This window comes from Flammeovirga sp. OC4 (assembly GCF_000812565.1).
In the GTDB taxonomy this organism is placed as follows: Bacteria; Bacteroidota; Bacteroidia; order Cytophagales; family Flammeovirgaceae; genus Flammeovirga.
The window spans coordinates 173,014-230,684 of record NZ_JTAM01000006.1 but is presented as its reverse complement, the minus strand read 5'-3'; the positions used below and the strand labels follow the sequence as shown (position 1 = coordinate 230,684).

39 protein-coding genes (2 of these 39 only partly in view) are annotated in these 57,671 nt (G+C 35.7%); 16 read left to right on the top strand and 23 right to left on the bottom strand.

Annotated elements, in window-relative coordinates:
• From PL77_RS07260 to PL77_RS07250, 3 genes are all read left to right on the top strand, one after another.
• Positions 1–643, top strand: partial view of an Ig-like domain-containing protein gene (locus tag PL77_RS07260; RefSeq protein ID WP_044203286.1) — the 3' portion only. It extends 329 nt beyond the left edge of the window; only the last 643 of its 972 coding nucleotides appear in the window; the start codon falls outside the window, past its left edge; the stop codon is at positions 641–643.
• A 255-nt stretch (positions 644–898) separates the two neighbouring features.
• Positions 899–1,948 carry a family 16 glycosylhydrolase gene (locus PL77_RS07255; protein ID WP_082026438.1) on the top strand — a complete coding sequence of 350 codons (1,050 nt, stop codon included), beginning with the start codon at positions 899–901 and terminating at the stop codon, positions 1,946–1,948.
• Positions 1,949–2,326: 378 nt separating this feature from the next.
• A complete protein-coding gene (locus PL77_RS07250) occupies positions 2,327–5,002 on the top strand; it encodes a hypothetical protein (RefSeq protein WP_044203285.1) in 2,676 nt (891 codons plus the stop codon).
• Between the two features lie 176 nt (positions 5,003–5,178).
• Here the strand turns inward: PL77_RS07250 and PL77_RS07245 are convergent, their stop codons facing one another.
• From PL77_RS07245 to PL77_RS07230, 4 genes are all read right to left on the bottom strand, one after another.
• On the bottom strand, positions 5,179–5,574 hold the full coding sequence (locus PL77_RS07245; RefSeq protein WP_044203283.1) for a hypothetical protein: 396 nt from the start codon (positions 5,572–5,574) through the stop codon (positions 5,179–5,181).
• 511 nt (positions 5,575–6,085) lie between these two features.
• Complete coding sequence (locus PL77_RS07240; RefSeq protein ID WP_044203386.1) at positions 6,086–8,227, bottom strand: glycoside hydrolase family 97 protein; 2,142 nt, start codon at positions 8,225–8,227, stop codon at positions 6,086–6,088.
• Between the two features lie 200 nt (positions 8,228–8,427).
• On the bottom strand, positions 8,428–10,065 hold the full coding sequence (locus tag PL77_RS07235; RefSeq protein ID WP_044203281.1) for a DUF6377 domain-containing protein: 1,638 nt from the start codon (positions 10,063–10,065) through the stop codon (positions 8,428–8,430).
• A gap of 571 nt (positions 10,066–10,636) precedes the next feature.
• Entirely contained in the window at positions 10,637–12,208 is a 1,572-nt protein-coding gene (locus PL77_RS07230; protein ID WP_044203279.1) for a SulP family inorganic anion transporter, read from the bottom strand.
• 474 nt (positions 12,209–12,682) lie between these two features.
• Here PL77_RS07230 and PL77_RS07225 point away from each other — a divergent pair, with 474 nt between their 5' ends.
• The 3 genes from PL77_RS07225 to PL77_RS07215 all read left to right on the top strand — a co-directional run bounded on the left by PL77_RS07225 (position 12,683) and on the right by PL77_RS07215 (position 15,595).
• Positions 12,683–14,737: a M13 family metallopeptidase gene (locus tag PL77_RS07225; protein WP_044203277.1), complete on the top strand. Its 2,055-nt coding sequence runs from the start codon at positions 12,683–12,685 to the stop codon at positions 14,735–14,737.
• A 454-nt stretch (positions 14,738–15,191) separates the two neighbouring features.
• Positions 15,192–15,383 (top strand): DUF6132 family protein, encoded by a 192-nt coding sequence (locus PL77_RS07220; RefSeq protein WP_044203275.1) that lies wholly within the window; start codon positions 15,192–15,194, stop codon positions 15,381–15,383.
• Positions 15,380–15,595: a hypothetical protein gene (locus tag PL77_RS07215; protein WP_044203273.1), complete on the top strand. Its 216-nt coding sequence runs from the start codon at positions 15,380–15,382 to the stop codon at positions 15,593–15,595. Before PL77_RS07220 ends, PL77_RS07215 begins: the two co-directional genes overlap by 4 nt.
• Before the next feature lie 2 nt (positions 15,596–15,597).
• Here the strand turns inward: PL77_RS07215 and PL77_RS07210 are convergent, their stop codons facing one another.
• From PL77_RS07210 to PL77_RS07180, 7 genes are all read right to left on the bottom strand, one after another.
• On the bottom strand, positions 15,598–16,413 hold the full coding sequence (locus PL77_RS07210) for a DUF4249 family protein (protein WP_044203271.1): 816 nt from the start codon (positions 16,411–16,413) through the stop codon (positions 15,598–15,600).
• A complete protein-coding gene (locus tag PL77_RS07205; protein WP_044203268.1) occupies positions 16,410–18,638 on the bottom strand; it encodes a TonB-dependent siderophore receptor in 2,229 nt (742 codons plus the stop codon). Before PL77_RS07205 ends, PL77_RS07210 begins: the two co-directional genes overlap by 4 nt.
• A 52-nt stretch (positions 18,639–18,690) precedes the next feature.
• Entirely contained in the window at positions 18,691–20,385 is a 1,695-nt protein-coding gene (locus PL77_RS07200; RefSeq protein WP_044203265.1) for a hypothetical protein, read from the bottom strand.
• Positions 20,386–20,627: 242 nt separating this feature from the next.
• Positions 20,628–21,479, bottom strand: a complete 852-nt coding sequence (locus PL77_RS07195; RefSeq protein WP_044203264.1) for an SDR family oxidoreductase — start codon at positions 21,477–21,479, stop codon at positions 20,628–20,630.
• A 65-nt stretch (positions 21,480–21,544) separates the two neighbouring features.
• The gene (locus PL77_RS07190) at positions 21,545–22,126 is read right to left on the bottom strand and encodes a Crp/Fnr family transcriptional regulator (protein ID WP_044203262.1); all 582 of its coding nucleotides are present in this window, start codon (positions 22,124–22,126) and stop codon (positions 21,545–21,547) included.
• Positions 22,127–22,251: 125 nt separating this feature from the next.
• Positions 22,252–22,464: a hypothetical protein gene (locus PL77_RS07185; protein WP_044203260.1), complete on the bottom strand. Its 213-nt coding sequence runs from the start codon at positions 22,462–22,464 to the stop codon at positions 22,252–22,254.
• A gap of 78 nt (positions 22,465–22,542) precedes the next feature.
• Positions 22,543–22,725 (bottom strand): hypothetical protein, encoded by a 183-nt coding sequence (locus PL77_RS07180; RefSeq protein ID WP_044203258.1) that lies wholly within the window; start codon positions 22,723–22,725, stop codon positions 22,543–22,545.
• 256 nt (positions 22,726–22,981) lie between these two features.
• Here PL77_RS07180 and PL77_RS07175 point away from each other — a divergent pair, with 256 nt between their 5' ends.
• Positions 22,982–24,187, top strand: coding sequence for an aspartate aminotransferase family protein (locus PL77_RS07175; protein ID WP_044203256.1), 1,206 nt, complete (start codon positions 22,982–22,984; stop codon positions 24,185–24,187).
• A gap of 194 nt (positions 24,188–24,381) precedes the next feature.
• On the opposite strand, the gene PL77_RS07170 is transcribed toward PL77_RS07175, so the two are convergent.
• Positions 24,382–25,068, bottom strand: coding sequence for a YjjG family noncanonical pyrimidine nucleotidase (locus PL77_RS07170; RefSeq protein ID WP_044203253.1), 687 nt, complete (start codon positions 25,066–25,068; stop codon positions 24,382–24,384).
• A 294-nt stretch (positions 25,069–25,362) separates the two neighbouring features.
• Here PL77_RS07170 and PL77_RS07165 point away from each other — a divergent pair, with 294 nt between their 5' ends.
• Positions 25,363–26,682: a dihydrolipoamide acetyltransferase family protein gene (locus PL77_RS07165; protein WP_044203251.1), complete on the top strand. Its 1,320-nt coding sequence runs from the start codon at positions 25,363–25,365 to the stop codon at positions 26,680–26,682.
• Positions 26,683–27,237: 555 nt separating this feature from the next.
• Positions 27,238–27,618, top strand: a complete 381-nt coding sequence (locus PL77_RS07160) for a hypothetical protein (protein ID WP_044203249.1) — start codon at positions 27,238–27,240, stop codon at positions 27,616–27,618.
• Positions 27,619–27,735: 117 nt separating this feature from the next.
• Here the strand turns inward: PL77_RS07160 and PL77_RS07155 are convergent, their stop codons facing one another.
• Positions 27,736–28,311, bottom strand: a complete 576-nt coding sequence (locus tag PL77_RS07155; RefSeq protein WP_044203247.1) for a hypothetical protein — start codon at positions 28,309–28,311, stop codon at positions 27,736–27,738.
• Between the two features lie 666 nt (positions 28,312–28,977).
• Between PL77_RS07155 and PL77_RS07150 the strand changes: the two genes are divergently transcribed.
• Positions 28,978–29,376 (top strand): hypothetical protein, encoded by a 399-nt coding sequence (locus PL77_RS07150; protein WP_044203245.1) that lies wholly within the window; start codon positions 28,978–28,980, stop codon positions 29,374–29,376.
• A 513-nt stretch (positions 29,377–29,889) separates the two neighbouring features.
• Here the strand turns inward: PL77_RS07150 and PL77_RS07145 are convergent.
• The 5 genes from PL77_RS07145 to PL77_RS07125 form a co-directional block, all read right to left on the bottom strand.
• Positions 29,890–32,631 carry a fibronectin type III domain-containing protein gene (locus tag PL77_RS07145; protein ID WP_082026437.1) on the bottom strand — a complete coding sequence of 914 codons (2,742 nt, stop codon included), beginning with the start codon at positions 32,629–32,631 and terminating at the stop codon, positions 29,890–29,892.
• Positions 32,632–33,229: 598 nt separating this feature from the next.
• On the bottom strand, positions 33,230–34,339 hold the full coding sequence (locus PL77_RS07140; RefSeq protein WP_052444240.1) for an alpha/beta hydrolase-fold protein: 1,110 nt from the start codon (positions 34,337–34,339) through the stop codon (positions 33,230–33,232).
• A gap of 123 nt (positions 34,340–34,462) precedes the next feature.
• On the bottom strand, positions 34,463–36,325 hold the full coding sequence (locus PL77_RS07135) for a hypothetical protein (RefSeq protein ID WP_156152281.1): 1,863 nt from the start codon (positions 36,323–36,325) through the stop codon (positions 34,463–34,465).
• Between the two features lie 246 nt (positions 36,326–36,571).
• Positions 36,572–38,089 (bottom strand): RagB/SusD family nutrient uptake outer membrane protein, encoded by a 1,518-nt coding sequence (locus PL77_RS07130; protein WP_044203240.1) that lies wholly within the window; start codon positions 38,087–38,089, stop codon positions 36,572–36,574.
• 9 nt (positions 38,090–38,098) lie between these two features.
• A complete protein-coding gene (locus tag PL77_RS07125; RefSeq protein WP_052444239.1) occupies positions 38,099–41,146 on the bottom strand; it encodes a TonB-dependent receptor in 3,048 nt (1,015 codons plus the stop codon).
• 499 nt (positions 41,147–41,645) lie between these two features.
• On the opposite strand from PL77_RS07125, the gene PL77_RS07120 reads away from it, so the two are divergent.
• The 5 genes from PL77_RS07120 to PL77_RS07100 all read left to right on the top strand — a co-directional run bounded on the left by PL77_RS07120 (position 41,646) and on the right by PL77_RS07100 (position 50,738).
• Positions 41,646–43,211, top strand: coding sequence for a hypothetical protein (locus PL77_RS07120; protein WP_052444238.1), 1,566 nt, complete (start codon positions 41,646–41,648; stop codon positions 43,209–43,211).
• Positions 43,212–43,407: 196 nt separating this feature from the next.
• Positions 43,408–44,688, top strand: a complete 1,281-nt coding sequence (locus tag PL77_RS07115) for a glycoside hydrolase family 2 TIM barrel-domain containing protein (protein WP_044203239.1) — start codon at positions 43,408–43,410, stop codon at positions 44,686–44,688.
• Between the two features lie 109 nt (positions 44,689–44,797).
• On the top strand, positions 44,798–45,694 hold the full coding sequence (locus tag PL77_RS07110) for a sialate O-acetylesterase (RefSeq protein WP_082026436.1): 897 nt from the start codon (positions 44,798–44,800) through the stop codon (positions 45,692–45,694).
• 267 nt (positions 45,695–45,961) lie between these two features.
• Positions 45,962–48,988 carry a sialate O-acetylesterase gene (locus PL77_RS30320; protein WP_082026435.1) on the top strand — a complete coding sequence of 1,009 codons (3,027 nt, stop codon included), beginning with the start codon at positions 45,962–45,964 and terminating at the stop codon, positions 48,986–48,988.
• Between the two features lie 370 nt (positions 48,989–49,358).
• Positions 49,359–50,738, top strand: coding sequence for a sialate O-acetylesterase (locus PL77_RS07100; protein WP_082026434.1), 1,380 nt, complete (start codon positions 49,359–49,361; stop codon positions 50,736–50,738).
• Positions 50,739–50,858: 120 nt separating this feature from the next.
• On the opposite strand, the gene PL77_RS07095 is transcribed toward PL77_RS07100, so the two are convergent.
• From PL77_RS07095 to PL77_RS07085, 3 genes are all read right to left on the bottom strand, one after another.
• Positions 50,859–52,004, bottom strand: coding sequence for a damage-control phosphatase ARMT1 family protein (locus PL77_RS07095; RefSeq protein WP_044203231.1), 1,146 nt, complete (start codon positions 52,002–52,004; stop codon positions 50,859–50,861).
• Positions 51,988–52,950, bottom strand: a complete 963-nt coding sequence (locus tag PL77_RS07090) for a hypothetical protein (RefSeq protein WP_044203228.1) — start codon at positions 52,948–52,950, stop codon at positions 51,988–51,990. The genes PL77_RS07095 and PL77_RS07090 overlap by 17 nt, the downstream gene beginning before the upstream one ends.
• Positions 52,951–53,085: 135 nt before the next feature.
• Complete coding sequence (locus PL77_RS07085; protein WP_044203226.1) at positions 53,086–54,444, bottom strand: family 43 glycosylhydrolase; 1,359 nt, start codon at positions 54,442–54,444, stop codon at positions 53,086–53,088.
• A 563-nt stretch (positions 54,445–55,007) separates the two neighbouring features.
• Here PL77_RS07085 and PL77_RS07080 point away from each other — a divergent pair.
• Positions 55,008–55,466, top strand: coding sequence for a DinB family protein (locus PL77_RS07080; RefSeq protein ID WP_044203225.1), 459 nt, complete (start codon positions 55,008–55,010; stop codon positions 55,464–55,466).
• Positions 55,467–55,881: 415 nt separating this feature from the next.
• Here the strand turns inward: PL77_RS07080 and PL77_RS07075 are convergent, their stop codons facing one another.
• On the bottom strand, positions 55,882–56,262 hold the full coding sequence (locus tag PL77_RS07075) for a transposase (RefSeq protein WP_371199173.1): 381 nt from the start codon (positions 56,260–56,262) through the stop codon (positions 55,882–55,884).
• Between the two features lie 323 nt (positions 56,263–56,585).
• Positions 56,586–57,671, bottom strand: the 3' portion of a protein-coding gene (locus tag PL77_RS07070) for a damage-control phosphatase ARMT1 family protein (protein ID WP_082026433.1). It continues 90 nt past the right edge of the window; the window shows 1,086 of its 1,176 coding nt (coding positions 91–1,176); its start codon lies off the right edge, out of view; its stop codon occupies positions 56,586–56,588.

The following is a 57,671-nucleotide window of genomic DNA, read 5'->3' as shown; positions in this document are numbered from 1 at the left end:
TGTGACAAAACCTGCTGTTAGCGAACCAGATCCAAATTTACCGGCTTCACTAAAAGGAAGCGAATACTTTGTAGTACAAATGGATCAAACTTCATTTGAAGCTATAGAAGATAGAGTATCAGCTGATTTACGTCCAGACGAAGGTTCTAAGTTTTTATATATCTGGGATAATACATTCAACAATGGTACACCTCAAGGCAATAACTTTTACGGTTTAGAAGAAGGTTGGATCAGCTTAGTAGTTGGTACAGTAGGTTGGTCAGGAGCAGGTTTCTTTGCTAGTACATCTTATGGTGACATCGATATGACTGCTATTCATCAAAATCCTGATAATTATGTATTTCACGCTGCTTTCAAAAGTAGTCAAGATAATACATCTTACACATTGATGTTTGCTGACGGTACTTCAGAAATCAAAGTAGTTGTTGGACCAACTGCTCAAGAAGGTATTACTCCTTATACAGACTTTACTAGAGATGGAGAATGGCAATCTGTTGAGATTCCTATGTCACATCTTATCGATAACGGATTAAACTTAAGTAGTCCAATCTCAAATGTAAATGTTTTAGCAGTGTTAGCTGGTGGAACAACAGGTACTACATTTGACATGGATGCCGCTTTCTTCTACAAGAAAGCAGAATAACGAATTCAATTATAATTGATTAAAAGCAATCCCGTGATAGGATGCTTTAAGTACAAGTACTGGGATAAGGAAATATGAAAACTAAGAAGGAAGTGTGTATTATTAAATTTGCTTCAAACGATCCTTTCTCCATTAGTGATCAATATAGAATTATCCTGGTGCTTCACTTCCATCATCATTTAAAAAACCTTATTTTATAAATACATTATCAACAGTTGATTTATTTATAAAGGACAATCAACAAAAAATTAAGAAATGAAATATTTAGGTATACTCTTACTCAGTTTAATGAGTCTCACTAGTTGCGATAGCAATGACGTTACACAAGAAGACGGAATTGATTTACAATTGGATCATTCCACAATGGAAATAAAAGTGGGTGAAACAGCGACCGTAAAAGTTGTTCAAGCTCCTACTACGGATGCCACTCTAGTTTGGGCTTCTAGCAATGAAGATGTTGCTACTGTATTCCATGGAGTAATTACAGCTGTAGGAAGTGGAAATGCTACAATTTCGGCAACTTTAGGCGATCAACAAACTACAGTAGCGGTGAAAGTGAATCCTCTAGAATATGCATTAGTTTGGTCAGATGAATTTGATGGCGACGCATTGAATATGGACAACTGGACGTATGAAGTAAATGGTTCAGGTGGCGGAAACGGTGAGTTACAATATTATACAGACAGGCAAGAAAACCTTCGAGTTGAAAATGGTCATTTGATCATTGAAGCTAGAAAAGAGGATTATCTTGGAAAAGAATATACCTCCGCTCGAATTGTCTCAAAAGACAAAAAAGACTTTAGATATGGTAAAATTGAAGCGAGGTTAAAAGTACCTGATGGTAGAGGTACATGGCCGGCACTTTGGATGTTAGGTTACGGTTCGTGGCCTCATGCTGGTGAGATTGATATTATGGAATATGTAGGGTATGATCCTAATACTTTCCATTGTGCTCTTCATACTAAAAACAAGAATGGTATGAACGGACAAAATGCCAAAGGAAGCAAAACTTATTCAACAAATGTATCCGACGACTTCCATGTGATTACGATGGAATGGGTAGAGGATGAATTAAACGGTTTTGATCGTATTCATGTGTCGGTTGATGGAGAACTAATCAAAACGTTTGCCGAAACTGCTCAACTAAGAGATAGCGGCGACTGGCCTTTCCATGAACCTTTCTTCCTCATCGTCAATTTGGCCATTGGTGGTTCTTGGGGCGGAGTAAAAGGGATTGACAATAGTATTTTTGATGAAGAAGTACTGTTTGAAATCGATTACATCAGAGCTTATCAATTACAATAAAATTCAAAAGTGTTATCAAGTAAAAGAATCAACAGATTTTCTGATAATTTTCATTTTCATAATTATAACTAAGACAAACTTCAAACGAATAGAGTGTGTAGTGACTCGATGAAGTTCAAATATCGCTAAACTATTTTTCATACTTCAGGTTAGATAATTATAGAATAAAGTACCTTCATAGTCTTCTATGAAGGTACTTTTATTTTTAATATATTTGATTGGTAGCATACCCCACTTCCTTCATGAAATGAATGACTTTTTATTTAAAATTTAATCCAGCATCTAATGATATCAAGTTTTTTGGAATTGTTTTTTTTCAACTGTCTACATCCTATTGATCAGTATAAGACTAAAAAATCACATTCTCCATTTTGCCTGATGCAGTACAATACTAAGTGCTTATTACTTATTCTATTGGTTCTTCTTCCTTTCTATGCACCTATTTATGCAGGGGTAAAAACACCACATATTGTCAATTACAATAAAACGGATTATCAAGCAGGACGCCAGAATTGGGATGTGAAAATTGATCAATATGGTATTGTGTATTTTGGTAATTCGGAAGGAATGCTATACCACAATCATGGAGAATGGGGATTAGCACAATTACCTTCTAAAGCAGGAGTTCGAGCATTATTTATTGATGAACGCCTAATATGGGTAGGTGGTAAAGAGTACGGCTATTTTTCAAAAACAAAAGAAGGGGAATTTGAATTTACGTCGATCGGCATTTTGGAATATGAACAGATATGGAATATTGAAGTGGTTGACAATACCGTTATTTTTCAAACTGAAGACAAAATTATTTTATATCATAAATTAGAAAAAGCCACCAAAATACTGACTTACTATGAAGGCATTAGTGCCATCGTGAAATGGCACGAAAAAGTGTGGGTACTTCTTAGAAATGGTAAAATAGGCTTTATTGAAGATGGACAACTTCAAATTCAACAAACAATTGAAGTATTCATTAATCAACAAGTTCGTCACCTTTTCGTACATCAGAACCAAATTTATGTACCGCTTCATACTGGAGCACTTTATCGATTTGATGGTAAAGTAGCGAGCAAAGTACCATTATCATCCGCTCTTCATCAAAAATCTTTCTTTACAGGAATCTCTTACGACAAAAACTCCATTGGTATTGGAACAGTCACTGACGGCTTTATAAGAGTGGACCAATCAGGAACGATGACACATCAAGCCAAACAACAAGAAGGACTTCTTGATAACACGATTTTATCTATGGCTAGAGATGATATGGGAAACATTTGGCTTGGTCTTGATTACGGAATTGCCAAACTCGAATTACAAAGTGCTTTCACTACATTATTCGATGGTGCTGCTACTTACTCAATTACAGATTTTGGTGGCTCTACTTTTTTAGGAACTAACAAAGGACTTTATAAAGCAAATAAGTTCCAAAAGTTTGAGTTAGAAGAACAAATAAAAGGGCAAATATGGAATACTAAAATTATTGACAATGAGCTGTTCATCAGCCATAATTCTGGACTTGCAAGATACACTAATAAAGGACTTGAAGACATGTCCATCAACAAAGGTGTTATTGATATCGCTCATTTTGAAGGCACCGCATTTTATGTTGCTTCTACTTATGACGGCTTAATGCTCTATGCAAAAGACTTGGGAAAGTTATGGTATGTAAGTAAACCTGATGTTTATGGATTTTCAAAATTGTATTATGATCAAGAAAACAATTGTATATGGGGAGAAGTCAAAAATAAAGACCTTCTTAAAATCACACTCAACATAGATGCGACTATAACAGTGACTTCTGTAAAGGGATTCAAAAGAGTATTTGCAACTAATAATCGGTTGATTTTTGGGAACAACAAGCAGTTCTTTAGCTATAGGAATGGACAGTTTAAGGCATTGGATCACCCATTACTCAAAACAATTCGAAAGGGTGATATCGCTGCTTTAGCTTTTAATGAAAAAGAAAACTATGTCAGTTTTATACAAGATCATCAATTGAATTTGCTAGAACTACTTTCTGATGGTAGCGTACACTCCTACGCTTCGTTAATGAAACCGTTTAACACCGACATTAATAAAGACTTTGAATTTCTGGATTTCAAAGGAGATCAATTGAGGTTAGCAACGGACAGGGGGGTAATGACTTTCGATGTTAAATATCAATCTACTTTTACAAAAGAGCCCGAACCAATTATTACATCTTTAGAGATCGATAATGAAAGGGGAAAATATACCTATCCCTATTTCAATCGAATTGAACTAGAAAAAGGAGAAAAAGATATCACATTTCATTTTCAAATTGATAAACTATCTTTTGATATTGCTCAATTTAGATACAAATTATTACCACTCGAAAAGGAATGGTCAGATTGGCAGACAGGAGTATCCTCTTTTACTAAACAAAAACTTAACGGTGGAAATTATACGATTGTACTTCAAAGTAAAATCAATGATGGAGAAATACGAGAAGTGGAGTTAAACTTCAGTATTGAGAAATATTGGTATGAAACACCTCTCCTTTATCTTCCTATTATATTGATTGTTGCTCTTCTTGTTTACTTCATTCGGAAAGTAGCAAAGTTCATTTATATCAAGAAACTTACTGCGGAAAAGGAACACATAACACAGCAAAATGCTAAAGCTGTTATTTCTTTAAAAGAAGAGCAACTATTGAAATACATGGAGATTATCAACCATAAAGATACGTTCTTAATGAAGGTACAAGCTGGACTTGACAAAATGAAAAGTAACGAGGCCAAAAAGTGGTCGCAATTAATTGAAAATGAAGTCAATAAAGAGAAAAAAGACCTCCTTTTCCATCAATTATTTTCTGAGGTACAACAAGATTTCATCAAATCTATTACAGAAAAATATCCATCTCTTACAGCGAATGACATTCGCATATTATCCTTTATTCGTATCAATTTAAGTAGTAAGGAAATTGCAGAACTTATGCATATCACCCCTAGAAGTTTAGATACAAGTCGTTATAGATTAAGAAAGAAACTCAATCTTGAACAAGGTGTGGATCTCCATAAATTTGTAAGAGAATTTTAATACAAAAAAATCCCTTCAAGATTAAACTCCTGAAGGGATGTACTTCATCTAATGATCAAGTAATTATTAATATACAAACTTTCTATTGACGCTATTACAACAAGCTATTCATTTATAATAGCATTTATCTTAATGTGTTTTCCCTAACTAATGGTGAAAACACTGTTGTTTCGATATTACTTTCTACCGTAAAGCATAATTTTTCTTTGAATACTCTCTCTGTTCTCTTTTTCAATTTTAACAGTATCTGTTGAAAGTGCCTTCATATAAGTTGCTAACGCTTTATCTGTTTGTCCTAAGCGTACATAATAGTCGCCTAGTACTTCTAAGTTCTTTGCATTTTCATCGATTGAGATCGCTGTATCAATCCACTCTTTCGCTAATGCTAAATCTGCATTCCAGTTGATTGATAATAGTGCTGCTTTAGTATAAGTTTCCCAATCATTTGCCTCTGCTTTAGCCACCATTTCTGATAATTTAGAGGTATTGGATTCATTTGTATTTTCAAGGTTTGAAGCAAATGAAACTACTGAAGATAATGTGATAACTAAAGAGATAAATAACTTTTTCATAAGAGTATAATTTTAAATTTTTGTAATGATTACGTTTTGTTTTACACTCTAACTAGATTCCATCTTTGTGCCACAAAATCACAAATCACTAATAATCAACAACTTAAAACCAAAACACTTTCTACTAGACCAATTACTAATGTTCGTTAACGAACGTAATTTCCTGAAATGGCACATTTTATTGTTCATTTTTAGAAAAGTCTAATGTTACATAAAGAAAAGGTTACATCGTCAGTAGATTATTTGGTAAATATCTTTGGTTACCTAGTGATTTTTTCTAAAACTCGATCATTTTTTGACTAGGTCCCAAGGTTTCACTTCAAAGCCAATTGAGGTTCTCTTAAATGAGCTACTTTATCCGTTAAAAAAATTATGGATAAAAAAATAACCTAGCTACAAAATGCAGCTAGGTTAAATTTCTACTTTACGTTTCGAAATAAATCTCCTGCCACGACCTTTGGTATTCCAAAAGGAAGAGCAGGATGATTTTTCTATTAATCAAATTTTCAGATTATAATTTCTTTAATCCTTTTAACTCTGATTTATCTTTTGCTTCAACGATGCTGATTGCATAACCACCACCTGGAGCAGTAAATTGAGCTAATTTAGATTTGCTAGTCACAACGTATTTCTTGATTTCGTATGCTTGAGGATTGTCTTTGTAGTGAGCATCCTTAGCATCAGCATATACTGTTGCAATATATTTTTTACCTTCTGTTAAGAAATCGAATTTGATTGTAGAAGTACGAGGTGTTTCATCGTTTGTTTTACCAACGAACCAGTTGTCAGCACCTTTTTCCTTACGAGCATAAGTAATATAGTCACCTGGCTCAGCTTCTAATACCAATGTCTCGTCCCAATCGATCGCTACGTCTTTGATGAATTGGAAAGCATCCATAAACTTCTCATAGTGCTGAGGTAAGTCAGCTGCCATTTGTAATGGTGAGTACATAGTTACGTACAATGCTAACTGACGAGCTAAAGTAGTTCTAACATAAGAAGTTCTGCTTGGATCGTACTCGCTGATGTCTGTTACGAAGATACCTGGAGTGTAATCCATAGGACCACCAATCAATCTTGTGAAAGGAAGGATAGTCGTGTGATCAACGTTGTTACCAACGAATGCCTCGTACTCAGTACCTCTTGCTGATTCGTTACCGATCAAGTTAGGGTAAGTTCTGCTCAAACCTGTAGGACGAACTGCTTCGTGAGCATTTACCATGATTTTGTAATCTGCCGCTTTTTTCACTGCATATAAGTAGTGATTGTTGATCCACTGTGAGTAGTGGTGATCACCTCTTGGTAAGATTGGTCCTACATAACCTGATTTTACAGAGTTATAACCGTTATCTGCCATGAATTGGTATGCTGCATCCATGTGACGCTCGTAGTTTCTTACTGAACCAGAAGTTTCGTGGTGCATCATCATTTTGATGTTTTTAGATTTCGCATATTCACGAACTTCATCCACATCAAAGTCAGGGTAAGGAGTTACGAAGTCAAATACGTAGTCTTTAGACTTACCGAACCAGTCTTCCCATCCTTCGTTCCATCCTTCTACTAATAGCGCGTCAAATCCGTGCTCTGAAGCGAAGTCGATGTATCTTTTTACGTTTTCAGTGTTAGCTGCGTGCTTACCGTTAGGCTTCGTTTTAGAGTAATCTGTTACTCCTAAGTGTACTGAAGGTACATCATCAGTGTAAGCCCAAGAACTCATCCCTGTAATCATTTCCCACCATACACCCATGTATTTTACTGGCTTGATCCATGATACGTCTTCGATAGCACATGGCTCGTTCAAGTTCAAAGTAATTTTTGACAATAAGATATCACCTGCATTTTTTGAAGCGATAACTGTTCTCCAAGGCGTAGGACGAGGTGCTTGCATATAACCTTTTACACCTTGAGCATCTGGTGTTAAGTGAGATTCAAATACAAAGTTTTTGTCATCTAAATCCAAGTGCATACAAGAATACTCTACTAATGCAGCTTCGTGAAGGTTGATATAAGTACCTGACTCAGATTTCATCATCAATGCAGTTTGTACACCTGTCTGAGAGAAACCTTGCTGAGAAACGTTTCCTGTATATGCTTTGTCCATTAAACCTCTAATTTCAGATAATTTAGAAGTCATGTAATCATACTCTTGCGTGTCGTAGTCACCAGGAATCCACCATGCTTTGTGGTCACCTGTCATTGCAAATTGTGTTCTTTCTTCTTCAATAACGAAGTACACTAAATTCTTTTGTGAAGGGAATTCATATCTGAAACCTAGACCATCATCAAAAAGACGGAAACGAATCATCATTGTTCTGTCTGTTGATTTTTGGTTTAAAGTCACTAATAATTCATTGTAGTGATTTCTGATTTCTTTTGATTCACCCCATACTGGCTCCCAAGTTTCATCAGCCGAAGACTCTTTAGTATCTACCACTTTAAAGCCTTTGATTAAATCTTCTGAATCTTTTAATTGAAGACCTAACTTACTTTCTTTGATGATAGCTTCACCGTCTAGATCCAATGCATAAGTAGGAGTACCTTCTCCATTCACATCAAATTTTAATGTGAAGTTGCCACTAGGCGATTGGAGAGATTGTGCATTTACCTGAAAGGCAAATACTGTAATTAAAATTGCTAATAAATATGTTCTCATAACTGTGTGATTATTTTTTTCATTTCGATAACACAAACTTAGTGTATGTTTTACACCCAGAGAAGTAGAAGTTGTTAAAAAGTAGTTCAATAAAACAGCTAAATAACTGAAAAACAATATCTTAAACACAATTAAAAACACTTAAAAAGTAGTACTACTTTTTCAAGATTTATATTAAAAGAGCAAAGATTTCATGAGTTTTAATGAATATTCATTAATAATTTTTCAAAGTTCTCTCTTCCTGCCTTTGCGTTATTACGTGCTTTTGTTCTGTAGTTATAAATAGTAGTTATTGAGTACCTCAAAAATTCAGCAATCTGGGTGCTTTCTTCTATTCCTAATCTTACTAACGCAAAAACTCTCAATTCTGTATTTAATAGTTCATTCTTCTTCAAAGTAATTTTTGCATCCTCTACCATAAGATCATTATAGCTTTCTACAAAATTTGGATAAAGCTTCAAGAAAGATTGATCAAAATCTTTATAAAAGATCTTCAACTCTTGGTCAACAATTTCTTTTGACTTTAGGATTTGCAAAAGATCCTCTTTATTCGATTTATTTCCTTTTCGTAAAAGCTGTTTTCTGTAATCATCTAACTTCCCGATATAAGTAGAGCATAGTTTTAAATATCTTGCGATCGATTCCTCTTGAATATTATTGACACTCATCAGCTGCTTATTCGCATTTTCAATCTCTTGTTTACTATTTTTCAGTTCATCATTTAACTGACTCAACAACTGATTCGTCTCTTTTACCTGAGTATTAGATGCTTCTAATTCTTTCTTCTGCTTTTGGATAAAAATCATCCCGAAAATTAAAATAATCAGTAAAACGCAGACTATTGTAGAAAAAATCATGATATACTTCCTTACTTTTTCTCTATTTTCTTGATAAGAATGATCTATTAAAGGTAAAATCTCTAGCACTTCTGCTCTTCTTAACTGTGCGTTACTTTCCACTGCATCATCTAAGGCCACTTTAATATAATGATAAGCCCTGCTCAATTCATTGTTTTTATAAAGTTCCAAAGCTAATTCTCTTAATGAAGTATGCTCTTTTACACCATTTAGAATATCAGACTGGGATGATAGTGTGAGAAAATCTATTTTTTTGTCAATTAAACCTTTTCGACCGTAGGCATCTGCTAAAGTATAAGCTGTTGAAGCATACACCCTATCTTCTATTTTAACTCCCTCCAAAATATCTTCTAAAATGGTAATCGCTTCGTCTAAACGCCCAATTTCTTTGTATAATTCCGCCTTTGCTAAATGATGTCCTAAATCGTTTTCTGGTAGAGCATCCATCAAATTTCTCTCATATCCTTCCCATTTATGTCTGTATTTCATTCTAATAGAAGATGTAATTCTTAAAGAAGATAATGTATTGTACAAGACGGCATTAATGGAATAAAAGTAAGCTTGAAACTGTGGGGGTAATTCTACACCTTCATATTGATCTAAAATAGCCACTGACTCATGGTATAAACCTACCAAAATATAAGCTTGGGCTAATAATAAATTAGATTCAATCGTTGTATTTTCATTTTTAAAAGTTGATGCCAATCTGACTCCTCTTCTTGAATAAAGAAGTGCCGAATCTGCATTATAAGGAAGGTATTTTTGGGTAATTCTTTTGATTAATTCGTATTCTCTGACTGGATCTTTCTCTATTTCTAATAGTTGATTTATAGTTCTTATATCACTTTTTCTTTTCTCAAAATAAGATTCTCTCTGTTCCAACAATTCATCCAACCTATTTAACAGTTGCTCGTCATCTGTTTTTAAAGAAAATGACGAACACAAAATCAGTATTCCAAAAAGGAGTTGTGCTAAACGCATATTGTAAATTTATTCAATGACCTGATTAAAGTTAATCCAATTATCAAGGTAAAATAACTAAATCAGTAAAATATTTACTTCAAATTAAATACTTATCCACAAAAAAAGAGACCTATGAGATCTCTTTTTTTCCTCTAACAATTTTTCATTGTTCTACATTCTTTTTACCAAGTATCTGTTCTGTTCTGCTTCTTAATAATTATTCAAAACAATAATTATGAGAAGCAATCTATAACCATTTTCATTTTCATATTTCCAGGAAGATTCGGTTAATACAATGTGTCCAATTAACCGAAGTAGTATAATGAATTGTAATAACCATCTTAAGTAGTTTTGCTACTTCTGATAGTGTTTTAATTTGATTTATTCATTTTCATATTTACATGACATTACAATCTTAAGCATTAAATTACCTTTAATCGTTCTACTTACGTTTATTCAGGTACCACTTTATAAATAAACACCACCAACAGCCTCTAATAGCAAATAAACGCACTTTTATCATCTAAAAAAAAGACAGACTATCATTTAAAAATAGCACCTCTTTTAGCGTTTAATAAGGAAAAATGAATTAATGAATTTCTTCTCTGGTCTCTTGAGAGTTATTTTGATCTTCAAAACCAATTAATTTCACTTTTATATTTCTAGTGAGAGCATTTTTCTTGAAGTCTTCAATGATTTCCATGACATCAGGGTGCATAGAATGGTTCTTTGTGGCATCAATAATTACTTCGCTATCATTAGGCATATTCTTCAAAGTTCTAAGAATACTAGCCTTATTCAAGAAGCTTACATCTTCTGCTAGTTGTATATGAATTGGTTCCTCACTATTCAAATAGTTTGGATCAAGGTGATACGGAATTTTAAAGTTATTCCATAAAATATGAATGACACCTACAACCATACCTAGCCCGATCCCCTTCAATAAATCTGTAAACACAATACCAACTACCGTCACTACAAAAGGTAAGAAGAGAGAAAAATCCTTTCTATAAAGCTCAATAAATTGCTTAGGGTTGGTCAGTTTATAACCAATCACTAAAAGTATAGAAGCCAAACAAGCTAAAGGAATAAGGTTTAAAATCTTCGGGATACCCATCACACATATCAGTAAGAAAATACCATGTAGAAAAGCGGATGCTTTGGTTCTACCTCCCGTTTGAATATTGGCTGAACTTCGAACAATTACTTGAGTGATTGGAAGTCCTCCTATTAATCCTGAAACAATATTACCAGTTCCTTGAGCAATTAATTCACGGTTGGTTGGTGTGACTCTTTTTTGTGGATCCAACTTGTCTGTCGCTTCTACGGAAAGTAGTGTTTCTAAACTCCCAACGATGGCGAGGGTCAATGCTACAATATAAACTTGAGTGTTGGCTAATTGAGAAAAATCTGGTGTGGTAAACTGTCCGAAGAAGTCCGTTAAACTATCAGCTACAGGTAATGCTACTAAATGCTCTTTTTCAATATCCAACACTGGAATGTCATCGAAAAGCACATTCAAAACTACTCCTAAGCCAACGGCAATTAGTGGACCCGGCACTCTAGCCAACATTGTTTTTTTGATAATTGGTCTTTCCCATAGTATTAAAATTGTGAGAGAGACAATGGATATAATCACTGCTCCTGGAGTGATGGCCTCAAACATATAGAACAATTCACTAAAAGTGTTATGCCCATCAACTTGGAAGAAAGAGAAATCTCCTTCAGGATCTTCGTCATATCCCAAAGCATGTGGTATTTGTTTTAAGAAAATAATCAAACCGATACCACTCAACATGCCTTTGATTACTGAAGAAGGAAAATAATAACCAATGACGCCAGCTTTGAGTAAACCCAAAATGATTTGAAAAACACCTGCGAAAACTACTGCTAACAAAAAAGTCTCAAATGTACCTAGATCGTGAATCGCATTGAGAACAATCACAGCTAAACCAGCTGCTGGGCCACTTACACCCAATGAGGAGCCACTTACCAATGAAACAATGATACCTCCAACAATACCGGCAATAATTCCTGAAAAAAGAGGAGCTCCTGAAGCCAAGGCAATCCCTAAACACAACGGCATAGCAACTAGGAACACCACTATACTTGCAGGAAGGTCATACCTTAAGTTTGAAAAAAAATTTGATGATTGATTCATAATGTTAGTATAAGGATTGTGAAAACAGGCAGATCAAAAATATCCGTCGTTTTTAGCGAGTATTATGCCTACCTACCTAATATTAACAGGAGAAAGTTGTGCTATTTCGTCTTAAAATTTCGTACCTACCTTTTTATTTGGTTATAGTGAATAGTTGTGCTTCTCAATACTCATGATTCGGTTCAAAAATAAAATCTAAAACAACCGATCATCTTTATCCTGTTACTTAAGCACTGCGACAAAAAATAAATAAGAATTAACTGTAAGATATTTCTGACTTAGTACTTAATCAATTTATATACAAATGTTTATTGGTTGAAGAAACATATGTGTTGTTTAACAATATTATCAAAAAATACGACTTTTTCATGTATTTGTTTAAACAAATAGTTTGTTGATATTGGTTTTTAAGCTTTTTCGTATAAAATTTTATTATACATTTGCTAAACAAACATTGAAATATAAATCATTAGAATGAAAACTCTATTAACAAAAGCTCTTAGTGTCACGCTAGGTGTGAGTTCTTTGTTGTGTACTTCTTGTGGTAATCAAACTGCTAAAGATGAAGTAACAGCTGAAAAAGCACTTGACCTTTCGAACATGGACACTTCTATCAAACCAGGTCAAAACTTCTACACTTATGCCAACGGGGGTTGGATGAAAAAAGCGACTATTCCTGCTGACAGAGGCAGATGGGGTAGCTTTGATGAATTACGTGAGCGTAATGAAAAAGCAACACTTGATGTACTAAACAATGCTATCGCTTCAGGTAAACTAAAAGAAGGCAGCGACGAAATGAAAGCTGTTTATGTTTACAAAAGTGGTATGGACTCTACTACTATTGAGAAGTTGGGTGCACAACCTCTTGCTCCATACATGGCACTTGTTGATGGATTGAAATCTAAAGAGGGCCTTCAAGCAGTCTTGACGGAATTACACAAGTCACAAACAGGTGTTATTTTTGGGCCAAGCGTATTCCAAGACTTAAAAAACAGTGAAATCCAATCTTTCTATATTGGTTATAGTGGTCTAGGTCTTCCAAACAAGGATTATTATACAAAGCAAGATTCTGCATCAAAAGCAACTAGAGAACAATATGTACAACATATCGCTAACATGTTTGACTTATTGACTATTCCTAATGCAGAAAAGGCAGCACAACAAGTATTTGAGTTCGAAAATACTTTAGCGGAATTCAACCTTACTCCAGTTGAATCAAGAGATCCTCGAAGAATGTATAACCCTTATACAGTAGCGGATCTTCAAAAAATTTGTAAGACTATTGACTGGACTCAATACTTAAAAGACATCAATGTCGCTACTGAAAATGTAATCGTTACCCATCCTCCGTACTTTGAGGAGTTGGATAATATGATTGAGAATACATCATTGGAAACTATCCAATTGTATTTAAAATGGCACTTAGTTCACGAAGCAGCTCCTTATTTAAGCAGTCAATTTGTTGATGAAAGTTTCGACTTCTATGGTAAGAAAATGAGAGGTTTAGAAGAAAACCGTCCTCGTTGGAAGCGTGTATTAGGTACAACAAACGGTCTTGTTGGTTTTGCCGTGGGTAAACTTTATGTTCAAGAGGTATTCCCTGAGGAAGCGAAGCAAAAAGCGGATAAAATGGTAGCCAATATCAAAGAAGCTTTTGCAAAGCGTATTAAGGGAGTGGATTGGATGACTCCAGAAACAAAAGAAAAAGCACTTACTAAACTAGAGGCGTTCAATGTGAAAATTGGCTACCCTGACAAGTGGGAAACGTATGAAGATCTTGAAGTTTCAAAAGATACTTACTTCCAAAATATCGTGAACAGTAGCAAATTAGAATTTGTGAAAAACATGAAGGAATACGGTAAGCCGGTTGACAAAACTAAATGGGGTATGACTCCTCAAACAGTAAATGCTTACTACCACCCATTGTACAATGAGATTGTATTCCCTGCCGCTATCTTACAACCTCCTTTCTATAACTACCAAGCAGATGAAGCTGTAAACTACGGTGGTATTGGTGCTGTTATTGGTCACGAAATTTCTCATGGTTTTGATGATTCAGGACGTCGTTTTGATGCTCATGGTGAAATGAAAGACTGGTGGACTGAAAACGATGATACTGCTTTCAAAGGAAAAGCGGAAATGGTAATTCAACAATACAATGGTTATGAGCCAATTGAAGGTTTACACATCAACGGTGAACTTACATTGGGAGAAAACATTGCTGACCTTGGCGGTGTTGCTGTTGCGTATGATGGTTTACAACGTTATTTATCATTATTACCTGAAAAGCCAGGTAACATTGATGGTTTCACACCTGAGCAACGTTTCTTCCTTTCATGGGCTACTATCTGGAGAACAAAATCTAGAGAAGAAGCGCTAAGAACGCAGATTCAAACAGATCCTCACTCTCCAGGTCAATACAGAGCTGTAGGTCCATTATCAGATTTTGATCCGTTCTATACGGCATTCAATATTGTAGAAGGTGATTCTATGTATGTTGCCCCTGCTGAGAGAGCTAAGGTTTGGTAAACATCTTAGAGGTATGAATAATGTGTTTTACATTACTCATTAATCAACAACTCAATTTTAGGAAAGTAAGATTCGTCTTGCTTTCCTAATTTTTTACATAAAAAAAACAGCCCACAAATTGCGGGCTGCATTTCCTCATTTTTAATTGTTTGTAATCTATATCTATCTTCAATAGAAATAAACTACGCAATGCTTTAATTAATGGATTAAAGTCATTTGCTTACTACTATCTTGACTACTTTACAAAGGTAATAACATTGATCACATCACCCTATCAAAAACTGATTAAAAACTAACAGATAATAATTACTTGCATTTATTAACAACCTTATACCAATTATTCAAGGTTTAGATCTCATTTCTTATCAACAAAAACATTTAACTTAAGACTTACGTAACACATGTTACATAATATGCCATTCAAAAACGTAACTTTACAAAAAAAGAAAACAACATGAAATTACTCCAAGCATACAAATTTCACTTGATCGGCTTAGTAGTCGGTGCAGTTTTAGGTTATCTTTATTATAGTCAAATTGGATGTATAACCGGTACTTGTGCTATCACTTCTCAGCCCATCAACAGTACATTATATGGAAGCGTAATGGGAGTATTAATTACTGATTTTTTTAAAAAGGAAAAATGAATATTGAATCTTTGAAACACAATTGGCCTATCACAAGGATACTATGGTTAGTATTGGGTATTGCCATTCTCATTCCATCATTAATGGATAATGATATTGTAGGCATAGTGATTGGGGCTTTTCTTAGTATTGTGATGGGAGTAATGAAAGTTGGATGCAAGTCTTCAAAAAGTTGCTGTGGGAATGGAAATGACAGCTGTGGGTGCGGTTAAACCTACTTGTGCGTCACGGTCTGATTTTTCAAATCCTTCACCGAATAGTTTATACTAATAGTATCATTTGCAAAAAATGTAAAAATGCCTTTCCCGTTTTCAATATTAGAATAGATCGTATCGGCTTTTACTGTAGGTTCTATATTTGCCAAATAGGCATTTCGAACAGACTGTTCATACAAATAATGATCTTTTGAAATTTTTGATAAAATAAAACTCGAAGAGTCTGCCTCTATCAACCGCTCTATTTTTTCATTGATCTCAACTCTTTTCAATTCCTTTCCGACATAATGTGTCTTACTAAACACTAAAACTGAATCTCTGACATAGAGATAAGCGAGCGTTTTATAATAGTCTGAATCCTCTCCTCTTTCAAAATAAAACCCTACGCGTTGATCTGAACCAAAATAGATTGAGTCTAATTTTATTGGGGATAAAACTGTTGTTTCAGAAGTTAGAAAAAGAGAATCTTTATAATTGATGGAAAGTGTAATTTCACCTTTATCAAACATCACCTCTTTCGCAGAGACATAGTTAATAAATCGCTGATCTGAACTTCTTGTATAGGGAAGGTTGAGCAGAGGATAATCCTTCTTGTTTGTCATGATATTCACATCTGCATACCAAACTGGCTTCAAAACCAATTCATCAGTCAGTAAAATATTATGAATCACAGTCATTTCAATCTTTCGATTATTCGTTAAATAAGCTTCAATAGCCAAAAACCGTTTCTCTTTTATAGGTATATCAATAATTTCTTCATCATAACTACACCCCATAAAGACCAACAAAATTGAAATTAGAAGCATTTGTTTCATAACTGATAAGTAATTTTAAAAGAGGGAAGAAATGGTATGAGTGCTTTTTTATGCCCTTGAATTAATGATGGTTCATCGTTTCTTTCCACCTTTTCAAAACTAACAAAATAAGCATTTTTATTATTGTAGATATTGAAAATACTCAATGTGAGCTGAAGTTGATTGGAACGTATAGGAATGAAATAATTCATGCTGACATCCATTCTATGACTAGGCGGTAATTCAAAATTATTTCTCTGATCATAAACAGGTACAACAAATGAAGTATGCTCATTGGATGGAGTAGATAAGATGAATGATTCAGGAATTGTGATTCTTTGTCCAGTGGAATAATACCAATTACAGTTCAAGGATAGTCGTTTATTGATTTTTTTATGTAATGCTAAAGTAATTTGATGTTGGGGAGAATAAGAATTTGGATAGGGATTACCATTATGAATCTCATCACTGCTCCTTTCCGACTCCAAATAAGTGTAAGACGCTCTGATTGGAGTGTTTAGAAAGGTAGATTTAATTTCAAACTCAGCACCTCTGATGTGCTCCACTCCTTGTGTTATTTGCTCATGATCCCATGGATTATATAAATAATCAGAACCATCCTTATAGTCTATTACATTTCGTTTATCATTATAAAATAGTCCAATATTTAATGCCAACTCACCTAAAATTTTCACTTTGTAATCAACCTGAAAATTATCTGATAGAAGTGGTGAAAGCGTTTCATTCGTCCATTCCCACATATCTATTGGCATATCAAAACCAATATAAGGGAGATAATGAATGTTCTGAAAACTTCTATTATAAGAAAAATTGACTGAATGATGACGGATTTCAAAATTCAAAGACAACCTTGGGGCTAGCTGTAAATCTCTAAAATTTTGTCTGATATAATAATTGACATTTACCCCTCCATTAATAGCCAAAAACCGGTTTATCTGATAATAGAGATGTGATGAGATATTTTGCTGATGTATTTGTGAAATATCATTTTTGAGAGTCCGATCAACACTAGAAGTGGAAATCCAATCGTTGTTCACATCACCTCTGACCTGTTGGTATTCAATAGTAGACTCTAACTTCAGTTTCGGATTTATATCCTGAAAAAGTTTTATACCTAGCACATAACTATTCAAATTATTACGAGCTAAAGTTGTATCTGTTTCTGATGTTGAAGAATGTATAAAATTAAATTGATTACTATTGAAGCCTGAATAAAACTCCCAAACCCCTATGTTAGACAATTTCAAGTAATTCATTGATAATGTCTGACCAGACCAATCACTTTTAATAGCATTATTATTTAAAGATGATTTTATGTTATCATGCGATAGAATGTAGGTTACATTGAATTTGTCATTAGTATCCATTTTCCTTACAATATTGACACTAAAATCATCAAAACCATATATAGGAATCAAGTCTTCTTTCTTGATCGCATTGTAATAACTTCCGAGCCAATCTAAATAAGCCCTTCGGTACCCTAAATCTACTTTGGTTTTCTCATTGACTCTAATTTTTGCATAGGCTTCAGAACTCAATGTTCCTAATGCTAATTTCAATGCACTCTTTTGTGGGATTTCTTGATCAACATCGACTGTCAAAAAACTTGTCACTCCATTGTACATTGCAGAAGGAAAATAGCCCTTATGAAATGATACTTTTCTTAATAAATCTTCTTGATAATTACTGGCCAACCCAAACAGGTGATTGGAAGAATACTGAGGTATATTATTAAATAAAATTCTACTTTCACCTCTATGCCCTCCCCTAACATATAAACCCGATTGTGTATCATTAGTAACCGTTACACCGGGAAGTACTTGAAGATTTCTCTCTAAATTAAACGAAGAAAGAAATGAAGGTGAAAGATCTACTATTTCACTTCTTGAAAATTGAATAGCTTTTTCTTCTTCTAATATTTTTCCTTCAACAGCAACCATTTCCAATGTATCAACCTTAGATATTAGATAAATCGTAGTATCATGATTTAGGTTCACCAAAATGGTTTGATAATTCCAATGTGCAAGAAAAAGGCTATCATAATGAGAGGCTATTTGAAATTTTCCATTATGATCACTCTCCGTAATTTTTTGTTGGTTTAAACTAATTACCGATACGGCCTGAATAGGCTGTAAGTTTCTTTTATCCTTTACAGTAACGCTAATTTGAGCTTCAGTAAAGTAAGAATAGCAGATGAATAAAATGAAGAGAATAAAAAAACGCATCTCAATAAAAAAAGCAGAGAGAGTGGGTAAACTCTCTCTGCAACATGAAAATTTATCGTTTTACAGTATAATCCATGATTCCTTCATACATGAGGTATTCTCCTCCGTCTGACATTAGTAATTGTACAGATTCAGGATAACCTCCTTTATTAAAGTCTTTATATTCAAATCGAATAGATGAATTGTCTTCCATTGAGAATACTCTTTTGGGAGCTTTCGTCAGTTCTAATTGTTCCAACTCTGGAAGCATTGCATTGATGGAGTGACCAAAGAAGTTTTTCATATTGTCATAGTACTCCATTCTTAAAGACGGTCTGAATCCCGCCTCTTTCACCATATGATAGTCATATTCCACTCTCCCTGTTTCATCATTAAAGAAGCTTCCATATTCAAAAACAGCATCATGGTAAGACCATATTTCTATCGGGTTTAAGTCTGAATCATACAACACTTTGAAAAGTGTATCTCCTTCGCTGTCACCACTCTTTGCTACAGTACTTGTTAATTTACCATTAGCATCATAGTTATAAATCAACTCTCCATCAGACTTCACAAATTGACCCCCGTCTTTGTAATACTCCTCTGCTTTTGAAAGATTCCCTCCAGTGTAAGACATTTGAATGTATTCATCATAGTCACCGCCTTGCTCATCAGTAGCATACATTTTTGATAGGTTTTCACCATCGTACTCTCTATACAAATAACCTGAACTTAACACATCACCTTTTTCGACCTGTAGGATGTTGGTGTAAGTAGTATAAAGAATGTAATATAGCTGTCCATCCGACTCAACTAGTGGTATGTATTCATAAATTTCAGTGTCTGATTTTTTCTCAATCTTATTGGGTAAATAAGTATCAGAGCTGAAATCTGCAGGAGTTGCTTCGCTGATAAGAATATCTTCAAAATCTATCCCGTTTAAATAAAAACCGAAGCCTTCATCGTTTTCATCTAATAATTCTAAAGCTTCTGTTTCAGTATTATGTACAATTTGTAGACCTGGAACTGAAAAAATACCTGAGGAATAAGTGTTGGTTCTTGCTGAAGATTCAAATACATCTCCTACCGTATAATCATAACTATACAGACCATCAAAGTAATAGTTCCAGTCATAATACACTTCTTGTCTTGTTGCATACTCCATTGACTCTGTATAGGATATTTTCCCATTTTCAAAAGTATGCTTCAAAGTACTTACAGGAATCACATCACCATTTTCCACATCATTGATTGTTGCGGATTCAATCTGAAAATCATCAGTGTACTCGAAGCTTGCCATTTCAAAAGCGCCAAGTTGAAGAGATTTAAAGAAATACATTCCATCTACGTCAACCAATTTGCTGTTGTCGATTTCTCCATCTTTGATAGTAAAATCAAAACGATAAACCACATCGTTACTCATCGTAATGACTAACTCACCAGTTTCATCATCAAATTCGATGCTTTCAATTCCTGTTCCATCGGTACCATTTGCACCATCCGAACCATTGGTTCCATCAGCACCATCAATACCATCGGTACCAAACACTGATTCGGGGAAAGTAATAGTAGCTGTTTGTCCATTTTCAAAGGTAATGGTCATGGACATACCATCGTCTGACATTCGATACGAAGTAACATTTCCATTGCCAATCAGTTCGGCAATTTCTTCTGGGGTTTGGTCGATTGGCGTTTCTTCTGTTGGCGTACAACAAAATACAAAAAACGCAAAAAGGGCAAGAATAATCTTGTTTGAAATAGTTTTCATAAAATAAAATTTGCTTTGTGCAGTAAAGAATTTAACATTAACATTTCAATATTAAGGACCTTATCTTGAAAAGACTAACAACTTACACAACAATTTCTAACCATTAACAATTGTTAACCCAGAAATGAAAACAATTAATTTAAATAAGTAATACAATATATTCAGTTTCCATATTGTATTTTAAGAAGTTTAGAATATAGTTTTTAAGACGGGTAAAAAGAGCTCTTTTTTTGAAGTAAAAATTAAACGTTGTCTTTGACTTTTTGATTGAAAAATTCTTCTAAATGATGTCTTCCGTATTGGTCCGCGATATTATCAAAAGCCATCAATGTAAGGAAAAACTCTAGAGGACCATAGAACTTAGAAGAAGTAAATACTCTCAGGCTTGAGATGATTATTTTCCTTATCCAATCAGGAATATGAACAATTTTCACTCTCTTGTTCCAAGCTTCTAAAGCCAAAGTGGATAGTTCATTTTGTGTAAAAACATCAGGTCCTCCAACTACTACTTCTGATTCAGAGGAACTTATTTTATCAACACAAACTTTTGCTAAATCTTCACCATGAATTGGGTTTAGTTTATACTCTCCATTTCCAAATAAATACACCGTTCCATTTTTGGCCATATCTAAGAAATCAGTCATATCAGAGAAGAAGCCATTGGGACGCATGATGGTATAATCTAATCCAGAAACTTTTAAGGCATCCACAAATTTTTCTTTTGCCTCAAATATTTTTAAATGACGCAACTGCTCCCCTCCGATTGCCGAAACATATAAAAAAGACTTCACTTTAGATTGTTTTGCCTCCTCTAATAAGTTCATATTTCCTTGGAAATCTACATCCATATACGTCATACCATCTCTCTGACGAGTAATACCTATAGATGAAAATACCCAATCAATATTCTCTGTAATCCCCTTTAAAGTTTCAGGTTTTGTCACTTCACCAATAAAAAAATCCTCAACTCCGTTGAACATTTCTTTTTGGCTTTCCTTTCGGATTAAAACTCTAACATTAAATCCTCTTTTTTGAAGCTCTTTTACCAAATACTGTCCTAAGTATCCGGTAGCTCCTGCTACTAATACATTCATGATTCTCTTTGATTTTGTGATATTTCAAAGGTAATCATGGGATAAATAAATGCTCTTGACGATCGTCAAGAACGCTCTTTTTTGTAAATTCTTGCTTTGATTCTACTTAATGTTTCCGGCGAAACACCTAAGAAAGAGGCGATGTATTGTTGAGGTACTCTTTGAACTAAATCACCTTTTGTTTTTAAAAGATCCTGATACCTTTCTTCTGCTGATTTTGTAATAAAAGAAGCTAATACTTTTTGATAAGTGATCAATTCATTTTCAGTGGCCACCCTGGCAATAATTTCTAACTTAGGGAAACCACCTATTAATCTTTCAATCATTGTTTTTGTGAAAACATAAATCTCAGTTTCCTCTAATGCTTGGTAGTTTTCAATAGCAGGAACATTATAAGTATAGCTTTCTCCTGCACAAATAAACTGTCCTTCTGTATAAAAGAAAGCCGTTTTGTCATTACCGTCAACATTGTAAAATAGCCTAACACAACCTTTGGTCACGAAATAGATTTCATCTGAAATTTTACCTTCTGAAAAAATTACTTCTCCTTTAGCAAAAGTTCTTTTGAAAATCGCTTGTTCTAATGTTCTCTGCTCAGATGGAGTGAGTGTTGTATATGCCTGTAATTGCTCTAATAACTGTTCCATATCTAATTTTTAATGAAAATAAGGTACGACAACAATTTCACACAAAAAAAGAGTAACAATAAATTTCTTTACCGTTACTCTTCAATCTATATATTCAATATTATAATTTCAGAATTACTTTATTCTTAATTATCAAAACCTGGATCAGTCTCTCCTTCTTCAATTGGATGTTCTGGAGATGGATGGTCAAAACCTGGATCTATTTCTCCTGGATTACCAAAACCTGGATCTACATAATCTGGATTTTCATAACCTGGGTCTATTGGTTCAATATCATTACTTTCTGAACATGAGAACATAAACATTGCTAAAACTGCTGGCAAAATAAACTTTTTCATAATAGGTATAATTTTTTTAATGTAGTCAATAGTAATTTGTAATATTTTATTTAATTAACAAGTTGTGATCTTCTAAGATTAATTGTTATCCTCTTCAATTGGGTTTTCAGGAGAAGGATGATCAAAACCTGGATCAACTTCTTCATATATTGGATTTTCCGGCACTGGATTAATTGGATTAATAGGTTCAATGTCATTATTATTTTCAGAACAAGAGAACATAAACATCGCTAAAACTGCAGGTAAAATGAACTTTTTCATAATAGTAAATTTGTTTTAATGTAGACAATAATAATTTGTAGTAACTTCCTCTTTTTAAGTGAATTGTAAAGTAGTTACAGTATATTAAAACGCCTTTTCACCTACTCCGATTTCTCCCAAAAGACCAAACACTTCCGTAAAAAGACCAAAGTGGCTGAAAATCGACTTTTCGCAGTTAAATCAAATATTTATCGTTTAGAACTATTTAGTTTCAAGCATTTACACTGTTGTGTATCTTTGTAAAAAATAGAATTACATGGATATTTCAAATAAATCGAATAAAGATATATTCTTTGAGCATCAGGCACAGACTTCTCCTTATCCATTAGGGATTGAGGTAGACTATGCCAAAGGTGTTTATTTATATGATAAAGAAGGGAAGTCGTATATGGACTTGATTTCAGGGATTGCAGTCAACAACTTGGGACATGGTCACCCAAAATTGATTGAGGCGATCAAGGAACAAGTAGACAAATACCTATTTGTAATGGTATACGGCGAGATGGTGCAGAAACCTCAAATTGAGTTGACCAAAAGCCTTTTGTCTGTTTTACCGGATCAGTTGAACAGTACCTATTTTGTCAATTCGGGAACGGAGGCCAATGAGGCGGCATTAAAATTAGCCAAAAGATATACAGGGAGAACGGAATTAGTGAGTTTCAATAGGTCTTACCATGGTAATACCCACGGTTCATTGAGTGTTTCTGGAAATGAAGTGAAGAAGAATGCTTTCCGTCCGCTTTTGCCGGATGTTCGCTTTATTAATTTTAATGTAAAAGAAGACCTACAATATATTACAGAGAAAACGGCAGGTGTCATCGTTGAACCTATACAAGGTGATGCCGGCGTTCGTATTCCTGATATTGAATATATGCAAGCCCTTCGTGATCGATGTACGGAAGTAGGTGCTCAATTGATTTTTGATGAGATTCAAACAGGTTTCGGGAGAACGGGTAAATTCTTTGCCTTCGAACACTTTGGTGTCATTCCAGATATTTTGACAATCGCGAAAGGAATGGCAGGCGGAATGGCCATGGGCTGTTTTGTTTCTTCTGCTGAAAAAATGAAAGTGCTATCGCATGATCCCATCTTAGGTCATATCACAACTTTCGGTGGGCATCCGGTTTGTTGTGCAGCGTCTAATGCAGTGATTAATATTTTAAAGGAAGAAAAGATCATTGAAGACGTTGATCGTAAAGGACAAATCATTGAAGATCGATTGAAGTCGCATCCTGCGGTAAAAGAGATTCGTCGTAAGGGTTTGATGTTTGCCATCGATATGGAAAATTTTGAGTTAGTCAATAATGTAGTGACCACTTGCATAGAAAAGGGTGTCATCACCTATTGGTTCCTTTCTACTCCGTATGCTTTTAGAATTGCTCCTCCATTAACCATCACTGATGAAGAAATTCATAAAGCCTGTGATACGATTTTGGAGGCGATTGATGTGCATTATTCGTAATGACCACGTATTTTTTTGGTGGTTCGGCGGGGCACGTAGGGGCAGACCTATGTGTCTGCCCGCTGAACCACCAAAAAACATCATTGATTTCACCTACAATTGAAATGTGGGTAAAACCAACAATATAGAGGTTGATCATAAATGCCCCGAGGATAGACCGTTATTGATACACGGGCAGACACACAGGTCTGCCCCTACAGGTGATTCAATATTTCATTTAATTTTCTGACCTCCACATCTGCTTCCGATTCGCCATTTCCAAAATAAATCGTTTTCAAACCAAAATCTTTCGCACCTTTTATATCCGTAACCGGATTATCTCCTATCATTACGGATTCCTCTTTGCTCGCTCCTGCTTGATCTAAGGCATATTGAAAAATAGCAGGGAAAGGCTTTTTAGCTCCGCAGGATTCTGAAGTAACGATCACCTCAAAATAACCTCCCAAACCTGTTGAAGATAATTTGATAGCTTGTGTTTTATCAAAGCCATTGGTGATAATATGTAAAGTATATTTCTCTTTTAATGCTTCCAATAAAGGTATCGTCCCTTCCATTAAATGAGGTTTTGTCGGGCAGATTTCTAAATACTCATCACCGATATTAGGCGGGCAGTGCTTAACATCAATGCCTAATTTCTCAAATACCATCGGGAACCTTCTTAATCGGATATCTTCCTTTGTGACTTTATCAAAATTATAAAGTGCCCATAATTCGTGATTAGTACTTTTATAAGCTACTAAATACTCTTCTAAGGAAGTACCTAGTTTTCCTATTTCATATTTCTCAAATAATGCGATTAAGGTCTCTTCAGAGTTTTTTTCAAAGTCCCAAAGGGTGTGATCTAAATCGAAGAATATATGTTTGATTTGCTCTTTATTCATTGCTATGTATTTAAGGTGTAGACTTTCATTAAAGCATTAATTATGCAGTTTTGTTCTACTTTACTATTAAATATCTTAAATAATTTGATGATTTTAATCTATGAAATGAATTTCAGAATGTTTGGTTTAAGGACAATTTTGAGGGTTTTCTAAGAATTTTTAACAATAGAATTTTAAAATGACCTAATTAAATTTCTTTTAGTGTTAATTGAACACTAATTTTTTAACTACACTTTTATTACCTTTGCACAAAATCAATGTTTTCAAGAAAGACACAAGATCAACTAAATATATATGGCACAAGTAGAAATGGTTCTTCCTGCAATGGGAGAAGGCGTTATGGAAGCCACAGTTTTAGAATGGCTAAAACAAGAAGGAGATACAATTACATTGGATGAATCTGTAGTGGAAGTAGCTACTGATAAAGTAGATACAGAAGTTCCTGCAACAGTAGAAGGTGTAATTAAATCAATCTTAGTTCAAAAAGACGATGTCGTTCAGATTGGTTCTCCTATAGCTATTGTAGAGACTGAAGGTGGAGACGATGCTCCTGCTGAAGAACCCCTAAAAGATGTTGAGGAAGTGGCACAGACAATTATGTCTGATATCAATCAAGCAGCTTCTTTTCCAACTGAAATTAGTGCAAAAAGTGGAAATAGATTCTATTCTCCATTAGTTAGAAATATTGCTAAAACGGAAGGTATTTCACAAGAAGTTTTAGATTCGATTCCAGGTACTGGAAAAGATGGTAGAGTGACAAAAGATGATATCTTGTCATTCGTTAAAGATGGAGTACCTCAATCTGCTCCTACAAAAACGGTGACTCCAGCTCCTGTAGCTCAAACTTCTGCTCCAGCACCAGCTCCAAAGGTTGTTACGCCTCCTCCAGCTGTTGCGTTAGACAATGGAGATGAAGTGATCGAAATGGACCGAGTGCGTAAGATGATTGCCGATAGAATGGTAAGCTCTAAGCACACAGCTCCTCACGTGACTTCTTGTGTGGAAGCTGACTTAACTAATGTTGTGCTTTGGAGAAACAAACACAAAGAAAGCTTTAAAAAGAAAGAAGGTGCCAACCTTACTTTTATGCCGATCATTATCTCTGCGATTGCCAAAGCGATCAAAGAATACCCAATGATCAATGTACAAGTGGATGGTAGTAATATAGTAGTGAAAAAGGATATCAATATTGGTATGGCCGTAGCAATGCCAAATGGTAACTTGATTGTTCCTGTCATCAAAAATGCAGATCGCTATAGTTTAAGCGGATTAGCCATTAAGATTCAGGACTTATCGATCCGTGCTAGAGAAAACAGATTGAAGCCTGACGAATTACAAGGCGGTACTTACACTGTCTCTAACATTGGTTCATTTGGTAACACAATCGGTACGCCTATCATTCTTCAACCACAAGTGGCAATTATGGCTGTAGGTACGATCAGAAAGAAACCTGCTGTAATTGAGACGCCACAAGGTGATACAATCGGTATTCGTCAATTTGCTTACTTCTCTCACTCTTATGACCACCGTGTTGTTGATGGTGCACTTGGGGGTATGATGGTAAGAAAAGTTGCAGACATATTAGAAGGCTGGGATCTGAACCAAGAAGTTTAGTAGTATTATTCCAAGTTTTCAAACTTCAAAGAGAGGTGTTTTCGATCAAGAGAACACCTCTCTTTTCATTTATGAACACTCTTCTAAGAAGCTGTATCCAAAAACGGACACTTTTATGAAATTCACAAAATAATCATTCAATAAACATAAATAATTTAAAAATTAACAATATAATGGTTTAAAATTTACACATATATCAAAATTTAGATCTTTTTTTACAGTTCTGATAACAAACAACACCAATCAACAGACACCTCTTTTGTTTTATCGAAATAATCACACAAAAAAAATGGTGATCGCGATCATTTATTCTGATTTTTTATTGATCTAGATCAACATTTAGAATATTATTCCGCCATAAAAAGAGTAATTTGTACGTTTATGAACATATTGTTCATTAAAAGCACTGTTTTAAGTTTAAAATTTACACTTAAAACACCCCAACCAACAGTAAACAAACTCTATAACAGCAAGTTAACTTCTTTTGGCACATGATTAGTATTATTCTAAGCATCAGACAAAAAAAATAATTGCACTTTAAAATATATAGCTGTTATGAAAACTTTAAAATACTTCTTCGCATTTATCTTCGTAGCACTTGTTTCTTTAAATACAACATTTGCAGACAACGAAGACGAGATTACGAAACTAAGAGCTTCAGTAGAAAACGCCGACAATTGGTCAACGTATGCTGATGCAGCTGAAAGATGTATAGAGTTGAAGACTAACCTTAGCGAAGCTTACGTATGGTTAGAAACAGCAATTCAGATGTCTCCTAACGCTAGAAACTTCGAGTTAAGAGGAGATTATCTAAAACTAAATGGTGCTAAAGATATGGCGATTGAAGCCTACAGACAAGCCATTTTAAAAGGTATGAACGATGATTCTTTTGACGTAGAAAAAGTACAAAAGAAATTGTTGAAACTTGTAAAGTAAAAGATATAAAATAATTAATTGAATTGAGCTAGTATTAAATGCTGTTGGAGTTTTCCGACAGCATTTTTTTTGTTCAAAGAAGATGTATCTGTGCACTTTAAATCTTACTGAGCAAAATCAATTCAAGTCAAATTCCTTATTTGTGGGAATGATCTCAAATAGTTCATCCCAATAATATTGCTCCCATAAGTTTGATAACTCCGCATTACTCAAATCAGGAACATCGTTGTCTCCTTGTGTCATTACGCTAAGTAGCGCCTCCTCGTGTTCATCGTCTAGGAATACTCTCATCGTTTCGCCTTTATAGCCTCTATGATCTGTATTGAGCAATGTATGAGTTAATTCATGAGCAATCAGTTTTAACCCTACGCCATAATTCACATCAAAATCACGGCTTTGCATTTCTTTCCAGACTCTGGAGTTATTATAAACTACCAATTGCCTACAGTAAAAACATGCTTTTGCTAGAACATCTTTTTCATCTCCTATTTCTACGGAAAGTTCAATTGACTTATGGTTAAACCGGACATCTCTTTTGGAGGCTTCCTTCAAATATTTGTCCACGTAGGGTTTCAGTAAAAGGGCCTCAGAGGTTGTGTAGTCAATGTTTAAATCTTCGGGAGCTACATTGAAGTTAATCAAACTACAAGAAGCCAAAAATAAAGATAATAGAGTGTAGATAGTCGTTTTCATTTTATGTGTCGAGTTAGTGGTAGGGGTAATAATTTTGTTTCCTATAACAGCTAAAACTGTATGAAGTAATACTTGTTTAGAATATAGCAAAAAAAAGGGAAAAATGCTCAATTTATTCTATAAGAATGACCCCTCGGTTTTTGATTTTTGACACAAAAAAATCAGCTTTTCAAGCACTTTCAATGAGCACTTTTCAAAAGCGTACACATTACATTAATACAATTCAAAGAGGAAGAAAATTGAATGATTTGATAAAATAAAGACGATAAAAAAATATTTTTTTTACTATTCATAAAAAACAACCCTAAAAATTGCAATTTTAGCAATACCTATCTATCTCTTTCAAACCATTTCAATAAAACGGGAAAATACCAAACTTCAAAACAGAATAAAAACAACGCTAAACGTATATAAATTAGAATATTATTTTAAATAATTGTAAATAAAAACACAAAACAGAATAATATTTTAAATCAATCAGAAAAAAATGATCGATTGCGGACAGATTGTTCAAATACGTAATAACATTTACGTCCTAATTACACTTAAAAAACAACACACCCTATCTAACACACTCAACAACAGCGTCTTAACCTAAAATGGCAAGCGTTTAGTATTAAGTAATAATGTAATTAAATGATACAAGAAAACACAATATATATAGTCATGAAATCTTTAAAACAACTTTTAGTTCTAGCGTTATTTGCAATCATCACTGTAAATCCTTCTTTCGCTAATCCTACTGATAACGAAGATAATGAGATTGACAAATTACGTGCTGCAGTTGAAAATGCAACAGCTACTGATTGGGAAGCTTATGCTGATGCGGCTGATAGATGTATCGAATTGAAAGCCAACTTAAGTGAAGCTTATGTTTGGATTGAAAAATCAATTGCGATTAACGAAAATGCTGAAAACTTAGAGATCAAAGGAGATTATTTAGCACTAAACGGTGCTACGGACATGGCCATCGAAACTTACAATAAGGCTATTTTAGCTGGAATGCTTGCTGGAGAAGATGTTTCTAAAGTACAAAAGAAAGTATTGAAAATGTCTCGCCGCTAAGCACAACCAACAATATCACATACTAATACTAGACACGAGCAATAGATAAAGCCTTCAAGTACACACTTGAAGGCTTTTTTATATTATCATACTAATCTGCAAACTAAGTTTTCGTCAAATTTTATTCAATATTTCTGCAAGCTTTTATGTTCCACTTCCAAGCTTCCTTCTTCTTCATTTTTCCATTAATGAAAAACGAAGCAAAAAATCTAGGCTTAGAAGTCAAAAGCTAAATTCCATTCCTCTTACCTATTGAAAAGAATAACTCGATCAAAACTTCATCGTTTTGAGATGCTCCAACAAGAAAATCATTTTTAACGGCTCGATTCATGAAATTCTTAACGCTTTTCCCTTCAAGGCCGGGGGGAAGTACTACCAAACTAAAATGGTAGAAAGCTTACTGGCGCGAAGGTTAAGCGTTAGCGGCATTCGTGTCTCACTAATCATCAGAAATCTCTCGATTTCTAAATGCCATAAATATTCGAAAGCTTAGTTTACTAATCTACTATCTATTTACTTATTGAGTAGTATTTTACGCACTGTAGCATTGCCATTAACATCAAAAAACTTCAACAAATACACTCCTTTTTCTTGATCGTTGAGTGATATTTTTTCACGAGCACTATCTAAATCAATAGATAGAATTTCTCTTCCTAACGCCGTGTAAATGGTCAAATGATGGTAATCTTCCGGCTTTTCTAGGTTGATGATGCCCGTACTTGGATTAGGGTATATTTTGAGCTGATCAGCCTGTTCTAAAAACTGTTTCCTTTGGTTGCTTTGTGATAAATAATAGCTACCTTTTTGAATAATGTAAGCGATGTCATTTCCTGCTTGCAAGTTTTGAAGGCCAATCACAAGCTGTCGGTTACTACCCAATACTGAAGCTTCATTTTGCATTATTCCTGTGGTGGTATTGAAAGAAGTTACGTAATACAGTTCATTTTCCACACCACTGATGGTCATGTTCGGAGATCGTGTTGTGGTTGATTTATTGTAAAAATAAGCGAACATTTTTTCTCCTGCTCTCACTCCCATTTTATCAATATTGTTATTGCCAGTAATAGTCAACGTTTCTTCCTGATCATTCATCGATTGAAGCATAATATCAGAATAGGCTGCAACAGAAGTCAATTCGTCATTGAAGCCCTCATAAGTAAAATCTTCCCACCACCATGTCATAGGTAAAATGGGCGTAGGCTGGAATAATGCGGTCCATAATCCTCTATGAAATGACTTTTGGTAATCAGCCATCGTTTGTGAAGTGGGAGCTACCCAATCATCTGCAAATTCTCCTGCTACATAAGGTTTATTGTAACGATCTGTGAGGGTTTGAATGGCTGAAATTACTCCTTCAACTGGGCCGTAAGGGTGACTTTGAATCAAGTCCAAGTTGGGTTGATGAAACATATTATTGATCTCCGCTCCTGTGATGCTTGTGGTTACAATATGATTGTAAGGGTCAATGGATTTCAAATAAGTGCTCATCTCATTGTGCCAAGCTTCAATGTCATTGGCATTAAAGTTTTCGTCTCGGATCAGGTTGTCCACCTCATTGAATAATTCAATAGCACCAATATTTGTATGATAACCCCATCTTGCTATGATGTATCTTAATCTATTTTTGTAAAGTTGCTTGGCACTTTCATTCGTAAAAAATGCTTTATGGTCAGAGATTGGACCGCCATTACCTGAGTAATAATTATGATCCCACCAATAATTATTTCCTCCCCAATAGTCGGGTTCTTCTAATAGTGCTCCGTGATAATCCAAAGTTAGCATGATGTAAATTCCATTTTGAGAAGCTTGATCCAACATCCAATCCATTCGAGCAATAGCAGATGAATTGTAGGTTTCGTTTCCATCGGTGTATCTTCCAAAGTCGGTCTTTTTCCATTCCAATGGAAGGTTCCAAGGGCACATCCATGTTCTGATGAAGTTGGCATTTTTGCTTTTCATCTGCTGGAAGAAATAATCGTAGGTGAAAGTTTGATCATCTCCTAAATCCAAACGGGCTTCCCATGCGAAGTTCTCTCCTATTCCTCTAAACTTACGATCTGAATCAAACTTCAGGTTATAAAAAGAGGCCTCATTGGTATGTAAAAACCCATCGTTGTAAGAATTGTTGACTGTGAAAGTATAAACACCGGAACGTTGTGAGTTTTGCGTTTTCTCTACATCTATCACTAACTGATATTGCCCTGTTTCCTGGGGTGTGAATCTTCCTTTCCAAAGGGAGTTTCTAGAAACACCTGAGTAATAAAAACAAGGGACTACCAACTCTTTTCCGCTAGGAGTAATCAAGACCATATCCGTTTTGATATTGTTGGGGTTGTAGGGATCTGAATATCGTGCATTCAATTGAATGTCCACTTCCAGGTCATCATAGAGGTTCATGCTTGTTTTCTGCAAACTGACTGAAGTGATAAAGTTCCCATTACCCATGTTTTGGGTTGTGGCATTGACAGTGTTACTTTTCCCTGATTCGTTCCCTACCAAATCATAAGCACTGACGGTAAAAGTGTAATTGCTATTCGCATTGAGTTGTGATACCTCGAAGGAAGTGGTATTAGAACGACCTACTTCTATATTATTCTTATATATCACATAACCTATCACTCCTACATTATCAGAGGAAGCATTCCATTGGAGAGATACACTTTTGGAAGAGGTGTTAGTGACGGATAAACTTTGAGGTTGTGTTGGGCGAGTGGTATCAACGTTTTGTTTTGCTTTTACAAAGTCATCTAAATACCATTCAACCCCTGCCGTAGTGGAAGTATAATCAAAAGTGATGATCATTTTTCCATAGCTACCATTGGTTATTCCAGAGAAGTCAAACGTTAGTTCTTCCCACTGATTGGTGGTTGATGGGGTGGCATACCTCGCTACATAACTTCCCGAGGGACCATCTTCAAACTTCATCATTATGGTTCCAACCGCCGATGTTCTGACTTTGAGTTTATAAACAGGATAGTTCTCAAAATCCATTTCTTCTGAGAGGTTCAATGAAAGAAAATCCCATTGGTAAGCTGTAGATACAAATTTCCCCACTTGTGATGATGAGTTGACAGCATCTTGACTGGGATTGTTGACGGTGGTGTAACTTGCATTGTTACTGGCTTGAAAGTTTAAGGTGCTTTGTTCCCAATCGGAAAGAAATACTCTTTGATGAGCGTTGGTTTCTAAATTGCAAAGTGCAAGAAGAAGAGAGGTCATCAATAAAAATTGAACCTTAGTAGTAATACATTTCATGTGCTAGTTGATTTAAGAAGGAATTGGTGAAGATTCTTTTGTAAACTAATTTATCATCAACTTTCGAGGTTCTACTTCCAAGCTTCTTTCGTCTTCATTTTTCCATTGATGAAAAACGAAGCAAAAAAATACTGGCGCGAATGTTAAGCGAAAGCGTCATTCGTGTCCTACAGATCATCAGAAATCTCCTGATTTCTACAACAAAAAGTATAGGTAAATTAGTTGACAGTGTAAATAAGGTATTTAAGAATTGAGTTCCTAAAGTGGTTTTTATGGTGGTTTGTGAGCCACAAGGTATTGTGGCTCTACATAACAATACCTTTTCAATTTAGCAATCAATATCAAGTGAAAGTACCCTCCTGTAGAGATGCAATGCTTTGCGTCTCACGAACCACTTTTATAACCAATATCATTCTTCATAAAAGTACCAATTACATTATCAGCATTCATCCAAATCCTCAAGTAATAATTTATTTTTGTAACGAACCAATCATTTGGCTCAATGTTACCATTCACAAGATCTAAGATTTTAAAGCTTTAATCGCATACTATTTTATTGATAATCAATACTATTCTGAAAGGGTTTAAATGATTTATTCTAATCATCTAGGTCCTTAAAAAGTAAAGGGGCAATCATCAATAAATTTTCTCTCCAAACTTTATAAGTATGTCCTCCAGAAGTGGATTTGAATTGATAAGAAATACCTGCTTTATCAAATAGGGCCAGTGTCTCCATCCCATTCTCATAAGCATGATCTTCTTGTCCTCCTTGAGTAAAATAGAGCAACTTATTATGTTTATTAAAACGGTTTGAAATTGCTTTAACTTGTCGCTCTCTTAATGCTTTATCATCCACAATTCCTCTCGCTTTTTTCCAAGAATCGCTTAACCACCATCCAGAGCTTAAAACCCCAACATAATCAAATTGATCAGGATGATACATAATCACTTCTAAAGTTTCTAGCCCACCCATAGACAGACCAATAATTGCTCGTTGGGAAGATGTCGTTTTTACTTTATAAGTATCTTCAATAAATGGGATAATATCGTTGATTAATTCGTCTTTGAATATAGGAACCCTGCCCAATATGTGTTCTGTTTCTATTGTTCCATTTGGCATTACAACCACCATCGGTTCAATTTTACCTTCAGCAAGTAGGTTGTCTAAAATGTTACCAGCACACCCTGCGTTAGACCACGAAAGGTCATTTCCACCTCCTCCATGAATCAAATATAAAACAGGTAATTCTTCTATTGATTTTTCATACCCAAAAGGAGTCCATACATGCAGTCTTCTTGTTTCTTGTAAAGTACTCGAATAATAGTATCGTTTTGACAATGCCCCATGTTTCACATTTTCCTTTAAAGAGTAGAAATTTTCTTTCGTTTTCACCTCAAAAGTCGGTGTACTTTCTCTCATCAATGGTGATTGAGGATCAACTACTTTCATTCCATCCACCTCAAAATAATAAGTATAAATTCCATCATCAACATTATACCAAAAGCCTTCCCAAACGCCAGTGCTATCTTTTATAAAATCTACTTTATCCCACTTATCATACGATTTTAATTCAATGTGGCTCGCCTCAGGAGCATAAATTCGAAAAGCTACTTTTTTATCAGGGTAAACTTCTGTTGAGAGATAATTTTGAGCAATTAGTTGATGGAGTATCAAATTAAACAAGAAGAAAATAAATATTTTTTTCATTGGAATAGTTTTTTAAAAATAAGGCACTACCCAAAAAGATTGAATAGCGCCCGATAGTATGAAATGTTTAGTTAAGAGAGACTAGACTTACTTCCCTAATCTCTCTTTCACTTTTTATTGAAATTACTTGTCTGTAATTCTATAGTAAACCTCTCCTACTCCATCAACATTGAATTTGATTTGGAAATCGAAATCCCCTTTAGAGTTCCAAAGGTTTGTTTTAGAATAAGTGATAGTTCCACCGTCTTCTGTATTGATCACCATATTTCCGACAGGAGCACCCCACTCTTCACCTGTTACAGTGTAAGTAAATGTACCTGATTTGATAGTATACTCACCTACATCAAATGTTCCATCTGCACCGTAGTCTACCGTGATTTTACCTGTGTACACCTGATCATTTTGCTCTACTTCTGAGAAAGTAATTACATCGTTATCCGCTGCTTGTGAATCACTATAACGTTGATGTCCTTGATCGTCATCACTGTTCCAATAGTAAGTGTTCAATAACACTCCTTCTCTGGCAGTCCATCTTCCTTCAGGGAAAATACCATCAGGATCTGGCGTTGGATCAACAGGAGTTTCACCGTCACATGGTTTAGTTCCTACAAAGTTTCTTACGAATTTGTACCAGTGTGCCTCTTGGTCACTTCCTGCAAAACCACCATTAAATTTTAATGTGAAATTATCCGCTCCGCTACCTTCTACAGCGTTTGGTACTTCAAGTTCAGTACCGTCAGTAGCAATAAACTTCATTGTCCAGAATTCTCTACTATCTGTATTATCTGGGTTTTGTAAGATTTTTAATTCGAATGTTCCGCTTTCAGGGAAAACTACCCAATCCGTACCGTTTCCGTTGGTAAGGATGCCGTCAGCCCCTGCCAAGTATTGGAAATCACCTGATAAAATACCTGTTGATGTATCGAATGATTCATTGCTGAAACGTAAGATATTATCATAATCATCGCAGATACCAGCGTCTCCACCTGGCCAGAACCCAATGTCTTCAATTCCCCAATCACCATTTAATGAAATTGGCGAGTACTCTGGAATGACAGGATCTTTGTCCTCTTCCTCCTCTTCGTCTGGAAGTGAAGCACCCTCACGTACGATTGTATACCAAACTTTTTTACCGTAGTTTAATTCCAACTCATTGTAGTTACAATCTTGCCATCCTAGCTCATATGCTTCTGGAGCAAAAGCCAATTGGAATACCGAGTAATCTTCAGTATCTACCCACTCAATTGGAAGCGTTGTTTCTGTAGCATCTTCTTGTGTCAGAACGATGGTATTATTGGTTAAATCCAATACCCACTCAAATTCCCCTTGAGGCATTCTTCCATAATATGGTGCATAATCAAGGTCTGGTCCTAAACAAGCACCTTCTAATACAAATGTTTCAAACTGACCGTCTGTACCTGCAGAGTAAGTTCCTGAACCATAAAGATTACCCACTTCATCAACACCTTCTGTCATAAATTCTAACTCATTGTCTGTCGCAGCTCCTGCTCCTGGTAGTGTCCACTCTACATCTTTTACACCTTCCCAGCCCCAGCTTTCGCCTTCACCGATAAAGTAATGGAATTCCATAGGTTTGCCTACTTTCCACTTACCTTGTAATTTATTGTCAAATGACTCTACAGTCAATACCCAATCTCTAACGGACCCAGTTTCTGAAGTGACTTGATATGTAAACGTTCCAGATGATAAGTCCACTGCTTCACCCGAAGCCGGATAAATAGTGGCTCCATAAGAAACTTCAATCACTGGAGTAACACTTGTAAGGTCCATCCCATCAATTACAAAGATGGTAAAGTCACTTTCATTGGGTGTTCTATTGATCTCTGCCGGACCAATTTGAAGACCATCAATGAAGTAAGAAATAATAGCTCTTTCACTTGTCAAAATCTCATTGGGGTTGTTGGGTTGACAACTCAATATCCCCATTAAGCAAGCGAATAGAATGAAGTTTTTTATATTTTTCATAAAGCTTGAAATTTTGTCGAATAGATTATTCAGATTTTTATGCTAAATAAACTGTAATGTGAATGCTGTGCTGCGGGCACCATGACTGAAGTCATGGGCAGGTGGTATTAACTTCAACAACACTAAAGTGTTATTTTATTTTTAAGCTTCAAGACTTTAGTCTTGTTAGATTTACATATCACCTGCCCATAGTTTTAACTATGGTGCGAGAACCAAACGCTCACAATAGTTCTATACAAAGTATATCTAGTTGATTTCAGGATTCGTATCCACTTCAATCAATGGGATATCAAAATAATATACCCCTGAAGTCATTGGCTTTCCGTATTCATCTCCCAATACTCTTTCCATACTGTTTGTTCGTCTTAGGTCGAATAAACGTTTTCCTTCAAATGCCAACTCTCTACCTCTTTCTTCAAGGATATACGCTCTGAATTCCTGAAGGCTCATCCCTCCTGCAAGTGGCGATAAACCTGCTCTTCCTCTGATTTGATCCATCAATGCATACGTTTCTGCATTAGGTCCTAAGGCTTCACAATACACCATCATGATATCTGTATATCTCAAAATTGGTGTATCACATGTAGCTTGTTGACCAACCATATCTGGGTCTAAAAATTTCATAGGGAAAGTGGATTGAAGTCCTCCACCTGGGTAAACCAATTCTCTGTCTTCGCCATTATCTCCAGCTCCTGGAAGTGTGACTTTATTGACGATCATTTCTAGGCTTCCTCTACGATCATTTTCATCATAGTTTGCCACAAAATCATCTTCAATCCAAAGGTGTTCCCAACCACCACCTGGTATTGAAGTACCATTAGGTAATATGATTTCAGACACTCCTTCAGCCCAAGGCATAAATAACATTGGAAGTTTTGTGTATTCTCCCTCAATCAATCCATTTCTATCTGATGCTGCAACGAAAATGTGTTCTTTGGCTGTCTGTCTATTATTGACATTCCATGTTTCCATTAAGTCATTTTCGAACGTAAACTCTGATTGTTCTTGAAGTACTTTTTTAGCATAATCTGCAGCCATTGTATAATTTTCATCTGCATTGCTTACCCATTCGTACCCTGTCACACCTGTATTTTTAGCTGAGGCTAATTGTAAATATACTTTAGATAAGAGCGCCCAAACTGCTGTTTTATTCGCTCGTCCGTATGCTCTTTGTGTTGAAAGTACTTCTTCTGCTTCTGTTAAATCTTTAAGAAGAAAATCATATACTTCTTCCATCGAAGAAATGCCTTTGCTTACCTGATCTTTTGATGACACTTGCTCTTCTCTAATGACAACATCACCAAAAAAACGTACAAGGTTAAAGTAATGTAATGCTCTTAAAAATTTGGCTTCACCAATTACTTCTGCTCTTCGTGTTTCATCCATGTCCGTTATATCTGGCACGTTCTGAATCACGGCATTGGCTCTGTTAATCCCCAAATAAGGGTAGCGCCACATATCTTCAACAATTTGATTGTTATTCAACACTTCCAAACGATCCAAAGCATGTTGATCAGCCCCTGCATCAGGTTTGATGGTTAGTGTTTCTGTTGGTACTTCTGTGGCAATAATGAAGTGTCGAGAGTAATATTCAATATCTGTATTGACCGAATAAACATAAGCAAGTGCCGACTCTCCATCAGCGGCTGACTTATAAAAGTTTTCATTGGACAAGAACCCTTTTGGTTCTTCGGTAAGGCTACAACCTGTAAATGCCAATGTAGCAGCAGCCGATAGTATTATATTTTTGATTGTTAATTTCATTTCACTCTACTATTTAAATGACACGTTCAAACCTAAAGAGTAAGTTGTTGGCATTGGGTAGTTACCCCAGTGCATACCATCTCCACCAACTTCTGGATCATATCCGTATTGGAAATCCGAGAATACAATAGGATTATCAATAGATGTATACACTCTTAATCTGTCCATCCATTTAATATTTTCACTATTGAAATTATAACCGATATTGATGTTTTGTATTCTTAAATAAGAACCATCTTCAATCCAATAATCTGAAGCCTCATAAGCTCTTGAGCTGTTCATGCTTGGGTACTCATTACTAGGGTTGTCAGGTGTCCAACGTTGTAAATAAGCTGCACCACTAAACTTCGTATTATTAAATACTTGGTTGCCTTTTACACCAGTAAACAATACAGATAAATCAACATTTTTATATCTCAATCTAGTGCTGAAACTATAGATAAATGTAGGGTTGGGATCACCAATCACCGTTCTATCTTTCTCATCTACCACACCATCACCATTAATGTCTACATACTTGATCTCACCTGGTCTTGCTCTAGAGCCTGTAAGACCTGCTTCTAATCCTTCCTCAAAAGTTTGAATAATACCGTCTGTTTTATAGCCATAGAATACTCCGATAGGTTGTCCTTTTATCGTCGAAGTAACAAAAGATCTAAATTTTTCCACAGTGCCTCCATACTGCTCTACTTCAAGATCATTTCCTGTTTCAACCACTTCATTTCTATTGTGGGAAATCATACCTTTTACACTCCAATCCCAATCCTTCTTTTCAACAAGGGCTAAATCCAAACTCAGCTCAACACCTTGATTTAAGATATCTCCATCATTGACCCATATCTGATCATAACCTGAACTTGGAGCAATACGCTGTTCTCTCAAAAGGTCATTAGTATACTTATGATACACTTCTGCTGTCAACATTACTCTTGATTTGAATAGTCCTAAATCCACACCAATATTGGTGGTAGTGGTAGTCTCCCATTTCAAATCTTGGTTCGACATTCCTTCCCATATTTTGTAGACACCATCACTCGTATAAGAGTAGGCTCCTGGACCAAAACCAACAGCAAAAGTCCCATCTGCATTAGTTGTAGGGTAACGTCCTGTACCATAACGTTCATTGATTCTATACGCTGGTAAACCTTGGTTTCCTGCTTGTCCCCATGAGGCTCTAAGTTTTAATTGAGAAACAACCTCTGAGTTTTTCAAGAAAGCCTCGTTCTGTAGATTCCAACCTACAGCTACCGACGGGAAATACCCCCATTTATTATTGGCTCCAAACTTTGAAGAACCATCCGCACGCATTGTTGCAGTAATCAAGAAGCGATCATCGTAAACATAATTCAAACGACCAATACCTGATAATAAAAGACTTGACACATAATCATTAGTGACTGAACTGCTTTCGGCCGAGTTTAAATCCTGATTTGCTAAGTTATCATTCACAAAACCTCTACCTGTCAATGCACTTGTTTTTCTTGTATAACGTTGAGCACTCCAGCCTGCCATAGCACTGATACGGTGTTTATCGTTGATACTCTTAGAGTAATTGAAATACGTTTCAGACAATAGATCAAGATCGTTGTAATTTGAAAGTGATCCATATCCAACAAACTCAGCACCATTCCATGTTTTCCCTATTGGTTCATACTGGTCTGTAATGCTATTCCCTGACTTCACGTTCATTGTTGTCTTTAATTCCAAACCTTCCATGATTTTCAAATTCACATACATGTTGGTGATGAAATCTTGTCCGTGACTGTTGTTCAATACATCATTGGCCCATACCATAGGATGGTAGAAATCTTGTGCACCGATAAAGAAGTAAGAACCATCTTCATTGTAAGCTGGGAATACTGGTGATCTACCAATTCCTGATGTTGAATTTGCATTACGATTAGTGTAGTTATAAATGACATTCACACCAGCTGTTAAGTTTCTATAGATTTTTTGGTCCAAAGAAACTCTCATATTATATCTACTATAATCATCTCCGATATTGATACCATCTTGTGCCAAATACCCTAAAGAGAAATAGTATTTGGTGTTTTCATTACCACCACTCGCAGAAACGTTATGGTCTTGTGCTAACGCATTACGGAACACTAAATCTGTCCAATCTGTTGATGTTCCCCAAGCACCACTTGCAATTTCACTTACTGAAGGGTAATAAGTTCCTTGGAATGTTTCTCCTACATAAAACGGTTGTAACCCTGCATTTACTCTTCCCTCATTTTCAATCAGGGCAAATTGTGCTGGATTTGTAATCACATTATAGTCACTTGGTGGTGTTGCTACTGAAACTCTAGAATTTACATCTATCTTCATTTTACCCCCTGTACCTTTTTTGGTTGTGATCATGATCACACCATTGGAACCTCTTGAACCATAGATTGCTGCCGATGATGCATCTTTCAATACTTCAATCGACTTAATATCATTGGGATTAATTTGTTTTAGATTACCTGCATTACCAATAGGGAAACCATCTACAACTAAAAGAGGGCTACTGTTTACACTAAAAGAGTTTAAACCTCTTAATCTTACATCTACATCACTTCCGGGTTGTCCTGAAGAATTTATGATTTGTAAACCTGCTGCTTGACCTTGTAATAATTGTTCTACATTGGCTGCTGGTCGCTGAGGAATATCTTCCATCTGTACCTTGTTAACTGCACCCGTTAAGTCACTTTTTTTCATGGTACCGTAACCCACTACCACAATTTCTTCTAATTGTTCAGCATCTTCTTTTAAACCAATGTTTATTGTTGATTTTGTTCCAACGTAAACTTCTTCAGTTAAAAAACCGATATAAGAAAAAATCAGTGTGGTATTATCATCAGGAACTGTCAATGTAAAGTTGCCATCAAAATCCGTCAAAGTTCCTATTGACGTACCTTTGATCAATACATTGGCACCAATTAGCGGTTGGTCCTCTGAGGTTACATTACCTTTTACTACCCTCTCCTGAGCAAAAAGTGTCAGTGAGGTGAATGTCAGAATGATCGACAGAACTACTTGTAGTTTTTGTCTTGAATAGAGTATGCCTTTCATTTCATTGAATAGTAATAAATGTGTTCTATCAACAAGTGAGAGCTTTCACTTGAGACATTTAATAAAAAATTCTGTTGTCGTCGTCAATACAATAGCAATAATAGTAGACGATACACTTTTCAAAAAATCACATTCATAATAGTACAACCAATAGATAATAAAGTATCAGAATTTTATTTATCGGTAAATGACAATTATGAACCTAAAAAATTAAAAATAGAGCTTAAAAAACATTCAAATATCTAAAAAACAGTGTTTTACAAATAAAAAACATTGCAAACACATGTGAAGATTCTACTTTTTTTCATTTTCAAATTAATTTACCCCTAGATTTTTATAATACATTTCTGTTTATGTATTATACTTTTTTGAAGTAAATTATAACTTTAATTACGGGTTAAAGATATTGCACAGGTGAAAGTTTTACAACACAATATGGATAACATTGTAAACCTTTTTTGAAATGAAATTTTTTGATAGCAACCGACTTATATTCTAAATGAAACTATTATCGCAACTTATTTTTTCTGGATTAATAGCTAGTAGCTTTTGGGCTTGTACTCCCGAAGAGCAACATCAGTATTATGCAGAAATTGAAACCGACAATTTTATTAGCCAAAATTTTATAGGAAACGGAATCCAATGGGCAGCTTATCCTCATGCTGACGGTCCTAATTCTGAATGGGGAGACATTATCACTCCTGCAAAATGGGATACGCTTTATCAACGTTTGGACTACATGCAACCTCAAACGATGAGGGTATTAGACCAAGCCAATTGGAGGTATTATAAGGGAAGAGATAAAAAAGGAAATCCGATTTTTGAAGTGGATAATCCTGAAATGAAAACTTTATATAAGGTATTGGATTATTGTCAATCGAGAAATGTAGATGTTGTTTTTGGAGAATGGGGTACACCATTTCATGTACATGATTTGGATACCAAAAATGCCAAAATCAATAAACTTGAAAATGCTTATGACCCGCAGTGGATTGAGATGATTGGGAGATATGTGGAACACCTTATTAAAGAAAAAGGGTACACTTGCATCAAGTATTATAATCATATCAACGAACCCAACGGTGATTGGGCTTCTACAGATGGTAACTATTCGGAATGGAAACAAGGTGTAGTTGCACTCCAAAAGGAATTTGAGAAAAGAGGTTTAGATCAATATTTGACGATTACAGGCCCTGGTACTGTACCGCAATACACTAAGAAAGGATTGGAGTATACGGGTGAAGATTGGGTCACAAAAACCATTGCCGACATTGACACCATCATCGGTGCTTACGAGATCCACACTTATTTAGGAACTGAAAACACAAGAAATGGTAAAGCGGCGGAATCTATGCATATGCTCAAAGATATGCCTGAGGTACAAAAAACAGGTAAACGTTTCTTTGTGGGAGAAATTGGTGTAAAAGACGATTGGGGTACAAAACAACAAGAACTGAATGTTGAAGCAGCAAAGAAAGACGGTTATGCTTCTATTTATGATTCTCAAATGGCCGTATACACTTATCAGTATGGCGTTGATATGACAGATGCTGTTATTCAATTAATGAACGCCGGTGCTCAAGGGATGATTGCTTGGGATTTGGACGATGCAATGCACACTAAAGATGACCTAGGCAAGATCAATCAACTGAAGCGATGGGGATGCTGGAATATTCTTGGCAGAGAGTTAATCGACAGACCGGAAGATGAAAATATCCGTCCTTGGTATTACCCTTGGTCGTGGTTGTGTAAGTTCTTCCCAAAAGGTATGGACATCTTAAATATGGAGAGCAACCTGCCTGAAGGCGTACGCATGACAACGGGTAAATTGAAAGACCAGTATACCATTATGATGGTCAACAACTCTGCAACTCCTCAAGAGGTATTTGTAAATGCTTCCATTAAAAAAACTACAGCTTTAAAGCAATTAAAATATACTGCAGATCAATACAAACTAAATAAAGAAATGGGCAGACCTGTATTGAAAGACATCAACTTTGATTTGAAAGAAGGTGGTGTAGTTCAGCTTCCAGCACACTCAGTGATTGTATTGAGTAGTTTATAAAAATACTGATGCAACGTGCACCATGGCTAAAGTCATAGGCTAGTGATACCAACTCCAACAACACTAAAGTGATGTTTCCGCTTTTAACCTTCAAGACTTCAGTCTTGGAAAGGTTTGTTGATCACCTGTCCATAGTTTTAACTATGGTGCATGCAACACAACACGATCCATTCCTCTATTATAATTACGAAACTATATGAAGAAAATATTAACGCTATTACTGTCATTTTTCGCTTTGCAAATTCATGCTCAAGATGATTTTGTGAAGGTGAAGAATGGGCAATTTGTGATCAACCAAAAAGCCTATCATTATATTGGCACCAACTTTTGGTATGGCATGAACTTAGGTGCTTTTGATAAGCCTCGTTTAATACGTGAACTCGATCGATTGGAAAAAATTGGTGTAAAAAACCTGCGCATCATGGCACTTTCTGAAGGTGATAAAGATACGCCTTGGTGCATGCAACCTACTGTACAATCGGCTCCAGGAGAGTTCAATGAAGAATTACTGAAAGGGCTTGATTTTCTATTAGTAGAAATGCAAAAAAGAGAAATGAAAGCCGTGGTTTGCTTGAATAATTTCTGGCCTTGGTCTGGTGGTTTTTCTCAATACATCAAATGGACTAAGGGAGGTAGTATTCCATTCCCTCCTCCGGCTGAAAACGGTGATTGGCATACGTACGGCAAATATTCTAGCCACTTTTATGAAAACGTAGAAGCACAGAAACTCTTTCAAAATGCTATCCAAAAAGTAGTAAACAGAACGAATTCAATCACTCAAAAGGCCTATAAAAACGATCCTACGATCATGTCCTGGCAACTTGCCAATGAGCCTGAAAATATCCTTAGAGGAACTCAATTAGTCACATGGATCAACGCTACAGCAAAGTTTATTAAGTCATTGGATCAAAATCATATGGTCACAACGGGTTCTGAAGGGTATACGCCAAGTGCCAACTCTGGTACTGACTTCGAAAAAGATCACTTATCAGAAGATATTGATTACATGACATTCCATATCTGGGTACAAAACTGGGGATGGTTTGACCCTCATAATGTGGAAGGGACGTATGATGATGCTGTAGCCAAAGCGAAGCAGTACATCCAACAGCACATTGCCGTTGGCAACCAACTTAAAAAGCCTATCGTATTGGAGGAATTTGGCATTTCAAGAGATAAAAATGATCATAGTGACATCAGTACAGTAGACATCAGAAATCAATATTATGCGACCATTTTCAATGAGTTAGTGACTGCTGTTGAGAAAGGCGATAACACTTTTGCAGGCTGTAATTTCTGGGCTTGGGGTGGTGAAGGACGTCCGTCAGCCCCTCATTCTATTTGGAAAACTGGAGATGACCTTATCGGTGATCCTCCTCACGAATATCAGGGTTGGTACTCGGTATACCAAACGGATAAGGCAACTTTGAAAATCATTAAGAGCTTTAATAAGAAATTGAAAAAGGTTACTTTGTAAAGCATGAAACTTATGGTTTTTGTGGTGGTCTGGTGGGCAGTCACATAGGACCGCCCCTACGGTGCTACATATTAAATAATAAAATAAACAATAATACCGTCAATACAATATGAACTTCTTCACAATCAAAACGGGCATTTTTCTATTACTAAACTGTACATTCATGTTTTTAGGAAATAACACTCAGGGACAAAACACGACGACATCGGACCCTAATTTCCATATCTACCTCTGCATTGGACAGTCCAATATGGAAGGTTTTGCCCCAATTGAAGAAGAAGATCGACACGTTGATAACAGAGCCCTTGTTTTACAAACAATGGACTGCGATCAGCTTCAAAGAAAAAAAGGAGAATGGTACACAGCTGTACCTCCACTTGCCAACTGCTATTATACTGATAAGGTAGGGTTATCACCCTCTAATAGTTTCGTCAATACTATGGTGAAATCCCTTCCTGACAGTATCAGGGTAGGCGTGATCAATGTGGCGGTTGCCGGCTGTGACATTCGTCTTTTTGACAAGGATCAATACCAAAATTATTTTGACACCTATGATCCTGCCCAATGGTTTAGAAACAAAATTTCAGCGTATCAAAACCATCCTTACCAACACCTTGTAGAATTTGCTTCACTAGCACAACAACAGGGTGTGATCAAAGGAATATTACTCCATCAAGGAGAAACCAACAATGGCACTCCAGATCGTGAACAATGGACAACTTATGTTCAGAAGATCTACCTTGATTTAATCACCGACCTTGCCCTAAATAAGGAGACCCCGCTTTTAGTCGGCGAATTAGTAGACCAACAGCAAGGCGGTGTGGAAGCAACGATGAATAACATTATTCAGACCTTACCTTCCCGATTAAAACAAGCACATGTAATCTCTTCTGAAGGCTGTAAAGCACAAGACGACAATGCCCATTTTAGCAGTGAAGGAGTGCGATTATTGGGAAAAAGATACGCTGAAAAAATGCTTCAATTATTAGATGAGGGAAAAAAATAGAAGGGGGCGTTTTTGGGATCACTAGAAATCAGGAGATTTCTGTTGATCCATAGGTCACGAATGACGCTAGCGCTTAACATTCGCGCCAGGTTGCCAGGCTCCCTACTTACTAGCGCAAGAGTTAAGCGTCAGCATCTCTTGTGCTTTTAAGATCTTTAGAAGTCTCTGACTTCTATATAAATAACAAGCTTTATTCTCTCTTCATCATTACTCTCTCTCAAATCTATTGTTACAACGATTGCCAAAAGCAATCCAACCAAATTTGAAATGAAAAACAATTATACTTCTATTCTTCTCCTGTTATGCACTTTTCTGTTGACGAATTTTGCTATGGCAGAAGAGGCTCCCCGTGTTTTAATTACTGACTTTGAAACACCAAATTACTTGCTTTCTCAATCAGGCGGAACGGCTGAAATAGTCGCCAACCCAATGAAAGACGATATCAATAGCTCTGACAATGTGATTCAATTTACCAATGAAAATGCTTCAGAATGGTGGGGACGTTTGTTAGTAGTGGAGGTCGAAAATCAGATTGTGGCTGATGGGTTCGAAAACTTTGAATTTATGGTCAAAGCACCAGCTCAAGGTACTATTTCCATCAAGCTAGAAAACAGCAATGGTGACCCTCAACCTAGTATCTACCAAGAAGCACAAGTAGCTGAAGGTTGGCAAACGATCAAAGCCGCCTTTGATTTGACAGACGTACCTTCTACAGCAAAATACAATAAGATTGTCATCTTCTTTAATATCAATGATCTTACCGGAGGAGACGTCTGGTATATTGATAATTTGGCAACTTACGGAAGCGTTGAAAATGTTCCTTTTCCAAAACCTGTTGTTAGAAATGAGGTCACGACCTTCGAAACGGAGGATGTTATATTTACAGCCTCAGGAGGGAGTAATGCCTCCGTTATCGATAATCCAATGAAAGACGATAACAATGGTTCTGATAAAGTAATCTCTTTTACTAATGTAGCGACCAATGGTAATTGGTGGGATAGAATGTTGATCCTTGAGGTCGAAAATCGAATTGTGATTGATGGTTTTGAACATATTGAATTTATGGTCAAAGCACCTACCACAGGTACTGTATTTATAAAATTAGAAAAAGAAGACGATGGTACAACGGGAGATAAGCAACCGGAAACATATCAAGAGCTTCAAGTGCAAGAAGGTTGGCAAACCATTAAAACAGCCTTAGATCTCAATAACGTACCAGAAGGTGCTGTTTACAGTAAGATCGTGATGAGTTTTAATATTAATGATCTCTCTGCTGAAAATACGTGGTTACTGGACAATTTTGCCGTTTATGGAGATATTCAAAATGTTCCCTTTCCAAGACCTGCAGAAAGAAATGAGGTCACTTCTTTTGAAGGAGAAGACGTCCTTTTTACCGCTTCGGGATCCAATGCTGATATCATTGACAATCCTCTTAAAAATGAACAAAATAACTCTGATAAAGTTTTATCCTTCACCAATGCTCCTACAGATGGCGAGTGGTGGAACAGAATGTTGATTCTTGAATTAGAAAATCAAATTGAAATTGATGGTTTTGAATTTATTGAATTCATGATCAATGCTCCTGTTACTGGGAATGTATTCTTAAAATTGGAAAAGGAAGATGATGCAACTACGGGAGATAAACAACCGGAAACGTATCAAGAAATTCAAGTGCAAGAAGGGTGGCAGACCATTAAGGTCCCATTGGATGTAAATAATGTGCCGGAAGGTGCCATTTACAATAAAATTGTGATGAGTTTTAATATCAACGACCTCACAAGTGACAACACTTGGTTAGTGGATCATTTTGCGGTGTACGGAAAAGTCAAAAATGTTCCATTCCCAAAACCAGAACCGGTCATCAAAGCACCACAAAATCTTTACTTTACTGACATCACATCTAACGGGTTTACATTGCATTGGACGAACGATGCATTGCAAACCGAAGGAACGAATATCTTCTTGGAAGAAGCGGGTACGAATGAGAACATTTACATCACCACCATTTCCACTGAATCCACAAGCTATCGATATGAAAGTGGCAAAGATGGTGTAACATTAAAAAGTAATACCGTTTATATTCCAAGAATTCAATCACTGCCCGATGCCAATCATCAAGCCTACGCTAACGGTGTGATCAACCTTGAAAACCCTGACGGTGCAGTCATCGAATTTGATGAAAAGTTCCATATTTTCTTAGCTTTCGGACAATCCAATATGGAAGGTTCGGCCCCTATTGATCCAAGCGTAGATTACCAAACAGACAGCCGTTTGAAAGTCTTCCAATCCATTGATTGTGACAACCTCAACCGTCAGAAGGAAATGTGGTACGACCTCTTCGCTCCTTCTTGTCAATGTTACACGCAGTATTCTGTAGTAGATGGTTTTGGTGCAGGTATGTTAGATGAACTTCCGGAAGGACACACAGTAGGGATCATCAATGTGGCAATTGGAGGTACTGACATCCGTATTTTCGACAAAGATCAATACCAAAGCTACTTGAATACAAATCCTGAAGAATGGTTTAAGGAAAAAGTAGCCGACTATGGCAACAACCCTTACCAACATTTGGTCAACTTGGCGAAACTAGCACAGAAGAGCGGTACAATTGAAGGTATCTTATTGCATCAAGGTGAAGCCAACGCAGGCAATGCAGAATGGCCTAACTATGTCACAAAAATCTACAATGACTTAATCACAGACATTGGGTTGAATGCAGAAGAAGTACCTCTACTTTCTGGACAGCTATCAACGGTGACTTATACAGAAATGAATCAAATCATCGCCACACTTCCGAACTACATTGACAATGCTCATATCATTTCTTCTGAAGGTGTATCTGTATCAGATGATAATGTACACTTCGACAGAGCCGGAGCAGAAACATTGGGTAGAAGATATGCTACAAAAATGTTAGAACTGATCACTTTTGAAAATGAAGGAGACGGGAACGAAGGCGATGGTAACGAAGGTAACGGAAATGAAGGTGATGGTAATGAAGGAGAAATACCTACAAGCGTTGACGTAGAGCAAGCTCACTTCTCTTTAGACCAAAACTACCCTAACCCTGTTGTAGACATCACAAACATTAGCTTCACATTAAAACAAGCTTCATTTGTTTCTATCAAAGTATATCATCAATCTGGTACGCTTGTAGAAGAATTGGCTGGACGTCGCTTTAAAAGTGGAAAAAATGCCATTATATTTAATGCAGAAGGTCTTACTGCCGGCGTATATATTTATGTTATGGAAGTAGATCATAAAGTGATTTCGAAGCGAATGATCGTGAAATAACGTCCATCCTTATTCGCCCATAATTTCAATTATGGGTCTATAGAACGGTAGCTAAACCATTGTCAAGGATGCTAATGTTTCGTGCACCACGACTAAAGTCATGGGCAGGTGATACAGACTCCAATAACACTAAAGTGTTATCTTCGTATTCAACCCTCAAGATTTTAATCTTGATGAGGGAACTGTATCACATGCCCATAGTTTTAACTATGGTGTACGAAACACGAATGACACTATCGTTTAACATTCGCGCCATTGAGGCAGTTCACCCCCTAGCGCAAATGTTAAGCGACAGCGTCATTTGTGCTTTAAGGATCATAAGAAGTCTCCGACTTCTAAAAAACAACAAACATTAAATCAAACTACTCCAATGAAAAAATACCTACTCCTTATCCTCCTCCAACTCACATTCCAAGGCGCCTACGCCCTAGAACTCCCCTCCTTTTTTTCCGACGGAATGATCCTACAACAATCCGACACCGTCAATATCTTCGGATGGGAAAAGCCTAATACCAACATACAACTCACCAGCAGTTGGGGAGCACAAGTACAAACCAAGTCCAACAAAGAAGGGTTTTGGACCCTAAAACTACCCACACCAAAAGGCAGTTTTGATCCCCAACAAATTACGCTAGAAGGAAAAAATAAGATCACGCTCAAAGATATTTTAATTGGTGAAGTTTGGCTGGCTTCAGGACAATCCAATATGGAATGGACCGCTTCTGCTGGACTGAAAAACGACAGTACAGAAATCAAAAATGCCCATCAGCCTTTTGTTCGTATTTTTAAAGCGGAAAGAAATGATTCCGACCAAAAAGACACTAAAGTAAAAGGCGAATGGCTCACGATGACGCCTAAAACCATGCCTTACGTCAGCACCGTTTCCTATTACTTTGCCACAAAACTAAAAGATACTTTAATGGTGCCCATCGGCGTTATCACCACTTCTTGGGGAGGAACACCCATAGAAACATGGATTCCGAAAGACGCCTTACAACAAGAGCAAGACCTTTGGGCTTCCTCACAAAAACACAAACCCAACCCTTGGGGCCCCGTCCAACAAGGACTTTTATACAATGGAATGGTCGCCCCTTTCAAAGATTTTACCATCAGCGGTCTGCTTTGGTACCAAGGCGAAGCCAATGTAGAATATCCTGAACTGTACGCCGAAAAATTACAACTCCTTGCCCAAACCTGGAGGAAACAATTTGACCGTCATCTCCCATTGTATTTTGTACAGATTGCCCCCTACAAATACGCTTCTCATATCAACGCCGGTCAACTGCGTGACGAACAAAGAAGAGCTTCAGAAATCATCGACAATGCCAAAATGTTCGTCATCTCCGACCTTGCCAACCTTGACGACATCCACCCCACCAACAAAAAGCCCGTCGGCCAACGTCTTGCCAACATCGCTCTAAAAGACACCTACGGGTTGATCACCAAAGAAGTATTTTCGCCCACCGTTGACCGCATCTTCACGGATTACAACGGACAAATTCATATCACTTTCAAACACGGCAAAGGCCTTCATTTCACCTCTTCAGATATCCAACATTTTGAAGTGGGCAACGCCAATACTTCCCAAGTTGCTACAGCCGTTCGTATTGAAAATGATCAAATCATTTTGGTCTCTCCTATCGAAAACCCGAAATGGGTTAGGTTTGCGTATTCGAGTACGGCTATGCCTGGGATTGTGAATGAAGGGGGGATTGTGGTGAGTTGTTTTGGGGAGGTTTTGATTGAGTAATGAACAATGGGTATATTATTTAAATCTTTTCAAAATAAAAATGTCTCTATTGCTAAATCTTTATTCGTTTAGCAATAGAGACATTTTTGTACTAGTAGATGAGATGAAGTATTCTGACTACTAGGCTTGAGATTCCACTAACTCTATCAAACTATATTCCCCATTATACTTCCAACTATTATCCTTTTCCGAAGGAATATGAGAAGTCTCTAACCCCACAATCACTTCCGATTTTAATACTCTAAGCATCAAGCAGTCAGTTGGTAAATAGTTGACTAAAGTTTTTGTTTTAGTAGTACAAGCATAATCATAATCTCCTACCAACTTTCTATAATTCAAATCTCCCTTGAAGATCAATAAACCGGATTGAGCTAAAGTTTGATTTAACTCATTTGGTATGTTTTTATAATCATTTGAACTCGACCAATATTCATGACTTTTCAAGGTTAGCTTATGATTTTGAACAAGTACTTCAATTTCTTTTGCAAAATCTTTTAACTCTTCTTTCTGTTTTAAAGAATCGATTAAAAAATTAAAATCTGAAATCAAAGCATCTGAAACAAAATAAGGTATTACTTTAAAATGTAATACAACTTCTCTTACATTAGCTTTAGTCAGTAAATAATGAGATAATATTAGATCTGCAAAAAGTTCTTCACCTGCATTATCTAATATAATATCTATCTGTTGGCTGTTTTGTATTTTTTGATAGACTTCAGTTGAATGATCAATTAAAATACTACTTACAGAAGTATGAGAATATGTATCTGAATTTTGACTTAAATCCGCTTTATTACCTAAAAGATCTAATTGTAACAATGCTCCGAAGTTATCAACATTATGCTTGGTTAGCTTTTGGTATTCTGTATAGCACTTTTGCATGTTTTCAAAAGTCCTCTCATTAAAGTCATTTTTGATAAATGAGAAGTAATCTTCTTGAATACCGTCCTGCTTTGTTAATTCTAATAACTTTTGATAAAAATAGCTTTCAACTAAAATAAATGGAGCATTATCCCATCTATATCCTTCTTGAGTAATTGCTCCATTGATTTCCTTGACAAATTGATTTTGTAAAGTACCCTTGGGTGCTAAATCTTGAATCAATAGTAACTTTTCATCAGGAATAGTCTGCTTAAATGCTGATAATTTTGATTCTGATGGTAATTGATATTGCTCTATCAATTTTTCTACAATGGATGCAATTCTATTTTTTACGGTGTAATACGCAAATGATAATTTGTCATTTGTTTTAATAAGCTTCTTCATTCGTCAAATGATAGTTAGTTTTAATACCTTTCATATATTTCAATTCATTTTCTTTTGAAGCTTCCTTAAAGAACTTCTCTATTTTTTTTACATACATGAATTTTTGATCATTGAAACATTCTTGATCTAAAATATTTCTTTTTTTGTCTTCATCAAGTTCACAAGAATAATATTTAAAAATTGATTCAAGATTTTTATTTTCCATAATATATCTAAAACCATTAAAAACATTTTTATTGAAATTTCCACTCTTTGAATTTTTATCTCTTTTATATAACCAACATTTACATTTAAAATATCTGAAATATCGCTTGGAAATATCATCTTGAACAGATTTATTGATGTGGCTCTTATTTGTTATATATTTCTCATTATCAAGTATTTCAAGAATAATATTTTCTGATATTCCCTTAGTGATTTTTTCTAAATCTTCTAGTAATGATTTGTAACGAACATTAAAGGTTTCTTCTAAAAAAAATAATTCTTGATATTTATCTGTAGCTTTCAAAGCCCATCCAAGAGCCCAAATATATCTTTTCTGTTCATTCAAATAATAAGCATTCATTCTGCAATCATGTGCTTCTAATTTTAACAGATCAGTTTCTGATGCATAAGTTTTACTATATGTCTCTTTAATTTTATTCTCTATTTCTCGAGTATAAATATCAATTTCATCTTTTACAATTCTTTTCATTGTAAATTGAGGTAGAAAAACTGCTGTGGAAACAAGTATAGCAATACTGGTTAATATAAACGAGTACACCGCTGTAATATCACTTACAGATAAAGTTTTAGCCTCATCAATGTTTACATTATAATAAATAGATTTTAATAGGAGGCTCAATAGTAATAAAACCACTAGAAATTCAATAGAAATCCTAATCCATTTATCTTTATCTGATTTGGTCTTTTTTAGATGAAATTTTTGTTTGCCTGTATTACTCATTTCTATTTGATTTAGTTATGATAAAAATTTACAATAAACTAAAATGAATTGCAATATAATTTATCCTTTATTACAAATTCAGATAAATTAATTATAAATAAAATATCCTATCTTCAAGTCTATCTTTAATTCACATTACTTTTTAGAAAACAATACCCAATCCAATTCCATCTCAGCATCTGATTCGAAAACGCATACAAGGTTGAGGGTGCCTTTGGGTTTGTGGTCCAATTTAGCTTTGACGGTTTGCCATTTATCATTAGTGGTATCTACCAATGCTTTGGCGATTAATGGGCCGTTTTTGGAATTCTCTCTGATCTCTATCCACCCTTTTTGGCCCGTATGTTTCAGCTTTAGTTTTACGTACTTTGGTTTGATGTCAAAATCAACCGAATTGTATTGTACCCAGCTGTCTTTTTGGGCTTTGGTAATTTTCCATTCTGGAATTCCTGCTTGATGCACAAAACCAATTTCTGCATTATGGATATGGGAATAACGATCAATTTGTATGGTGTCCGAAGCGGAAGTAAGCCCTACTCCTCTCAATGTAGGAATGACTTTTCGGATGGAACCGTCTGCCTCAAAAAATAGACTGTCTACGGCCACCGATCTTAGGTTACCTGCTTTTGAGATGTCGTTGTGGTGGTAAAACATATACCATTGTTTTTTGTACTCTACAATAGAGTGATGGTTCGTCCAGCAATCCTCAAAACGGTCCATGATTGTTCCTTTATATTCAAAAGGTCCTAACGGGCTCTTTCCTATGGCATAACCGATCTCTTCCGTACTGTTCTTGGTGTCTTTATTGTGTGGGAACGTCAGGTAATACAGTCCATTTCTTTTGAATACAAACGGACCTTCTTTGTACTCTTGTGGTAAGTTTTCAATCGCCATAGTTTCTCCTTCTATGGCTTTCATATCAGCGGTGAGTTTGATCACTTTTAGAGAATTTCCTTTTCCTCCTCCCCAATACATATACGCTTGTCCATCATCATCAATAAACGGATTGGGATCGATGCCTTTCAACCCTTTAATATAATTGGGTTCAATGGTAAAAGGGCCTTCAGGTTGTGTGGCTGTTGCAAGTCCAATCTGACGGAAACCGCTTTTATCTGCGGGCGTATTTGGGAAGTAATAATAGTACTTTCCATCTTTGTCCGTGATACAAGGCGCCCACATGCCATACCCCACTTTGTTACCCCAAGGCACGTCTTTTTGGGCGACAATCACTCCATGATCCGTGTAGTTGACCAAGTCGGTGGTAGAGAAAGCGTGGTAGTCTGTCATCACATGACCATGCCCTTCTTTAACAGCCCCTAGTTTCTCCCATTCTGGGTTCCAAGGTACATCATGCGAAGGATAAATATACAATTTGCCATTGTACACCCTTGCCGTAGGGTCAGCGGTGTAGATGTTGGTTATAATTGGGTTTTGCGCCAATAGTTGCATTGAAATACTAAAGGAGAGCAATAGCATTAATCCATATTTTTTCATACTTGTGGTGTTGTTTGTTTTTATTCACTTCGTAGGTAAATATCAATGAATTACGATGGGTTCAGTAGTAAATTTATCCCTGAAATTAGGGTGCATTTTTAGAGAGAAAATTATTTTGGTTTTCATGGGTGAGATATTGAATAAACGAACCACTTTGTAAACTACAATTTTCATTAATAATGGACTCTTTTATAATTATTGATGGTTCTGTCTTGTGGTTCGCGAGGACGTTACAATACAACCTCCCTACTAGGGCAAAAGGAATCGAGTGTTTCGTGCACCATAGTTAAAACTATGGGCAGGTGATACAACAACCTAATCAAGACTAAAGTCTTGAAGGTTGATAACGGAGGCAACACTTTAGTGTTGGTGGAGTCAGTATCACCTGCCCATGACTTCAGTCATGGTGCACGATATTATTGCTCCATTTCTTCTGTCCCAGTACATAACTGCACTTTTGATTACAAAACATTTTTTTTGAAATCTTTCTCTTTTTTAATTTCAATTTGCTAACTATGAAGTATTAAATTATCTCATCTATTACCATTTTAAATGAAAGAACTATGGAACAAGCTATTTTAAAGAACTTAAGAACAAACCACCACATCCTCTCTAAGTTTATTGATGGATATTCTCTGGAACAATTAAACAAAATTCCGGAAGGGTTCAGAAACAATATCATCTGGAATATCGGTCACATTATCGTGGCTCAACAAGGACTGATTTACCGTTCTTCTGACTTGCCTATTCATGTGACAAAAGACATGGTTGATAAATACACGAATGGTACTGTCCCTGATGGCAATGCCACGCAAGATGAGATAGACGAAATCAAAGGTTTACTTTTCAGTACTTTGGACCAACTTGAAAAAGACTTGGAGGAAGGAATTTTTGAGCATTATAATGAAAGACAAACCAAAACGGGGTTTACAATTTCTAACCTTGAAGATGCTCTGATGTTTTGTAGTTTCCATGAGGGGATACATTTGGGGATGATCCTTTCTTTGAGGAAGTTTTTGTAACTCTTTTAGGACTTTATTTTTTATTAGAAGTCAGAGACTTCTTGTGATCTTTAAAGCACAAATGACGCTGTCGCTTAACATTTACGCTAGGGAAACTTACTGCATCCTCAATGGCGCGAATGTTAAGCGATAGCGGCATTCGTGTCCTACAGATCATCAGAAATCTCCTGATTTCTAAAAAACATGTTTATACAAAATCAATTTCGAGAACAGTGTACTTCTTGCCGCTGTAGTGACGGGCACTGCTGTGAAAAGAAGTCGGAGACTGCTTGTGATTTTTAAAGCACAAATGACGCTATCGCTTAACATTTGCGCTAGGGAAACATAATGCTCCCTCAATGGCGCGAATGTTAAGCGATAGCGGCATTCGTGTCCTACAGATCATCAGAAATCTCCTGATTTCTAAAAAACATATTTATACAAAATCAATTTCGAGAACAGTGTACTTCTTTCCGCTGTAGTGACGAGCACTGCTGTACATATATTCTTCTGGTTCATTTACTACACCACTTCGAACTGGATTATTGTGTATATAATTCATCTTCTGATCCAATAGTTTTGGACTACTTAATTGAATTGGAAAATTATAGTGTTGCCAAAATTGGAAGTTTTGTCTTGCAGGATTGGCTGAAGATTTAAATAGCCATAACATCCATTTTTTCATGCTTTCTTTTGGGTTTTGCTCAATCGCTTTTCTAATATTTTGTGATGTATACTTTTTAAAGTCTCTTAGGATAAATTCTAATTTCTCGCCCCCTTCTTTGGGGGAGATAATTAAGTGAAGATGATTGGTCATTATGACATATGAATGTATCTGTAATCCTTTATTTTTTTGCAAAATGTTAAGCTATCTATTATGATATCAATGTATTCTTTTCTTGTGAAGACATCCACCCATTCAGTAACAGTAAGTGTTACAAAATAACATTTCGTCTGATCGTTAAACTTATATTTTCTGCTCATATTTTAGTTAGTTTACGAATCGTTGTAATCTGTATTACGATGATACTAAAATATGAAATCAATATAAAATATATGTACTCTTTTTTAGAAGTCGGAGACTTCTTGTGATTCTTAAAGCACAAATGACGCTATCGCTTAACATTTGCGCTAGGTGATTTATCTATTACTTTCCACCAATTCCATCAAACTATATTCTCCATTATACTTCCAGCAATGGTCACTTTCTGAAGGAATTTGAGAGGCTTCCAATCCTACTATCACTTCTGATTTTAATACGCGAAGCATCAAGCAGTCGGTTGGAAGGTAGTCGATCAAAGTGTTGGTTTTAATGGTACAATCGTAGTCATAATCCCCTACTAATTTCCTGTAGTTTAAATCCCCTTTGAAAATCAATAAATCGGATTGACTTAAAGTTTGGTTTAACTGGGCTGGAATGTTTTTATAGTCATTGGAACTCGACCAATATTCATGGCTTTTCAAGGTAAGCTGATTGTTTTGAATGAGTGCCTCAATTTCTTCTGCAAAGTCTTTTAAGACTTCTTGTTGTTTTAGGGAATGCATCAAATAATTGAAATCTGAAATTAAGGCATCCGAAACGAAGTAAGGGATTATTTTAAAATGTAATACTACTTCTTTTACATTCGTTTTCGTCAGTAGGTAATGCGATAAAATCAGATCTGCAAAAAGTTCTTCTCCCGCATTATCCAAAATAATATCAACTTGACGACTGTTTTCTATATTTTCAAATACTTCAGCTGAATGATCAATCAAAATACTACTTGCTGAAGTTTGTGAATAGGTGTCTGAACTTTGACTTAAATCTGCTTTATTCCCTAAAAGGTCCAATTTCAACAATGCACCAAAGTTATCAACAGTATGTGTGGACAACTTTTGATATTCTGCATAACATTTCTGCATATTCTCAAAAGTCTTGGCATTAAAGTCATTTTTGATAAATGAGAAGTAATCTTCTTGAATACCGTCCTGTTTTGTTAGTTCTAATAACTTGTGATAGAAATAGCTTTCTACTACAATAAAAGGAGCGTTGTCCCATTTATATTGCTCTTGGGTAATCACTTCGTTGATTTCCTTTATAAATTGATTTTGGAGTACATTTTCCGTTTCCAATTCTTGAATCAATGGCAGTGGTGCGTCAGGAATCGTCTGCTTAAATACGGATAATTTTGAATCTGAAGTCAACTGATAATGTGCTATCAATTTTTCTACAATAGAGGCTATTCT

Coding starts and splice junctions, on each gene's coding strand:
- PL77_RS07160 (WP_044203249.1), top strand. CDS start 27,238: ATGAAAACTTTAAAATACTTCTTCGCATTTATCTTCGTAGCACTTGTT.
- PL77_RS07165 (WP_044203251.1), top strand. CDS start 25,363: ATGGCACAAGTAGAAATGGTTCTTCCTGCAATGGGAGAAGGCGTTATG.
- PL77_RS07170 (WP_044203253.1), bottom strand. CDS start 25,068: ATGAATAAAGAGCAAATCAAACATATATTCTTCGATTTAGATCACACC.
- PL77_RS07225 (WP_044203277.1), top strand. CDS start 12,683: ATGAAAACTCTATTAACAAAAGCTCTTAGTGTCACGCTAGGTGTGAGT.
- PL77_RS07080 (WP_044203225.1), top strand. CDS start 55,008: ATGGAACAAGCTATTTTAAAGAACTTAAGAACAAACCACCACATCCTC.
- PL77_RS07190 (WP_044203262.1), bottom strand. CDS start 22,126: ATGGAACAGTTATTAGAGCAATTACAGGCATATACAACACTCACTCCA.
- PL77_RS07145 (WP_082026437.1), bottom strand. CDS start 32,631: ATGAAATGTATTACTACTAAGGTTCAATTTTTATTGATGACCTCTCTT.
- PL77_RS07120 (WP_052444238.1), top strand. CDS start 41,646: ATGAAACTATTATCGCAACTTATTTTTTCTGGATTAATAGCTAGTAGC.
- PL77_RS07135 (WP_156152281.1), bottom strand. CDS start 36,325: ATGAAAAATATAAAAAACTTCATTCTATTCGCTTGCTTAATGGGGATA.
- PL77_RS07240 (WP_044203386.1), bottom strand. CDS start 8,227: ATGAGAACATATTTATTAGCAATTTTAATTACAGTATTTGCCTTTCAG.
- PL77_RS07250 (WP_044203285.1), top strand. CDS start 2,327: ATGCAGTACAATACTAAGTGCTTATTACTTATTCTATTGGTTCTTCTT.
- PL77_RS07235 (WP_044203281.1), bottom strand. CDS start 10,065: ATGCGTTTAGCACAACTCCTTTTTGGAATACTGATTTTGTGTTCGTCA.
- PL77_RS07200 (WP_044203265.1), bottom strand. CDS start 20,385: ATGAAAACTATTTCAAACAAGATTATTCTTGCCCTTTTTGCGTTTTTT.
- PL77_RS07230 (WP_044203279.1), bottom strand. CDS start 12,208: ATGAATCAATCATCAAATTTTTTTTCAAACTTAAGGTATGACCTTCCT.
- PL77_RS07110 (WP_082026436.1), top strand. CDS start 44,798: ATGAACTTCTTCACAATCAAAACGGGCATTTTTCTATTACTAAACTGT.
- PL77_RS07150 (WP_044203245.1), top strand. CDS start 28,978: ATGAAATCTTTAAAACAACTTTTAGTTCTAGCGTTATTTGCAATCATC.
- PL77_RS07245 (WP_044203283.1), bottom strand. CDS start 5,574: ATGAAAAAGTTATTTATCTCTTTAGTTATCACATTATCTTCAGTAGTT.
- PL77_RS07255 (WP_082026438.1), top strand. CDS start 899: ATGAAATATTTAGGTATACTCTTACTCAGTTTAATGAGTCTCACTAGT.
- PL77_RS07180 (WP_044203258.1), bottom strand. CDS start 22,725: ATGAAAAAGTTCATTTTACCTGCAGTTTTAGCGATGTTTATGTTCTCT.
- PL77_RS07085 (WP_044203226.1), bottom strand. CDS start 54,444: ATGAAAAAATATGGATTAATGCTATTGCTCTCCTTTAGTATTTCAATG.
- PL77_RS07125 (WP_052444239.1), bottom strand. CDS start 41,146: ATGAAAGGCATACTCTATTCAAGACAAAAACTACAAGTAGTTCTGTCG.
- PL77_RS07210 (WP_044203271.1), bottom strand. CDS start 16,413: ATGAAACAAATGCTTCTAATTTCAATTTTGTTGGTCTTTATGGGGTGT.
- PL77_RS07130 (WP_044203240.1), bottom strand. CDS start 38,089: ATGAAATTAACAATCAAAAATATAATACTATCGGCTGCTGCTACATTG.
- PL77_RS07075 (WP_371199173.1), bottom strand. CDS start 56,262: ATGACCAATCATCTTCACTTAATTATCTCCCCCAAAGAAGGGGGCGAG.
- PL77_RS07195 (WP_044203264.1), bottom strand. CDS start 21,479: ATGAATGTATTAGTAGCAGGAGCTACCGGATACTTAGGACAGTATTTG.
- PL77_RS07215 (WP_044203273.1), top strand. CDS start 15,380: ATGAATATTGAATCTTTGAAACACAATTGGCCTATCACAAGGATACTA.
- PL77_RS07185 (WP_044203260.1), bottom strand. CDS start 22,464: ATGAAAAAGTTTATTTTGCCAGCAGTTTTAGCAATGTTTATGTTCTCA.
- PL77_RS07155 (WP_044203247.1), bottom strand. CDS start 28,311: ATGAAAACGACTATCTACACTCTATTATCTTTATTTTTGGCTTCTTGT.
- PL77_RS07220 (WP_044203275.1), top strand. CDS start 15,192: ATGAAATTACTCCAAGCATACAAATTTCACTTGATCGGCTTAGTAGTC.
- PL77_RS07090 (WP_044203228.1), bottom strand. CDS start 52,950: ATGAGTAATACAGGCAAACAAAAATTTCATCTAAAAAAGACCAAATCA.
- PL77_RS07140 (WP_052444240.1), bottom strand. CDS start 34,339: ATGAAAAAAATATTTATTTTCTTCTTGTTTAATTTGATACTCCATCAA.
- PL77_RS07205 (WP_044203268.1), bottom strand. CDS start 18,638: ATGCGTTTTTTTATTCTCTTCATTTTATTCATCTGCTATTCTTACTTT.
- PL77_RS07100 (WP_082026434.1), top strand. CDS start 49,359: ATGAAAAAATACCTACTCCTTATCCTCCTCCAACTCACATTCCAAGGC.
- PL77_RS07095 (WP_044203231.1), bottom strand. CDS start 52,004: ATGAAGAAGCTTATTAAAACAAATGACAAATTATCATTTGCGTATTAC.
- PL77_RS07115 (WP_044203239.1), top strand. CDS start 43,408: ATGAAGAAAATATTAACGCTATTACTGTCATTTTTCGCTTTGCAAATT.
- PL77_RS07175 (WP_044203256.1), top strand. CDS start 22,982: ATGGATATTTCAAATAAATCGAATAAAGATATATTCTTTGAGCATCAG.
- PL77_RS30320 (WP_082026435.1), top strand. CDS start 45,962: ATGAAAAACAATTATACTTCTATTCTTCTCCTGTTATGCACTTTTCTG.